The sequence below is a fragment of the Thermosporothrix hazakensis genome, from assembly GCF_003253565.1.
Classification (GTDB): Bacteria; Chloroflexota; Ktedonobacteria; order Ktedonobacterales; family Ktedonobacteraceae; genus Thermosporothrix; species Thermosporothrix hazakensis.
In genome coordinates, this window is record NZ_QKUF01000010.1 from 180,459 (window position 1) to 225,193 (window position 44,735).

The 44,735-nt window shown below is 57.1% G+C and carries 34 protein-coding genes and 1 pseudogene (1 of these 35 only partly in view); 13 read left to right on the forward strand and 22 right to left on the reverse strand.

The genetic code is table 11. The annotated features are described in order from the left end of the window. Nucleotides 1–397 carry the end of a class I SAM-dependent methyltransferase gene (locus tag EI42_RS15940; protein ID WP_111323616.1) on the forward strand. The gene continues 404 nt to the left of window position 1, outside the view, so the window shows 397 of its 801 coding nt (coding positions 405–801); its start codon lies off the left edge, out of view; its stop codon occupies nucleotides 395–397. A gap of 87 nt (nucleotides 398–484) precedes the next feature. On the opposite strand, the gene EI42_RS15945 is transcribed toward EI42_RS15940, so the two are convergent. Further along, entirely contained in the window at nucleotides 485–1,624 is a 1,140-nt protein-coding gene (locus EI42_RS15945) for an FAD-dependent monooxygenase (RefSeq protein ID WP_111323617.1), read from the reverse strand. Then, nucleotides 1,621–2,244: a TetR/AcrR family transcriptional regulator gene (locus EI42_RS15950; RefSeq protein ID WP_111323618.1), complete on the reverse strand. Its 624-nt coding sequence runs from the start codon at nucleotides 2,242–2,244 to the stop codon at nucleotides 1,621–1,623. The genes EI42_RS15945 and EI42_RS15950 overlap by 4 nt, the downstream gene beginning before the upstream one ends. Nucleotides 2,245–2,341: 97 nt before the next feature. Between EI42_RS15950 and EI42_RS15955 the strand changes: the two genes are divergently transcribed. The 5 genes from EI42_RS15955 to EI42_RS15975 all read left to right on the forward strand — a co-directional run bounded on the left by EI42_RS15955 (nucleotide 2,342) and on the right by EI42_RS15975 (nucleotide 4,868). Then, nucleotides 2,342–2,569, forward strand: coding sequence for a response regulator transcription factor (locus tag EI42_RS15955; RefSeq protein WP_170142671.1), 228 nt, complete (start codon nucleotides 2,342–2,344; stop codon nucleotides 2,567–2,569). A gap of 64 nt (nucleotides 2,570–2,633) precedes the next feature. Continuing rightward, the gene (locus EI42_RS15960) at nucleotides 2,634–2,858 is read left to right on the forward strand and encodes a hypothetical protein (RefSeq protein ID WP_111323620.1); all 225 of its coding nucleotides are present in this window, start codon (nucleotides 2,634–2,636) and stop codon (nucleotides 2,856–2,858) included. Between the two features lie 231 nt (nucleotides 2,859–3,089). Next, the gene (locus EI42_RS15965) at nucleotides 3,090–3,431 is read left to right on the forward strand and encodes a cupin domain-containing protein (protein WP_111323649.1); all 342 of its coding nucleotides are present in this window, start codon (nucleotides 3,090–3,092) and stop codon (nucleotides 3,429–3,431) included. A gap of 175 nt (nucleotides 3,432–3,606) precedes the next feature. After that, nucleotides 3,607–4,230 carry a TetR family transcriptional regulator gene (locus EI42_RS15970; RefSeq protein ID WP_111323621.1) on the forward strand — a complete coding sequence of 208 codons (624 nt, stop codon included), beginning with the start codon at nucleotides 3,607–3,609 and terminating at the stop codon, nucleotides 4,228–4,230. A 26-nt stretch (nucleotides 4,231–4,256) separates the two neighbouring features. Further along, entirely contained in the window at nucleotides 4,257–4,868 is a 612-nt protein-coding gene (locus EI42_RS15975; protein ID WP_111323622.1) for a hypothetical protein, read from the forward strand. 52 nt (nucleotides 4,869–4,920) lie between these two features. On the opposite strand, the gene EI42_RS15980 is transcribed toward EI42_RS15975, so the two are convergent. The 4 genes from EI42_RS15980 to EI42_RS32575 form a co-directional block, all read right to left on the reverse strand. Beyond that, nucleotides 4,921–5,805 (reverse strand): carbohydrate ABC transporter permease, encoded by an 885-nt coding sequence (locus EI42_RS15980; protein ID WP_111323623.1) that lies wholly within the window; start codon nucleotides 5,803–5,805, stop codon nucleotides 4,921–4,923. Nucleotides 5,806–5,821: 16 nt separating this feature from the next. Next, nucleotides 5,822–6,754: a carbohydrate ABC transporter permease gene (locus EI42_RS15985; protein WP_111323624.1), complete on the reverse strand. Its 933-nt coding sequence runs from the start codon at nucleotides 6,752–6,754 to the stop codon at nucleotides 5,822–5,824. Between the two features lie 50 nt (nucleotides 6,755–6,804). Then, the gene (locus EI42_RS15990) at nucleotides 6,805–8,157 is read right to left on the reverse strand and encodes an ABC transporter substrate-binding protein (RefSeq protein WP_246046256.1); all 1,353 of its coding nucleotides are present in this window, start codon (nucleotides 8,155–8,157) and stop codon (nucleotides 6,805–6,807) included. A gap of 251 nt (nucleotides 8,158–8,408) precedes the next feature. Then, the gene (locus tag EI42_RS32575; RefSeq protein ID WP_170142672.1) at nucleotides 8,409–8,549 is read right to left on the reverse strand and encodes a hypothetical protein; all 141 of its coding nucleotides are present in this window, start codon (nucleotides 8,547–8,549) and stop codon (nucleotides 8,409–8,411) included. A gap of 432 nt (nucleotides 8,550–8,981) precedes the next feature. Here EI42_RS32575 and EI42_RS15995 point away from each other — a divergent pair, with 432 nt between their 5' ends. After that, a complete protein-coding gene (locus EI42_RS15995; protein ID WP_111323626.1) occupies nucleotides 8,982–10,223 on the forward strand; it encodes an ROK family transcriptional regulator in 1,242 nt (413 codons plus the stop codon). Nucleotides 10,224–10,250: 27 nt separating this feature from the next. Here EI42_RS15995 and EI42_RS16000 read toward each other — a convergent pair whose 3' ends face one another. From EI42_RS16000 to EI42_RS16015, 4 genes are all read right to left on the reverse strand, one after another. Continuing rightward, nucleotides 10,251–11,987, reverse strand: coding sequence for a CocE/NonD family hydrolase (locus EI42_RS16000; protein ID WP_111323627.1), 1,737 nt, complete (start codon nucleotides 11,985–11,987; stop codon nucleotides 10,251–10,253). Between the two features lie 60 nt (nucleotides 11,988–12,047). Further along, entirely contained in the window at nucleotides 12,048–13,229 is a 1,182-nt protein-coding gene (locus tag EI42_RS16005; protein ID WP_111323628.1) for an MFS transporter, read from the reverse strand. Continuing rightward, nucleotides 13,226–14,050: a MerR family transcriptional regulator gene (locus tag EI42_RS16010; protein ID WP_111323629.1), complete on the reverse strand. Its 825-nt coding sequence runs from the start codon at nucleotides 14,048–14,050 to the stop codon at nucleotides 13,226–13,228. Before EI42_RS16010 ends, EI42_RS16005 begins: the two co-directional genes overlap by 4 nt. Nucleotides 14,051–14,182: 132 nt before the next feature. Continuing rightward, the gene (locus tag EI42_RS16015) at nucleotides 14,183–14,794 is read right to left on the reverse strand and encodes a P-loop NTPase family protein (protein ID WP_111323630.1); all 612 of its coding nucleotides are present in this window, start codon (nucleotides 14,792–14,794) and stop codon (nucleotides 14,183–14,185) included. Between the two features lie 379 nt (nucleotides 14,795–15,173). Between EI42_RS16015 and EI42_RS16020 the strand changes: the two genes are divergently transcribed. Then, nucleotides 15,174–15,860, forward strand: a complete 687-nt coding sequence (locus tag EI42_RS16020; RefSeq protein ID WP_111323631.1) for a methyltransferase family protein — start codon at nucleotides 15,174–15,176, stop codon at nucleotides 15,858–15,860. A gap of 49 nt (nucleotides 15,861–15,909) precedes the next feature. Here the strand turns inward: EI42_RS16020 and EI42_RS16025 are convergent, their stop codons facing one another. From EI42_RS16025 to drmD, 7 genes are all read right to left on the reverse strand, one after another. Beyond that, nucleotides 15,910–18,165 carry a hypothetical protein gene (locus EI42_RS16025; RefSeq protein WP_111323632.1) on the reverse strand — a complete coding sequence of 752 codons (2,256 nt, stop codon included), beginning with the start codon at nucleotides 18,163–18,165 and terminating at the stop codon, nucleotides 15,910–15,912. 15 nt (nucleotides 18,166–18,180) lie between these two features. Then, entirely contained in the window at nucleotides 18,181–20,445 is a 2,265-nt protein-coding gene (locus EI42_RS16030) for an AAA family ATPase (protein ID WP_111323633.1), read from the reverse strand. Between the two features lie 30 nt (nucleotides 20,446–20,475). Then, entirely contained in the window at nucleotides 20,476–22,338 is a 1,863-nt protein-coding gene (gene drmB / locus EI42_RS16035; protein ID WP_111323634.1) for a DUF1998 domain-containing protein, read from the reverse strand. Next, a complete protein-coding gene (gene drmA / locus EI42_RS16040) occupies nucleotides 22,335–26,135 on the reverse strand; it encodes a DISARM system helicase DrmA (protein ID WP_111323635.1) in 3,801 nt (1,266 codons plus the stop codon). Before drmA ends, drmB begins: the two co-directional genes overlap by 4 nt. Nucleotides 26,136–26,156: 21 nt before the next feature. Further along, nucleotides 26,157–28,286, reverse strand: coding sequence for a UvrD-helicase domain-containing protein (locus EI42_RS16045; RefSeq protein ID WP_170142673.1), 2,130 nt, complete (start codon nucleotides 28,284–28,286; stop codon nucleotides 26,157–26,159). A 37-nt stretch (nucleotides 28,287–28,323) separates the two neighbouring features. After that, nucleotides 28,324–32,577: an Eco57I restriction-modification methylase domain-containing protein gene (locus EI42_RS16050; RefSeq protein WP_211326202.1), complete on the reverse strand. Its 4,254-nt coding sequence runs from the start codon at nucleotides 32,575–32,577 to the stop codon at nucleotides 28,324–28,326. Nucleotides 32,578–32,660: 83 nt separating this feature from the next. After that, entirely contained in the window at nucleotides 32,661–35,849 is a 3,189-nt protein-coding gene (drmD, locus tag EI42_RS16055) for a DISARM system SNF2-like helicase DrmD (protein ID WP_111323637.1), read from the reverse strand. A 763-nt stretch (nucleotides 35,850–36,612) separates the two neighbouring features. On the opposite strand from drmD, the gene EI42_RS16060 reads away from it, so the two are divergent. Both EI42_RS16060 and EI42_RS16065 read left to right on the forward strand, forming a co-directional pair. Continuing rightward, a complete protein-coding gene (locus tag EI42_RS16060; RefSeq protein WP_111323638.1) occupies nucleotides 36,613–38,460 on the forward strand; it encodes a PAS domain-containing sensor histidine kinase in 1,848 nt (615 codons plus the stop codon). A gap of 236 nt (nucleotides 38,461–38,696) precedes the next feature. Continuing rightward, on the forward strand, nucleotides 38,697–39,128 hold the full coding sequence (locus EI42_RS16065) for a GNAT family N-acetyltransferase (protein ID WP_170142674.1): 432 nt from the start codon (nucleotides 38,697–38,699) through the stop codon (nucleotides 39,126–39,128). 720 nt (nucleotides 39,129–39,848) lie between these two features. On the opposite strand, the gene EI42_RS16070 is transcribed toward EI42_RS16065, so the two are convergent. The 4 genes from EI42_RS16070 to EI42_RS16080 all read right to left on the reverse strand — a co-directional run bounded on the left by EI42_RS16070 (nucleotide 39,849) and on the right by EI42_RS16080 (nucleotide 41,343). Continuing rightward, complete coding sequence (locus tag EI42_RS16070) at nucleotides 39,849–40,427, reverse strand: hypothetical protein (RefSeq protein ID WP_111323640.1); 579 nt, start codon at nucleotides 40,425–40,427, stop codon at nucleotides 39,849–39,851. Between the two features lie 17 nt (nucleotides 40,428–40,444). Beyond that, nucleotides 40,445–40,603 (reverse strand): hypothetical protein, encoded by a 159-nt coding sequence (locus EI42_RS32580; RefSeq protein WP_170142675.1) that lies wholly within the window; start codon nucleotides 40,601–40,603, stop codon nucleotides 40,445–40,447. 76 nt (nucleotides 40,604–40,679) lie between these two features. Further along, nucleotides 40,680–41,045 (reverse strand): hypothetical protein, encoded by a 366-nt coding sequence (locus tag EI42_RS16075; RefSeq protein WP_111323641.1) that lies wholly within the window; start codon nucleotides 41,043–41,045, stop codon nucleotides 40,680–40,682. A gap of 94 nt (nucleotides 41,046–41,139) precedes the next feature. Continuing rightward, the gene (locus EI42_RS16080) at nucleotides 41,140–41,343 is read right to left on the reverse strand and encodes a hypothetical protein (protein WP_111323642.1); all 204 of its coding nucleotides are present in this window, start codon (nucleotides 41,341–41,343) and stop codon (nucleotides 41,140–41,142) included. Nucleotides 41,344–41,596: 253 nt separating this feature from the next. Here EI42_RS16080 and EI42_RS34700 point away from each other — a divergent pair. The 3 genes and pseudogenes from EI42_RS34700 to cutA all read left to right on the forward strand — a co-directional run. Next, nucleotides 41,597–41,731, forward strand: a pseudogene (locus EI42_RS34700) (helix-turn-helix domain-containing protein); the annotation flags it as partial. 27 nt (nucleotides 41,732–41,758) lie between these two features. Continuing rightward, nucleotides 41,759–42,739, forward strand: a complete 981-nt coding sequence (locus tag EI42_RS16085) for a hypothetical protein (protein ID WP_246046257.1) — start codon at nucleotides 41,759–41,761, stop codon at nucleotides 42,737–42,739. A 72-nt stretch (nucleotides 42,740–42,811) separates the two neighbouring features. Next, nucleotides 42,812–43,126, forward strand: coding sequence for a divalent-cation tolerance protein CutA (cutA, locus tag EI42_RS16090; RefSeq protein WP_111323644.1), 315 nt, complete (start codon nucleotides 42,812–42,814; stop codon nucleotides 43,124–43,126). Nucleotides 43,127–43,312: 186 nt separating this feature from the next. On the opposite strand, the gene EI42_RS16095 is transcribed toward cutA, so the two are convergent. Further along, a partial coding sequence (locus EI42_RS16095; protein ID WP_211326204.1) for a thiopeptide-type bacteriocin biosynthesis protein occupies nucleotides 43,313–44,735 on the reverse strand: 1,423 nt, incomplete at its 5' end.

Consider the following 44,735-nt stretch of genomic DNA (forward strand, 5'->3'; position numbering starts at 1 on the left):
TGGAGGGCTCTTCGCGGTATATGACTATGATTGGCCACCCCTCATCCACTGGGAGCTTGATCGGCTCGGGCAGGAGATGAGCGAACATATGGTGAAACTCGTCCAGCAGCGCGGGCTCGTTCAGAACCTGTCTATCTGGCCGAAGACCAAACACCTCGACAACATGCGCGAGTGCGGCCATTTTCGCTTCACCCGTGAAACCTGGCTGCACCACACCGAGCAAGGAGACGCAACCCGCTTTCTGGAGATGATGCAAACCAGTGCATTTAGCGGCCTCTCCAACTTCAGCGAACAGGAGATCGGAATTGATCGGCTCAGACAGGCCGCACAACAATACATCGGGCCCGAACCGATCCCCTGGTATATGAGCTACCACGTCCTGCTCGCCGTCAAATAGAGGCAGTGGTCTATTGACGAGAGGAAGAGGGCCCATCATGCGCCATCTGCAAGGTGGGCTTTCATTCCAGATCGTGGCACACTGAGATCATGCATGGCCACCGGCGATTGGCTGGAGCTGTTTGAGGAAGAGGCGACCGGGCGTCAGCGCAAGCACCCGTTCTCGAAACAGGCAGGCAACAGGGTGTTCCCATTGCGCCACCGTTCCGATCATATGCGATCGAGCAAGCACCCCGTTGGCATGCTTCAGCCGCTGCTGCTGATAGAGCCGCAATGCCTCGGGAAGAGCATGAGCCGTACGGAGCGCAGCCGCCAGCGCACAGGCATCTTCAATCGCCTGACAGGCCCCCTGCCCCATGTTCGGCGTCATCGCGTGGGCAGCATCTCCTAGCAGCGTCACCCGCCCCTGGCTCCAGGAAGCCAGTGGAGCAAGATCATAGATGTCATTGCGCAAGATTGACGCGGCCTCGGTCGCCTTCAGCAGCTCGCTCACCAGCGGGTGCCATCCCCTGAACAGGGTCAGGAGATACGAACGGCTCTCCACGCTTTCAGCCTCATGCTCCGCCATGTTGCACGAGACAAACCAGTACACCCGATCTCTCGTCAGCGGCGCGATGCCAAAGCGCAGCCCGCGTCCCCACAGTTCCCCCATCAGTTCGGGCTTCACGCCTGTTGCCACGCCGCGCCAGGCCGTGTACCCCGCATAGCGCGGCTGACTTCCGGGAAACAACTGCTGCCGCACCTGCGAATGAATGCCATCGGCCCCGATCAAGAGACACCCGCGCACGCGTTGCCCGTTCGCGAAGATGCCAGTCACCTCATCCTCATCCTGCTCAAAGGCGATCAATCTGGCACCGCATTCAATGGAATCCCTGCCAACAGCGTCGCGAAGCGCGGCCAGAAGCTCCGCACGATGGACCGCCACAGGTGGCGCTCCCAGGTGGCGCGTCATCTCATCCGGCGAAAGCTGCATCAGTTGCTTGCCACGAGCGGTATAGAAGCCGATTGGCAGCGCGTCGGGCCTTCCGAGATCCCGCACAATATGCTCAAGGCCAAGCTTCCGCAACGCTCCAAGCGCGTTCGCCCAGAGCGTCAACCCGGCTCCGACCTCCTTCACCTCCTGAGCCCGCTCAAAGACCCGTACGGAATAGCCCGCCTGCCGCAACGCGAGCGCCGTCGTGAGGCCGCCAATACCAGCACCAATAATCAAAACGGGAAGATCGCTCATCTTTTTTCTCCTTGTGGTTCCATCCCACGTAGTTGCAAGGCAAACGCCTGCCGTAACGCCGCTCCCTGCGCCTCCTCAAAGGGAAGCTGACCGCTGAGCCACTGGCACAGGATCGCAAAATAGAGCGCGAAAAAGTTCTTGCTTGCCTGCTCCACAGAGACATCTGGCGCAAGCGCTCCTTTATGCTGAAACTGCGTCAGAAGCTCGGCGAGCTGCTGCCCGAAGCGCTCAATCTGCTGTAATGCCTGTTCTCTATATCGCTGTGCCTGGGCCTGTAACGCGATCACCTGAACATAGACACGCGCGTTCTCCGGGTGCTGCTGATAGAGGCGGAAGAATGATTGAAACAGGCAGACAAGCGTATCGAGCACACTCCCCTCCGGTGGCAACAAACGAAACGCCTGTTCAATTGTCTCCTCAAGCATCTCATTATAGGCCAGCAGCAATAAATCCTGCTTGTCCTTCGCATAGAGAAACAGGGTGCCGCTCCCCACCTGTGCCAGTGCTGCCACCTGTCGGGTTGTGGTCGCCTCAAAGCCCTGCTGCATAAACAGGTGCCAGGCGGCCTGCTGAATACGTCTCAGCTTCTCCTGCTTGTTTCGTTCACGTAGGCCAGACATGTGGCCCTCCTCTCAGAAAAGTGAACCTGGTCAAAATTGAGCACGTTCATATTATATTCGAGACAAGAGATGCCTGTCAAGCAGAAAAAAGGACTGTTTGTCTCTCAGCGAGCAGGAAGTGCGCGTCTTGCGCCTGCTCTCGGTCGGGCGTTCCAATCCCGAGATTGCCCGTGAGCTGTTCATCTCAATCAATACGGTCAAAATTCACATCCAGAGCATCTATCGCAAGCTCAATGTGCACAACCGCCACAAGGCCGGTGAGGTGGCTCGTGCGCTGGCCTCCTCTAGTCCTTCGCTCACCCAACACAATCATCCCATCAGGTGAGCACAACTTACCCACTCGCGCCATACACTCTGGATAGCTTGAACGCAGAGAGGAAAACGGAAAGATGCAATATCGTATCCGTGTGCAAGGGCATCTCGATCCAACCTGGCAAGCATGGTTTGAGCAGCTCACCATTCAGCATGAGCCATCGGGACAGACATTCCTGTACGGAACACTCCCCGATCAGGCCGCGCTCTATCGCATTCTGCTCAATACTCGCAGGCTTGGTCTGGTGCTGCTCTCGCTGGAAACAGAAGAGCCTCCACAGGCAAAGAAAAGCCCTGAATAAGGAATATCCTCCTGCTACGGACCTTCTTGTTTTGCGTGCGTTTGGAAGTATGGCGCAATCTCGCTATCAATCTCTGCACCAAAAAAGCCAGTAAAGACGCATTCCCTATTTTTCACATCGAAAGGAATCCAGATATGCGAACCCTACCGCATCACGTACCCTTGATAGCGGGATGGAAACGCCCGGGCAATGGTTATTTCCGTGCTTCAGCCCGGAACCTGGAGCAGAACAATGTATACACTTCTACCAAAAGAAAACATTCAGCTAAACGCAACGGCCTATCGCTTTCAGGGACGTGAATACGGGAATATTCCCCTCTCGTTCTTCTGGGTCCTTACGCCGCCAGGCAAGGGCCCGGATATGCACGTGCATCCATATAAAGAAATCTTTGTCCTGCTTCATGGTCAGGCCACCTTTACTATCGGGAACGAGACACTCATCATTCATGCAGGCAACGTCGTGATTGTCCCTGCCAACACGCCACACCAGTTCAAGAACTCAGGAGAAGAGCCACTTCAGATGCTCAGCATGCATCCGAGTGAGGCCGTTGTTCAGGAATTCCTCGACCGTTAACCACACACAGACAGGAAGTGCCAGCGCTGACACTTCCTGTTTTTTGGCCTCCACATATTTTTCACCTTGACCAGAGAGCACCCTGCATGGTACAATCTGAATGTGATCTTGATTAGTTGATCAAAAATTTGAACGGTCAATCAAAAGCAAAGAGGACATCGAGAGAGTTCGTACAATGGATGAGAAAAAGCGAGACGACAAACCATCATTTATCACGGAGGCTCGAAGGGCACAGATTATTGATGCCGCCATCACCACGCTGGATGAGATCGGCTTTGCGAACGCCAGTCTGGCCCAGATCGCCAGAAGATCAGGGATCAGCACTGCGCTCATTTCCTACCACTTCCATGACAAGCAGGATCTGATGATTCAGACGCTGCAAGCGCTCCTTATCGCAAGTACTACCTATGTACAGGAACGCGTGCGCGCGCAGAAGACACCTCGTGAGAAGCTTGAAGCCTTTATCACCGCCAGTCTGGCCTATCAGGGAACGCACCCCAGGCATAACGCGGCGCTCGTGGAAATCCTCTTCAATGCACGCACACCGGACGGCGTCCCCTTCTATAAGCTGGATGATGATGAGGCGGACCCGCTGAACCACGAACTTCAACAGATCTTGCAAGAGGGACAGCAGACAGGAGAGTTTCGCGCTTTTCATGTCGTCGTTATGGCAAGCGCCATTCGTGGAGCCATCAGCGAATATATGCTCACGCCGAACCTCCTGCGCGCTGTTGACCTGGAAACCTATACAACCGAATTAGTCACCATCTTTCATCACATGATTCTTTCGGCACCCTGAGAACCACCAATGCGAAAGGGATACCTATGCATCCATTCAACGACACGCTTGAACAGGATCAGCTTCCGTCCGAGGAGCGCATTCATTACGCAAAGAAGGTTTTTTTTGAAGAGCAGACGGTTCTCTACGCACTTCTGCTTGTCGGGTTGATAGCTCTTCTCGTCTGGCATACGCTGAATCCGCAGCTCACATTCGTCAACTCTCTGCTCCTCCATCTCTTGCCGAGCATGGTCAGCGACATGCTCAGACAGCATCTGTCAGGGCCGCTGCAATTGAACAATCCCGGCCTCTGGCGCATCATTGATTACCTTGTCGCGGCAGTGCTTGGAGTCCTCTTCCTGCTGGCCTGCCTGGAGAGCATCCACAACTCTCTTAACCCACACGCTCAGTTTCTCATCTTACGCCCGGATGGCTTCACGCTCAAGATGGACGAGAAAAAGCCAAAGGTCATCGAGTATCAGGCCCTGTCTGATCTCTTCGTCGATACCAGCAAAAAGGATGAGCTAAAGGTAGTTGTGGTCCACAAAAAGACGAATGAGGAGCAAGAAATCACGCTGGATGGGCGCTTTGGAAAACCCCAGCGGTTGTCTCGCGCTATCCTGAACGACTTTCAAGCCTATCAACAAACGCAGAAATAACAGAAAGGGACCACTCGCCATTGGTGGTCCCTTTTCTCCGTTATGATTACTGCTACGCCTTGAGTCCCGTCATCGCGATACCCTGAATCACGTAGCGCTGAGCCAGCAGGTAAACGATCAGCACAGGCACGATTGCGATCACCGAGCCCGCCATAACCAGCGTCCACTCGGTCGCATACTGGCCGCGAAACTGGTTCAACAGCAGCGGCACCGTGAAGTTCTCGGAGCTATTGAGCATAATCAAGGGCCTGAAGAAGTCGTTCCACTGACTCAGGAACGCGAAGATTCCGAGCGCGGAGAGCGGCGCCTTCAGCAACGGGAAGATCACCCGCCAGAAAATAGCCCAGCGGCTCGCTCCATCGATGATCGCGGCCTCTTCCAGCTCGGTCGGCAGTCCCATGATAAACTGACGCATCAGGAAGACGCCAAACGCGCTGAAGAGCGACGGCGGCAGAATCAGCGAAAGCAGATTGTCCAGCAGATTCAGCTCTTTCATGGTGAGAAAGATCGGGATGATCGTCAACTGGAACGGGATCATCAGCGTCGCCAGAAACAGGAAAAAGATGATATCCCGTCCCGGGAAGCGCAGCCGGGCGAAGGCATAGCCCGCCAGCGAACACGTGATAAGCTGACAGAGCGTGACCGTCACCGCGACAAGCGTGCTATTCCAGTACGCGAGATGGAAGGGAAGCGCCTGCAATGATTGCGGATAGTTCTCCCACATAATCGGGTTGGGAATCCATGTCGGCGGGATACTGAATGCCTGCTCGGTCGACTCAAACGACGAGACCAGCATCCACAGGAACGGCGCGACCATAACGACCGAAAAGACGATCAGTATCACATGCAGTAGGATGGTCAGCAATAGCCCGGAGCGCCGTTGTTTTGGTCTGGTCCGCACGCTCGCAGCGCCCTCATGGTGTAGTGCCTTTTGCATCTCCCTTTTCTCCTCCTTACATTTCGTAATGCACCCAGCGGCGCTGAAGCCGGAACTGGATCAGGGTCAGAACCATCAGAATCAGAAACAGAATCACAGCAACCGCGCTTGCGCTCCCATACTGGGAGGACTTAAAGCCCAGGTTATAGATGTGATAGACCATCGTGTAGCTATCTTTCCCGGGGCCGCCATCGGTGAGAATAAAGGTAAGATCAAAGACCTGAAACGAGTTGATGACAGAGATGACCGTTGTAAAGAAGATCGTCGGCGTCAGCAGGGGCAGCGTCACCCGCCAGAAGGTTTGAAAACGGTTCGCGCCATCGATACGCGCCGCCTCAAAGTAGGTCTGCGGAATGCCCTGCAAGCCCGCCAGGAACAGCACAATGTTGAAGCCCAATCCCTGCCAGATACCCACCATCGCAAGTGAGGGAATGACATATCTGGAATCGGTCAGCCAGCCAATCCCATCAATATGAAACCAGCCCTTCAACAGATTGTTAATCAGGCCAAGATCACTGTTGAGCAGCCATGACCAGATCACACCCACCGCGACCGAGCCCGTAACATAGGGCATAAAGTAGAGCAGACGATAAAACGACTTGCCCCGCACATTGTTCAGCGCCAGCGAGAGCATCAACGCAATAAACAGGCCAATAGGCACCGTCAGAACTGTATAGTAGACCGTGCGCGCCAGCGCAATCCGTAGATCCTCACCGGTAAATTGATCGATGAAATTCTGAAAGCCAACGAAGTGAATGTCTCCGAGCCCGTCCCATTGGGTCAGGCTCAGAACAAATACCGAGATCAACGGAAAGATCGAGAAAACCAGCATGCCGAGCAACTGCGGCAGGATAAAGGTATAGCCCCAGAAGACTTCTTTCTTCTCCTTCTGACTCCATCCACGCCGCTGCTTTTCTGCAACCGCCTTTCCATGCAATTGTACATCCATCCGGGTAGCACCTTTCCTCTTCAAAAACGTGCATCTTCTTCAGAAACACGCTATTTGATTCTTTCCATCGCCTGCTTGATGCGCGGGTTTGCTTTGGAGGCGAAATCGGCCAATGTGGTCTTGATGTCCTTACCCTGAAGCCAGACAGGATCAAGGGCGGTCTTAATATCGTCTGTGAGTCCGGGAGTATTGGCCTCAGCCGGGAAGAGTGCATAGCCTGCGGCGCGGGCGTCGAGGAGGTAGTGCGCATGCTCGGGGTCGTTGCCTTCGGTCACCAGCGGATCCAGCTCTTTTGAGCTAAGCGAGGGGACGGCATTTCCATTACCCTGCAAGCGGAAGTGCTGTCCATCTTTTGACACAAAATTGGTCAGGAAGTCGAACGCCTTATCAAGCAGCTTCGTCTTCTTATTGATGACCATGTATGCCAGCGCAACCGGTGCGGGTGCGATCTTGCCAGTCGGCGACGGATACGGCACACAGTCATAGCGCAGGCCCTTCGAGAGCTTAAAGGTTGGCAGATTCCAGCGTCCTACCGCGATAAAGCCGGTCTGACCACTGATGAATGCAAGATCGGAGCCCTGCCCCTTCGGAAGACTGCCCGCATAGACAACCACCTTCTCGCGGACCCGCTGCGTCAGCCAGTTCAGCGCATCCATTGCTTTCAGATCATCCTGGACGATGAGATCACCATAGCCATCTTTATCGTAGACTTTGCCGCCATTGACTGTACACCAGGCCCAGTAGGCCGTGGATGACGATTCCATCACATAGCCGTACTTCTTCTTCGCCTTGATCCGCTGTATCATGTCATCAAAGGCCTCACGCGTCCATTTCCCTTGCTCGAACAGGTCGGCGGGCATCGTGGTGATTCCGGCATCTTCCAGCACCTTCTTGTTATACCAGAGCACCAGCGGGTTACAGTCAACGGGCACACCGTAGATCTTGCCGCTTAGTGTCTTTGCCGCGCCCCACAGGCCTGCCTGGAAATCAGCTTCCTTCGACTTACTCTTGTCGCTGTTGAGCAGGTCGGTCAGCTCAACAATGGACTGGTTGGCCACCAGCTTTCCGATGTCTCCATCACCGACATAAAAGACATCCGGCCCCGCGTTCCCGTTCAGTTCGGTCTGAATCTTGGTGAAATAGTTGTTGTTCGCAGAGGGGATAAAGTTGTAGGTCACATTCGCATTGTGGGTCTTGTTGTAGTTCGCGGTGAAATCTTTGAAACGCTGGATCTCGCCTGTATTAGCCCAGTTTGTCCAGCGAATATCTCCGCCTCCGTTTCCGCCGCCGCCGCCACAGGCTGCCAGCAAGGTTTCAAGGCCTGCAACGGAGATACCGAGCGCCGCTGCTCGCTGCATAAAGGCCCGACGATTCACTGCGTTCAGTGGTGTGCGTTGAGACATATTCATGATTTCTCCTCCCTGTTCCATAGGGTCTTTCAAATACTCAGATCATCCTCGTTCTGAGGAAACGCATGTCTGCTCTCATCCAGATCCTTCTCTGTGAGCCAGAAGACATGCTGTCAAGCTTATGTGACGTTGAGGAAATGAATGAAACGCTTGTATCAAGCAGTAAACGATTACCGCTTTCTCCAAACAACGACGATAGGACCGGAGATCCTTCTTCTTCTCCTTTCGCTGTGAGCAAGCATGAGCTAATCGGGAAATGATGAAGGAATGGGGAAAAGCGATGGCGGGTCATCCAGCGCATAGAGCGGGTTCATATGAAGCAAAGTCCGATATTGTTGAGTGATCCACGGTGACAGAGTGAACGCAGGAAAGAGCCGACGCTGCATATTCAACCTCCATTGGTTCAGAGCGACTTATTTCACTCACTCAAATATGTTATTGACAACTGTACCTGAAAATTTGCTCCATGTCAATATATTTTCTCCCGGGGGAAAATGCCGTCCGGTTTGCTCGCACTCCTGCATAGAACCCGTTCTTGCTTTTGCCCATCTCTCAGACACACTCTTGACAAACTGGACGGACAACACAGTATACTTATTTCTGTGAAATAATAAAGTTTCGCACAGAATCAAGCCCTCTCATCCCACACCTGTGGATACACGTTCTTCAAGTTTCTGCCAGAAGAGAGAAAAGAATCAGCGAGGGCTTCTTTTCTGCTACATGTTTGCAAGTTGAGCTATTCTTTCGCAAGTTGAGGCAGCCCCATACACCAATCAATGGAGATGATTTGAGCACTATGGGAGAGGAAAAAGGTAGCAATGACAGTACCACGCACTGGAAGCAAGCGCCTGTTACGCGATCTCAATCAGAGCATTCTCTTCAATCTGATTGCAGAGGAACAGGCTATTTCACGCACACGGCTGGCCGAGAAAAGCGGGCTCCCGGCAGCCACCGTCACCCGAATTATCAGGGAGTTCATCAGCGCGGGTCTGGTCATCGAAGTGAAAATCGAGGCCTCGAGTGGAGGACGACGACCTGTCCTCCTCAGTATCAACCCTGCCGCTGGCTACACGGTCGGCGTCAAGCTGCGCGAGAACGGGATGACGATGACCATCTGCGATCTACGCGGCTCGATCATTCGGGATTGTGAGCAGACATTTCCCGGCGGCACGTCCCCGCAACAGGTCATCGAGTGCATCTCGATGACCATGAAACAGCTTGTAAGAAAGGCGGGGCTCTCACTCAGACAGATTCTTGGCCTCGGGGTCGGGCTCGGCGGCCTGATCGACTCTGAACACGGGATTTGTCGCTATTCTCCGCTTTTAGGCTGGCACAACGTTGAGCTTGCTCCAGCGCTGCAATTCCGGCTGCACGTTCCGGTCTACCTTGACAACGATGTCAACACGTTGGCGATCGGGGAACGTCTCTTCGGGCAGGCACGCGGGACACAGAACTTCTTGCTTATCACCATCGGGCGCGGCATCGGCATGGGCATTATTATTGATGGCAAGATCTATCGCGGCAAGTATGGAGGTGCCGGCGAGTTCGGACATATGACCATTGATCTCAGTCCTGATGCCCCGCGCTGTACCTGTGGCAAGCGGGGCTGCCTGGATGCCGTCGCCTCGTACTATGGCATCCTGCAAGCGGCAACGCACCGTGATCCAGGCTACCGGGTTCGCGAGGAGATCACCACCCTCATCGAGCAGGCCCGGGCAGGCGATACGGCGCTTCAAGCGATCTTTCACCGAGCAGGTGAGGCTCTGGGAATCGCCATCGCGAACGTGATTACCCTGTTTGATCCTGAGCGCATCGTCATCAGCGGAGAAGGCATTCTTGCCGGGGATGTATTGCTCAAGCCGCTGCAAGAGGCTATTCCGCCGCATATCTTCGGTCCGCCGCGCGAGCGCGCTCTGATCTTCACACCGATCAAGGAGACCGATTGGGCGCGGGGAGCCGCCTGCCTGATTTTGCAGCGTGTCTTTCAGCCGCCCATCTACGAAGATGACGAGTACATTCATCCGTTTGATAGCCTGCTCACACAGCGAACCAGCAGGTAGGGGAACGGAGTGTTCCCGAGCACGAACCTACGCCTGTGGAATGATTGGCAACACGACAAACGAAGGATGCTCATGGTCGTGCAGGATCGTCTGGTGCGCGGTGAGCAGCTCCGCATCAGCACCAAACTCGTGGCCCGTATTGGGGTTGCGATCCCAGCGCGGGAAGCTGCTGCTCGTGATATCCAGGCGAATACGGTGTCCCCGCTTGAAGAGGTTGCTTGTCGCCCAGAGGTCAATTTCATACTGATAGAGCTTTCCGGGCTCGATCAGTGAGGGCTCCTGCCCTGGATGCCGATAGCGTGCGCGAATGATGCCATCCGTCAACGGATACGCGGTTCCGTCGGGGAAGACATCGACCAGACGCGCCACAAAATCGGTATCCCGGGCGCTTGAAGCTGCCCACAGCGTCACCTTGATCGGGCCTGTCACTTCTACATCTTCTTCAAGCGGCGCCGTCGAGTAGACCAGCACGTCATCTCGCCGTTCAAGCGGGCGCTGGTCGATCGGCCCACAGCGCCAATCTGGCCCCATGAGAAGTGGCCCGCCACATGTCGGCACCGGATCGCGAGGATCGTAGCTATAGGAATCGGGCTCCTCATCCTCGGGCAACGCGGTATTCAGCGTGCCATCACCGTGCAGCGTGTTGGCATGCCCGTTGCTATGCAGGTAGAAACGCGTCTCGATCGCGCGCGCAAGCGGCCATTCCTGCTCGTCACGCCAGACATTCGCGCCCATCACAAAGAGCTTCACCGGAGCCTCGTTCGGCATCTCCGCTCCCTTCAGTAAGCGATCAAACCAGCGTAGCTGCTGTCCCATCAGATCGGCATTCGCGGCAAGCCCGAAATTGCGATCACCCTGCACGCTCGACGAATCAAGGTGCGTCCAGGGGCCAACGATCAACCGCGCCTGCCGGGCCTCTTCAGTGCTCCCATGCATCCGCAGGAAGGTGAAGTTGTCAAGCGTGCCCTGCAAAAAGATATCGTACCAGCCCGCGATATGCAGCGTTGGCACCGTCACTTCTTGCAGGCGATGGCGCGGGGAAAGCTGCTGGAGCGCCTCCCAACGGGGACCATGCCGCAGCACGTCCAGCAAGAAACCGCCCCGTTCCTCGGGTGCAAAAGGCGCATAGTCCTTGAGTGGAAGCGAGGTCACACCATCGGACAAGCGGTCAATATCGGTACTGAGCCGCTGCACCTGGGCGGCGAACCGCTGTGCATCTCCATGCTTGCGGTAGTTGCGCTCAAACGTATCGAACCAGAGCGGCAAGCGCCAGTAGCTCAAGAAACCCAGTTCCAGCGCTCCCCCACGAAACAGGAAGCCATCGGTGATCTCGAACCAGGTCTTCGAGGGAGCAGCCGCTTTCAATCCCAAGGGCCGCTGAAACAGCGCCGCAAGCTGCGTAAAGCCGAAGTACGAAATCCCATACATGCCCACCTGCCCGTTACTGAAAGGAAGCGAGGCCGCCCACTTCACCGTATCCTCGCTATCAAGATGCTCATGGGCGAGGTTATTTATATCCCACTCGCCTTCCGAGGCAAAGCGCCCGCGTACATCTTGCAAGATCACCACATAGCCCTGTTGAGCCGTGCGCACCGGGTCCAGATCAATCAGGACATCCGCCCGGGGGATATCTTTGCCATAGGGACTCCGCATCAGCAGAACCGGCCAGCGGCCTTCTGCCGGACGGTAGATCGTTGCGCGCAGCGTAGTGCCATCGCGCATCACCGCAGGAACATCAACCTCAACATGAATATTCCTTTCCATACTCCTTTTTCCCTCTTTCTGTATCGAATGAAGGACGTCAGTTTGTCCTTATGAAATGCTCTATTCAGATCGAACCAGACGCGTACACCAGAGGGTCAGGGCCAGTCCGAGCACCACAAAGATCAGTGAAACCAGCGGGACCGCCTGCACTCCTCGCGTCAGGGCCAGCCCTCCCAGAAAGGCAGCCGCCGCATTTCCCAGATTCGAGGCGGCAACATTGAACGCTGAAGCCAGACTGGAAGCCTCTCCGGCCTGCTTGATCACGATACTCTGGATCGGAGCAATCGTCGCGAAGCCCGCACACTGCCAGACAAATAACGCTCCCACCGCAATCACCTGACTGCTGCCCAGGAACAGGAAGAGCGTCAACAAGAGCAACTGAAGCATCTGCCAACCAAGCAGAGAAGGATACAACCACCGGTCGGCCAGACGACCACCGAGCAGGTTTCCACAAAATGAGCCCACGCCGAAGATGAGCAGCAGCACGCTGACTATTGCGGGCGCAAACCCCGAAACCTGCTCCAGCAGCGGGACAACATAGGTCAGCAGCGCGAAGATACCACCACAACTGGTCACAGTCATCGCCAGCGGAAGCAAGACACGCCCACGGAAGAGCTGCCCGAGCGGCACGCGTTGCGGCTGCAGCTTCGTTGCCGGGAGCAAAAGCGCGATAGCCAGCACCGAGAGGATTCCCAGTCCCGTCACGACCAGAAACGGCATCCGCCAGCCGAACTGCTGCCCGAGCCATGTTCCAAGCGGCACACCGCCCACCGTCGCCACCACAAACCCGCCAAACACCAGCGCGATTGCCTGCGCCTGCCGCTGGGGAGCCAGTTGAGCCGCGAACACGTAGCTTTCGCCGAAAATGATCCCATGTACCAGCGCCGTCAGAAAACGCACCAGCAGCAGCGCGGGATAGTCAGGCATAACCAGATGCAGCGCGTTCCCGATGACGTAGAGCAGGAGCGCCCCCAACAGGAGCGGCTTCCGGGGCAGGCGGCGCGTTCCGAGTGCCAGTAGCGGCGCACCGATCACAACCCCGAGCGCGTAACCAGACACAAGCATCCCTGCCCCCGAGAGCGGCACATTCAGATCATGCGCGATATCCGGCAAGAGCCCGATAGGCAGTTCTTCTGTCATGCCGATAGCCGCCGGGGCAAGGGCCAGCGAGAGCAGCGCCAGGCGGTTCATCAGTGGAGAGACAGGGTTGACAACCTGCTCGGCTGCCTCTTCCTGCTTCATCGCCCCACCTCCTTCACCACCGGAATCTGCACTTCCGCGATGCTCGGTGCTCCCTCCTCATGGGTCAGGAAGATCTCGCGACGCGGCCAGCCCTCGACCATCTGATAGGGATGCGCCTCGATCCAATTCGCCAGATCGGCGCTGGCAGAACAGGTGCTATGCAGGTGGCATTCATGCATGAGCGTAGCAACCTCGGGCAGTGCCGGGAGCCGATGCACCGTGATTCGCTCGGTTTCGCGTACCTTTCGTGGGATCGGACAGGCCACCTCAAGATCAGTGGCATCCTCACACTCCTCACACCCATGCCAGAGCACCAGATGCGGGAGATTCGCTACTGAAGCGACGCCATGATGCACGAGATAGGCGTCAAGCTCCTCAATCAACAGCGGGATCGAGGACGCAGCCGTACGTACCCGGATAGATGCTACCAGTTGTTCATCAACTGATTTCAGCACGACCTCTTGCTGTGCGACGGCGCTGCCCTCACGCTCAATCTGACGCAGCCGCCCCTCGATCCGGGCAAGCCGGGCCTGCTCTTCCGCGATCAACTCTTGAAGCTGCGCCTGCTTGAGCCGGAACATACCCCGAATCTGCTCCGCTGGAACCTGTTCATCCAGCAGGCGCACTATCTGTTGCAGGGTAAAGCCCAGATCCTTAAAGGCCATGATCCGATTCAGTCGCAACAGTTGATCAGCCGTGTAGTAGCGATACCCGGTCCAGGGGTCGATATGGGCAGGCTTGAGCAAGCCAAGCTGGTCGTAGTAGCGCAGGGTCTTGACCGACACCTGACTGAGCTGTGAAAACTCGCTGATTTTAAACATTTCAGAGCGCCTTTCTAGCGGTTTCAGATCACAGCCATACTATAACCTTCCAGTCCAGAGGAGAGTCAAGAGGTCTTTTTGAGCAGTGGAAAGGTGAGCACCAGCAAGCTTCAGCGGCGCTCACCTCCACTCTTATTTCTTCAGGCGCTCAAACAACAGCGCTCGCTCGGCGTTATTTCTGACCACAACCACCTTGTCCCGGTAGGGCGCAAGGTAGCGGCGGGCAAACTCTGCGGTCAGCGGGATCTTGAACGTGTACCGCTGAAACCGCTGGAACACGCCCATCACGTCAAGTGGCTCCACGTGATTGCTCTGTTCTTGAAGGCACTGCTCCATCAAAGTGCGTTCGGCAGGGCTCATGCTGCTGCGATAATAGATCCATGTCCCCTTGAATAGCGGCCAGAGCTGCTTGAGGGTATAACGATTGGTTCCATGCAGACTCTTATAGAAGTGACGATAGACAATACGCCATGCCGCCACCTGCCAGGGAACTTCAAGCACAACAAGCAGATCAGCCGCGTCTAGCAGCGGATCGTTCCCGATAAGACCGATATTTTCGGTAATCCAGTCGGATCGCTGTGCCAGCTCAAAAAGATACCTGGTGTTTGCAAGCGTCTGCTCATCAGTTCCCCACCCGGCTGGCAGGATATCGAGATCATAGCAGGGGATATGAAACCGCTTGGAGAGCTGTTCCGCAAGGGTCGTTTTGCCGCTGCCCGGGCCTCCAAGAATATGGATTTTCATTGTACATTGCTCTTTCTGGAGAGAAAACAGAGAACGAGAAAAAAGGGGGAGAATGTACCAGCACTGTGCAGGAGAAACACCGCACCCGACAGGGAGCAACTTCTTGCGTTCGTGTTCAAGGAGAAAGCCAGGGGAAGCTGCTAACAGAGCACCGCCGCGCTGAACAGCAGAGAATATCCGTCACCCCGGGGCGACGGCATCGCTCTTCAGTCACATTTGCTGGCACTTGTTAGCGCTGGTCAGGCATAGATACTCCTCTTCAAGAAAATACATGTTTTGTCGAGTATAGCAGAAGCACGCGTGAGCCGTCAAGCAACTGGAAAAGAGGCCCGCTTATGAGGCACAATACAAGGAAAGCAGACACCCAGGAGGAGTTGTTATGAAGGTCAAACTTCCGCTACTTACGCTCGAGATCGGCGGGCTGTTCGTCATTCTCGGGCTGGTCCTCTTTCTTGCGGCGGGCTCGCTTCTCTGGCCTTCGGGCTGGATCTTTCTGTTGCTCTTCTTCGGCTTCACGCTTGCCCTGAGCCTCTGGCTGCTCAAGAGCAATCCCGACCTGCTCACCGAACGGATGACGGGTATCGGCAAAGCCGACCAGAAGACCTGGGACAAGATCTTTTATGTGCTTGCGAACCTGCTTTTTCTCGCCTGGCTCGCTGTAGCGCCGCTGGACGCCGTCCGCTTCCATTGGTCGCAGATGCCGCTCGTGATCCAGATCATCGGCAGACTGATGCTGTTGTGCTCATTCTATCTCTTCTATCTGGTGTTCCGCGAAAACAGCTATCTCTCGCCTGCCGTCCGTGTCCAGGCCGATCGCGGGCAGACCGTCATCTCGACAGGCCCCTACAGCTACGTGCGTCACCCGATGTACGCGACAGCGCTGCTCTTTCTCGTCGGGGCCACTCTGCTCCTCGGCTCATGGTATGGGCTGCTGCCGGTACTGGTGCTCTTTCTCGGGATCGCGGTTCGGGCCGTGCAGGAAGAACGCACGCTGCAAGCAGAGCTTCCGGGCTATACAGACTATATGCAACGCGTTCGCTATCGCTTCATCCCCTTGCTCTGGTAGCGCTGATCTCTGGCCGGACGCCCGCTTCAGGACACCCGGCCAGCACGCCTTAGCTCCCGACGTTGACATTCTGAACGAACCAGAGCAAGAGCCCGGGATGCGCTCGACTTCCAATGATGCTGTCGCGCAGGCTCTCCGCAACATGCCTTTCAACCGTGCCTTCATGTGCCAGCTTGTTCCGGTTCTCGCTGACCCTCTCCTGTATCATACGCTGAACCACGGCTTCAAAGGCAGCAAGATCTCCGCCAGAGGCTCGCACGCGCCTGCAACACGTCTCCCAGTTCTTCCCTGCTTTTTGACGATTCCTGTAGAAAAAGCCGAGCGTCCCGAGCGTGAACCCGGAGCGACCAAGCGTATAGTCATTCTCACATGGATAATAGAACCGCCGCTTCAGCTCCATTTCCAGACAGCGACAGAACTGGATCGCGGGCGCAGTCCAGTCGGGGAGCGTGACCCCTTGCAGCATCCTCCAGACATATTCACCACTGACCAGAGACTTGCGGCTCTCCTCCGAGAGACAATTGCGGTTCGTCTTCCAGTATTCGCCAAAGATCCAGCGCTTGAAATTCTCATCTATGTCCGAAGTATCGCCAAAAATCCCAACGTATTGCTCGACCGCTTGCCCGACCACGCCAAGAATGTGGTCCCTGATCCGTTCCGCTTTCTCCTCATCTCCCTGTAAGAGGGCCTCCTTCAGCCGCGCCGCGTTCGACTGCCGAAAATCGCGGATCTTCTCCATCAGTTGCTCATCGGTGAGCGAGCGCATCACGACCGGCGGCACGATTGCCTGCCCGATCACATGGCATACCCGTGGATTTCGCAAGCAATCAACCTCGGCATCGACCAGATCAAACACCTCGTCACCGATATGCGCCTTGCGACACAGGATCAGCCGGCCTGGCGCCCGATACGCGCTCGCATTCACCGTATCAGGATCGAGCCTGACCCCCTGGCAACACGGCGCGGGGCGCTCTGGAAGCTGCGCCGTTGCCATATCGATGACCGCACGAAGCCGCTCTTTCAGTTGCGCTACTGGCATCGTCGGGACCAGACGATAGAGATGAACGCATTGCTCCCGATCCGCGACGTAGCGCGACTCACCAGGGCGGAGCGTGCGTGTGACCTGTTGTGGCTCCTCGGGCTCCGCAAGCATCGGGAAGAAGAGCGCCCCGACCTTCGCACCAAGCAGCGTCATATCACCAAGCAGCTTCTTGATCGGCAAATGGGTATCCGCCGCCTGATCGCCCGAATAATATTTCGCATCGAGCAGCACAGGGGGCTCACGCCAGATCAGCCGCCCCTGATGACGCACCTCCAGCGGCTCGGCACGCTCAATCACATAATCTGGTCGGGTGGGCGGAGCATGATCCCAGATCGCTTCATAGGAGGTCACGGTGTCCAGTTGCCGATTGTACCAGAGCCGAAACTGACGCCCGTTCCAGCAAAACAGACACTGCATCTGCTCGTCGCTCAGGCGCACGCTCGGCGTCAGCAGCGCCCCCTCCTCATGCAGCAGATTGAGCAACTCAAGCACAATCCAGAGCTCATAGAGCCAGGCGTCAACCTTCTCATCCTGCCGCTCACTGGTAAGCGCGAGGGCCTTCTCCGGCTGCGCCATACGCCCAAAGCGAAACCGGGTGAAGCGCTCCCACCAGGCGAGCAGGTCCCGATAGGGATTCGGCCCGGGCCGCAGATGCGCCTGTACGTCCGAGATCAGCAGCGGCAGAGAAACGCCAGCCGCTTCCGCCCGCAACCCGAGAGAAAAGGGGGCGCTCAACTCCTTCGCAAGCACTTCCTCCGATTGCGCCAGAAATTGCCGCTCGGTACGCGTCAGCGCCTCATCGCCCTGCAACTCCTGGCGGACGCGCTGCAATTCGGCCTGCACTCGTTGCAGTATCGCCACCATCAGCAGGTTTTCGGGGGTCCGATAGCTCCGGTTGCGCAGGCGCGTGACAAAGGTCACCGGCGGCTGACCGGGAAACGTTGCCAGCGTCTCTTCGATCGTGCGCGGCCAATCGATCTCGCCCCGCGTCGGCGCATCCTCTTGCAGCATCGTCTGCGTCGTCTTCAGCGTGAGTTGCCGGGTAATGCGCGGGAGAATGTCATCCAGCAGCTCGCCGCACATCGTCCGCAGCTTGATGTAGAGATCATACTGTTGCAGGAGCGGCACCTGAGCGATCGCGGTTTCGGTCAGAAAGGTGCGAAACTTGCGATAGAACAGCGGCCCATCGTGCAGCAACAGCAGCCGCACAACCCGACGCTGAAGGTACTGCGACCATTGGTGCATCTCGGGTATCTCTGGCATGCAAGCCCCCCTTTTCTAGAGTCCGCGTTCCGCTTTAAAGGTCCGCAAGCGGCGAGCAAACTGAGGCAGAGGCAGCACCGCTTCACCCAGATGGAAGCAGCGCGCAAGCTTCTCCGACGGCACAACAGGCGGTATCTGCGCGGCAATCTGATCAATCTCGCCCTCGGAGAGCAGGGGTTCACCGTTCTCCTGCTCAACACTGCCAAGCGCCAGCAGATGCTTCATCAACCGGCCCGGAGAGATCCCGGCCAGCTCCTCAAGATGACGCTGAAAAGCAGGGGCGAACGAGCCGGACACCTGATTGAGATAGAGTAGAAAGACGGTGATCTCGTCGGGCAGCAGGACCTGTAGCTGATCGGCGATGGTGTCGCACAGAGCGGCGTCAAGCGCCTCCTGCCACTGTTCCACAGTCGAGTATTGCTGCAAGAGGCCCGGAATCAAGGTATGCTGAAACAGCGCGATCGCTTGCGCCGTGCCAAGTTGCCGATACACGCGAATAACCTCAAAGAGCCGCCATGCCGCCTCAAAGACCTGCTTGAACGCCTGCTGCACCTCGTCCCATTGAAGCTGATAGTGCCCGTCCTCATCAAGCTCGATGGTGACATGATCCAGCCAGTAGAGGGAACCATCCTCGTTCAGTTCGATCACGTCGGGGTTGAGATGCTGAATCCGTTGCAGCGCCTTATAGAGCGCGATCGCTTGTTCAGCAGCACGCATCGAGCGCGGTGGCGGCAGGATCTCGATAAAGGAGAAGCGACGTTTCAGCGCCTCGCTCATCTGGTTCAGGTAGTTGCGATCGAAGCTGTTCAACGTGCCGATGATACGAAAATCCTTCGGAACTGGCAGCTCGTCACTTCCAGCCTTCGTGGGCACTCGCAGCGAGCTCACGCCGCCAAGCGTTGTCAGAGCATCACCAAGCGCCTGATCGATAGGAGCGCGGTTAAATTCATCGATGACCAACCAGAGCCCGCGATAGAGCTGCTGCTTCTCGCCCGCGCTGCTGACTACCGAGACCAGCCGACGCTGCATGACATTGGCCCGCGTGATCAGATCCTCTTCTTGCACCGACCAGTTATGCCGGATCGTCGAGACAAGATGGCCATAGCGAAGCTCATATCTGATCCCGCTTTCCGTGCTGACCGGCACCAGGTTCCCCATCAGCGTCCGTGAGCTCCAATCGTCGGTAGCCGTGACCAGCCGCGTGGCGTAGGCGGTTGTCGTTGGCTCATCCCCCTCGCTCCGCCAGAGGATTTCCGGCACCCAACGGGCCAGCTCTGTTTTGCCGGTTCCCGGAGGCCCGGTCAGGATCACGTGTCCGGCCAGCAGCGCATGATAGAAGCGCCGCAGCAGCTTTTCATCAACCAGCACATGCCGCTGCACCTCGCGAAGCAAGCGAGCAAGCGCTTCTTCTGGCACCGGACGCAGCGCCTCATCCTGAATGGTAGGGATGACCGGCTGTGGCGTCTCCCCTGCTGTGGTGTCCTGTGGCTCTTTGGGCGGCTCCGACTCCTCTTCGAGATCGCGTGCATCTGGCTGCTTGACAAGCCGGGGCTTCTGAGATTGCTCTACCAGCCATTGTAGAAAATCCTCAACCGCATACGGCTTGTCCAGCTCAGGAGCCACGTTAACAAGATACTCGAAGACCGCTCTACAGTGTTGATGATCGTCAGCCTCATGCACCACAATTGCTTTTCCAGCTACCTTGAACCCCTTCTGCAACCCCTCAGGCAACAGGCCTGCCTGCAAGAGCATGTAGATGCTGTAGCGCACCGAGGGATAATAGAGAATAAGCTTTCTCTCAGGATAGAGCCAATGGCCGAGCAAGGAAATAATGGGCGCACTTTTTTCCGGGGCGACAATCGTATTACCCGGCTTCCCTTCTCTTCGCAAGCGCTCGCGATCTTGCACTAAAAAGTGATAGAAACGCTCTATTCGCTCTCCCTCATTTTCTATATCTATATGCGCTATATAATCTCTTAGATTTGCTTCAGGTAGAGGAGTTTCAATGCTATTATGATGCTTATTCAGCTTATTCAGCTCCATCATAAAGCCTGTGCCCGCAGCTCCCCAGTGTCTTTGTTCCCGGGTCGTCTTATCTAGAAGCGGAACAAAAGTAGACAGATTGAGCTCTACATTCACAAACTGGCTCACCAGACGGTGCAGTTTGGGTAAGCTCTCTTGCCGCTGCTCAAGCTTCTCCTGATACTTCTGTTGCGCGCTGGCATCTTGCAGATATTTCTCAATGAGTTCGCGTAATTTCGCTTCACGATCTTCTTCCATGAAACGACACTCTATCTCTTTCTATCGCTATTACTGCGAACGCTGCTTGAAAAAGGCCAGATCATCACGTGTGATGGTGGGAACCAGTACCGAGCGATCCAGATAGCGATTACCACGCTCACACGAGGTCTCAGGTGCAAACAGGCAGGCGTGACAGGCCGCTCCATGCACGGTACGCTCATCGGCTCGCGAACGATCGATCTGCTCCGCACAGAGCGGGTCAGAGGCGCAATAGCCCATCTCTTCTAGCGCGCTGTAAAGATAATACTCAAGGTTCTCGCCCAGGCTTACCAGGCCGCCAAGCGTTCCCTCACTGTCAGAAGCTGCGGTGTACAGCAGAATGCCAGCCATCGACGTACCATCGGGAGCGCCTGCATAGATCCGCTCGCGAATGCTGGCCGCCGCATAGCCACATTCCAGCGTTAACTGACGCATCAACGCGTGCGAGAGCGTGTGCAGCAAGACATAGCTCAAGCCGGGAAAGTTCTCTTCCGGCTCCGGGAGGCCGCGACGCTTCCGCCATTGCGTGTGCAGCCCGAAGAAGTGCGCTTCGTGCTTGCGAACAGCATCCCGTTCCAGCCAGCGCTGAATAGCCTCCTCATTGAACTGAATAAAGATTCCCTCGCCTCGCACCTCGCTGGCCGGAACCCAGGTTGTCGGCTTCCGCGAAATCGGCGCGATATGGTCCCGGGGGATTTTCTCATCTTCGGCGTAGTCGCTCAGCGATTCCAGCCGCGTAAAGCCAGTGAGCGCACGTACTTCCTTCAAGCGCTCGATCAGCACCACCTTCTCGATCTGCTCTCTATACTCCTCCGGGAACTCCGAGGCCTGCCTGATCTTGAAATCCGGTCCCTCCGGGGCGCTCTCGGGATGTGAAAGCACCTCCCACTCGGGCACCTTCAAATCAGCTATTGTGATCTCTCGCTCCTCAACAGTATCACCGCGCCGCTTCTGAATCGCCTGCCAGATCTCTTCATCGCTATAGTCAGCGTAATAGAGCGTGTACCTTCCGCGAAACACTCGAATGTGGCCCTGTTCAGTCACAAGTTGCCAATCTTCCCAATGTTGTTCAATCAGCTCGTCAAGGCCGAGGACGGGCTTTGGCAGCGAGAGCGCGGAGAGCACCAGCGGGAACCACGAGTTCGAGGCCGAAAGCAGGATCGGTTTCGCCTCAAGCCGACACCCCTTCTTCTCGTAATCCCACAGATGGGGGCGACGCCCACGGCACACCGGCGTATAGGCACGCTTTTTCTCATCTTCCTTCGAGGTAAATGCCTCTAAAAGCTGACGGTTGGCCTGACAGGTCATACATTTTACCCAGATGTCAGTGGTTTCACCGGTCGCGCCCCGCTCCTCCAGGTACAGTTCAGCATTGCAGGCACGCTCACCATGCAGAAAGTCATACCACGGGAAATCGTCCAGATGCCCCGCCTCACAGGCAATCATAAAGCGGGCCGGGATCACCATCGGGCCGGGGCCTTCCCTCTTTTTGCTACAATTCTTATGGACATAGCGGCTGCGCTCGGGACGCCTGCGATCTGGCTCCCAGTCGAACTGCTCGACCGGGGCCAGCCTGTTACAGAGCGTACAACGCATATAACGCGGGAACGGCACTACAGGCACACCGTGCTGAATATCCCCGCGTGGGCGAGAGGTGTCACCGGACAGCGGTGGCGTCAGGAGCTGCTTGACCTGTCTCCCGAGCACCTTCTGCACCGAGGCAAGCAGTCGCTCTTCATGCAATTCCTGCACATCATGCGTATCCCAGTGATCGAGTCCCAGGATCATCGTTGAGATATGCGGTAAATCGATGATAGAGCCAACCCCATAGGTATAGATCAACTGGCTCGGGCGCACATCCCCGACATAGTATCCTTTTCGATTATCCTTCATTCGGCGCTCTCCCCCTCCTGACCGGTAAGGGTCATATCTTCTGTCAGATCCAACATCTTCAGGTGCACGTTTGGCTCCACCGAGCGCAGCGACGTCGGACACACAAACAGCGGGTCCGTTTCGCCCGGCTTCGGCATCTTGATAAGCGCCTGCTTGCCATCCCGTTTCAGGCTATAGTCCAGGACCGAATGATGAGCAAGCTTGCGCCAGTATCGTTGCAACACGTCCAGATCGTGGCGGATCCGCTCCTCTACGCTGCTGTTCTCGACCGCATTGGCGCGTCGCACAATCGTCTCGATTGCCCGCTGAAACAGGGCGTCACCCTCCTCGATCACGGTTGCCGCCTTGCCGTTCTCGCTGTACTCCGTGCCGCTCAGCCGCACCAGACTGATTAAGAGAGCCGCCAGCCCGCGATCTAAGGCCCGGGGCGCAAACGGCGTCACCGAGGTCGCCTCGACCTGCTGATAGAAGGTTGCATGGTAATGCTCGAACTGCTCGAAGTGCGAGAGATCACGCGGGCGCGTCCAGTTATACACCACACAGACCAGTCCGGGCGTGCTGCGGCCCACGCGGCTCGTCGCCTGAATATATTCCGACGTCGTTTTCGGCTGGCCGCCAACCACCATCAGGCCCAGGCGCTTCACATCCACGCCGACCGAAATCATATTCGTCGCCAGCAGCACATCAACGCGCCCCTTCCCATCGAGCGGGTACGGTTTCTCGATCTTAGCCAGCAGCTTCGGGATATCGCTGGAATGCCTGCGCGAGGTCATTTCTTCCACGACTGGCCGCCCCATTCCCAATTCTTTTGAGTAGGAGCGCAACCGGGTGCTCACGTCATCGTCGATCAGGCGGCGCATGCCTCCGAGCTCACGCATGGAGTTGAAATAGCCCACAAGCGTCAGCCAGGGATCAGCCGCCTCACCATATTTGAGGAAGAGCCGATGCGCCGCGATCAGGAAGGCCAGATAGACGCGAATCAGCGCCGCCTTCATGCGCCGGCCATTGGCGCAGACTCCCATATAGAGCCTGCCATACTTCTCTTCAAGCGGGCGCTGGCGAGCAAAGAAGTTGTCCTTGCTATCGATGCCCTGAGGCGGGAAAACCTGCACCTTGCGCATAAATAGCGACTGCACCTGATAATCGGCTCGACGAATCGTCGCGGTGGCGGCCACCACCTTCGGGCGCACCTTTTTCCCGTTCACCTCCCAGGTACTCAACGCGTCAACCGCCGTCTCGTAGAGGCCAACCAGCGTCCCCAGCGGCCCTGAGATCAGATGGAGCTCGTCCTGAATGATCAGGTCAGGCGGACGCAGCGGCGCGTGCCATTCCGATTCAACGGCGGGATAGTCTTTCGCCTTGCGATGCTTATCGTCATCCTTCAGGTCGGGCGAGCGGAAGCCGTGCCGCGGACAGCGCTTGTCAACCTGTCCGAAGAGCATCTGTGTCGCGCCATTGTGCGGCAGCATCGCGAATTTGTCGACTGTGGCGATCAACAGCGCGGGCAGCAGACGATAGATCTCTTCATCGACCAGCAGCACCGGAAGCCCTTCTTGCGGGGCCTGTCGCTTCGAGAAGATGCACCTGCCGGTCTCATCGCCGCAATAGATCAGGGTGCGCCCGCGTCCCTTCGCGAACGTCTCCACCTCGATATTGACACGCGGCTGAATCTGGCAACCACACCAGGGGCAATGGGTGAGCTGCTCCAGGCTCCCGCTGCCTGATGGGTAGCTCCCGCTCTTTTCATCGGTACAGATTCGTGCGCTCTCCTCGGTTGTGTTCGGGGTTGAATGGTTGCCCACCCAGAGCCCCAGGCGGAACGGCGTCTCGCCCCAGGTCTCCGGCTCGGTGCGCCGAATCACCTCACAGGCACAGATCAGGCCCGCCGCGCGCTGGAACTGTTGCAGCGTCAGCAAGCGCAGAGTATAGCGCATGATGACCGCCACGCCATCAAGCCCGGAGCGCCCGGCCACCTCGCCCTGAAGCCGCCGAATCGCCAGCGTGTACGCGGTCAGGCCCAGATAGGCTTCAGTCTTACCGCCACCGGTCGGGAACCAGAGCAGGTCCGCGATCGCCTCGGGGGACTCGCTTCTGTCCGGGTGCTCAGGATTGCTGAGCGCGGGCAGGTTCAGCAGGATAAAGGCAAGCTGGAAGATACGCCACGAGCGATTCTGTTCAATATTAAAATCGATCAACTGACACTCTTTCCCCTGCCGGCGCGCCTCGGAGTAGAGCGTATGGATGCGCTGCAACCACATCGCCTTATTCATGAACGCGAAGGCTTTCGCCGCGTCGGCATCGGTCCCCAGCAGCGCCACGCCCTCCCGAATGCGCTCAAGCGTCATGCGACATTGCTTCAACGCGTTGGACGCCACATCCTCAAACCCGCTCAGGCGATGCAAGCCGGGATTGGCAACGCGGTCTTCCTGCTCCTTGATCCAGCGCTCATAGGCCCAGCAGAGCGGCTCAAGCATCTGCGGAAGCTCTTCCGGCTGCGCTTCAGCAAGCTTCTGCATATCCAGGACCAGCCCTTGCAGCGCGGGCAGCTCGTCCACGCCGGGAGCCTCGGTCTGAGCCACCTCGTAGCGCGGAATAAAGGTCGTCGAAAGCTTGATCGCACAGGTCGGGTCCAGCTTATCGGTCTCAGCATGCACGCTGACGCCGTGGCCGATCGCGAAGCTGACCTTATCGCGATAGAGCATGGACATCGCTTTCATATCGTCCGTCTCGCGCGTGTTGGGCTGCTTGCGCTGCTGGAAGAACGGGCGATGTTCCGGCTCCTCGACGATCAGTTCAGGCTGGAAGATCCAGGCCCGGTCACGCAGCTTTTTCGGCTCCTCCTGCCCGTTGACCAGATAGAGCGTCACGGTCCAGTTGTATTCACCTCGCCGAACCAGACCCTTGACGTAGACGTTTGGCTGTTCCGGATCGGGGACCCAGGGATCAATCTGCCCCTCGCGCAAGGGAAGCAGCTTCGACGTGCCGCCGCGCGGCTGGCGCTTCCAGACCATTGCGGGGCTCCCATCTTTCTGCGTATAGGTTTCGCTCTGGATCCGCGTATACTGGGCCCACCGCGCGGTGATCAGCAGCGAGCGAGCCGCGAAATCAACACAGAAGCTCATCCCGATCGACGAGGGCATCAGGGTCGGCGTTTGCGAGGCATCTTTCTCCTCGGCCCCCTCGTCAGCGCCCTCTTCAGCCGAGTCGAGCTCATCGATCTCCTCGGGCAGGCTCTGCACGTTATCCGGAGCCAGTACGCCAACCAGATAGTATTCACGCACACGCGTTTCGGAGGGGGGAATCTCCTCTTCCGGCCCCCCACGCGGCCCGAGCAGATCTCGCATAACATGTTCAATCAGATCATCCCGTATCTGCTTCTGTGACACGGGCTCGAGCACCTCGGGCGGCCTCTGAGGCAACACTATCCCATCCTCTTCCTGAAAATCGAACTCCTCTTCGGGTTCCGGCGCCGGCTGCCAGACTTCCGGGGTGTCGTAGGTCGCCTGCAGCATCGGCTTGCGCACTGTCGGTTCGGCGTCTTCGTCCTCATCTTCCAGCTCCTCCAGCCGATCCAGGGCGCTTGCAAGAGCCTGCTGAACGGCGGGAGACATGCTCTCTTCGCCGATCAGCTCCGAAACCTCATCGAGATGGACCCCACGCAAGAGGGTCAGTAATTGGGGTTGCGTGACCTCCGTGACGGCTTCCCAGTTCAAGGTGATCTCGCCTCGACGAAGGCCAGCGTTGAGCGCAACAAGGTCAACCGCGTCCAGTTGCGGTGGGAGTTGAACTATCTGCACCGTTGCATCCTTCCTTGCTCGTTACTGCTTACTGCTCAAATTCCAGTAGGTAGAATCGAAGCCGGTTAAAAGCTCGTTCTCGTGCTGTGCGGGCACGACAACCAGCAGGGCACGCATTGCACGGGTCATCGCCACATACATCGTGCGCCGCTCCCGCGCCAGCATCTCGGCTTGCTCATCCTCAGGAGCCTGCTCGTCTATCACCGGATAGCGCCCGCTGAGAAAGCCCGCGATGGCAACAACGGGGAACTCAAGTCCTTTTGCGGATTTGAGGGTCAGCACTTTGATACCCGGGCGCTTGAGGTTGAGATCTGAGCCGCTCATAAAGGTGGCCTCTAACCCCTCAACGCGGAGATCGTTCGCAATCTGCCGTCCCTCTCCCTCGCTCGGACAGAGCACCGCGCATGAGCTGTGTGTCAGGCGGAGCGCGTTGCAGGCCCGGGTGAAGAAATCCTTCAACAGTTGAATCTCGTGATTGGCGGTCAACACGGCACGCACATCAGGCATGGGCCCGGAGTTGACATAGTGCGTGGTGTACTCGATGGGCTCCAGCGCGCCATAGGTCAGATAGGAGTGCGCCGCCTCGTCGATCTCCTGTGTGGAGCGATAGTTTGCCTTGAGGATGTTGGTGTGCCCCTGGAAATTGAGATCCTGATGCACTTCCTTCCACGAGAAGCTGCTTCCATATATTGATTGATTGGCATCCGCTGTAATAAAGAGGCGATTTGGGGCCTTGCAGAGCTTCACAAGCAGCCGCAGCGCTGCCGGCTCAAGATCCTGCGCCTCGTCAATCACGACGGCATCATAGCGCCTGTAGGACGGCAGGCTGTCAATCAGGCGAGCGGCCCGCACCCGGCGCTGTTGCCACGTCTCCTGACCGGTGGCCTCTACCAGCTCTTTCCAGCGCTCATAGACGCGCCAGACTGCTTCACGCTGCAAGCCGTTCAGGCGATACTTACGCCCGGTTCGCGCCATGCACTGGTACTCTAGCAGGCTCTCGACCTCGCGCGCCACAAGAAACGTGTCGATCTCCTGCCGCAGGTAGTCGTTCCCCATGCGGATGAGGGCCTGCCGTTGCGCCCGCTGCTGAAGCGGACTCCCCTCAAAACGCACCTCGGCGACCGCTTTGTGCAGAATCTCCTGCAAGGTCTTCTCATCGAGGATATCTTTATAGGCGTGCGCTTTGTGCAGCACATCGGTCGCGATAGTGTCGGCGGTCTGCACGCGGACATAGCGCATCGAGTCACCCAGAAGCTGCTGTAGAAGCTGCATTGATGACTTCACAAGCGCGTTCGTATAGGTGGTGAAGAGGATACGCGGCGCGGCGGTGGACTTCTCCTGCAAGAGCTGCTGCAACAGAGAGCGAATCCGGTAGAGGGCGACGGTGCTCTTGCCTGTGCCGGGACCACCCTTGACCATCGTGGGCCCGCTTGCGTGGAGCGGCCAGCGCGTGTACTGCTCCTGTTCGGGCGAGAGCTTCAGCAGGAAGTCGAGCAGCTCGCCTTCTTTGTAGCGCAGCAGGTCATCAACGCCGCCGAGCGCCTGAAGGGTAGGTTCCTGCTGAATGAGCTCTATTGGCTTCTCGAACATGTACTCGTCGAGGCGCAGGATCGTCTCATCATCAAGGCCATGACAGTCGTACAATGCCTCTCGCGTCTTGAGCGGTAGCAGGCGGGCATGGTAGATCTTCGGGATACGCAGCCGCGTCAGCAGTTCCTCGGTGATCGGCTCGGGGAAGGGCGTCGTTTCCTCTTTTGGCTGCATCTTCGCAATGATCGCATCCCAGTCGGGGCGCTGTCTGGCGTTGGCCGCGGCCTGCTCCAGCCCCGCCAGTTCTTCGGGTGTCAGCTCGTCGTCTTCAAGGTCGACTTCGTCTTCGTAGGTGCTCTCGTCGCGCCGCCGCAGCGTCCAGATCGCGACATACTGCTTGTCGAAGGTGTAGAACACGCGATAGTGCCCGGCGCGGAGCCGATAGAGCCTGATGCCCTGCTGCCAGTAGCGCTGGAAGGGCACTTTCACTTTGCCGGCTGGCTCGGGGTCGCCGGTGAGCATGTTGACCTTCTCCATGATCTGATGCAGCTCTTTGCCCGGCAGCGCGAGCATGTTTTGCAGAAATGTTGGTTTGATCAAAAGCTGGCGTTGTGCCGTCATAACGTGTGATATCCTCTCTGGTTGCTCGATCTGTGTGCTAGAAGAGGGTTGGCTGCTCGTATTCGGAGCCGAAGAGGTCCTGCTGTCGATAGCCGTTTTGTCTATCGCCCTCCTTGTCGTCATCGGCCTCGTTGCCGCTCCTGGAGGGGTGCGCGGCGGGATGGTGACCATTGTGCCCGTTCGCGGCCTGCTTCTTGCGCTGTTCGAGCCATGCTTTTCCTTTCTTCGTGGGCTTACCGGTCTCATCGACGAGCCCGGCGGCTTGCTCCTCGCGGTGACGCTGATGGTTCAATTCGAGCAGGCGATCCAGCACCTCCAGACGCGCCCGCTCCGAGATCGTGAAGCGGAGCCCTTGCGCGGTCTCGTGGAAACCATATTCAAGCCGAAGGTCGGTCCAGCCATAGGCGCGCGCAACGGCCTCATCCATCTCCCGATGCAGCTCACGCAGCGCGACGATATCGGGAGCCTTCTCCTTCGGGTTGTGGAACCGGTTGTAGACATCGGTCAGCCCTTCCTGCCGCCTCAAACAGATCGCCTGCCGATGCTCATGGTAGCGCTTCCCGATGTCGTCAAGCCCGTCAAGCGAACGAGGGAAGGGAAAATTCTGGAAGCAATCTGTAGGCGAATAGTTTATACCAGCATCTCTAAGAGTAGAACTATACTGCCGAACCCAAACATAATGGAACGTGCTCTGTAGAGATGCAAAAGTACTCATAGAGCTATCCGCAATAACTCCAACCTTATGTGAGAACACCATACTATTCTGCACTAAAACACAAATCAAGTGCTTGGATATCAAGGGTACAACTATCACCCGCTGCATATGAGCGATGGTGGAGTAAAGATCTATGGTAGGACGCTTAAATTGCCACCATTTCCCTCTCACTTTCCGATCATTATTCACATCCCGTTCTGGCTTTGCTCGTTCAATAACAATATCCAAACAATCAGGATATAATTGTGCCTTCTCAAGAGGCCAATCGTGGAAGTTAATGACCCACCGGCCTGGTGACTGATCCGGCTGAGAATTCAAATCCTTCCCATTTAAATACGGGAACAGCACATCCTTATTCCGCGCATCCTTTGCAATCAGTGCCTGTGCCTCTTCTGGCTCAAGCACAAAACCCATACCCAGCACCAAAGAGCCAATAAAGGACTTCTGTGCATTTGCCAGCAACGGAAGCGGCTTCCCCTGCGCCTTGCCGGGAGCAGTCAGATAAGGAGTGATACTGATCACTTCCCTGTCATCGAGGACACAGAGCCCATTCCAGTCCCCTTTGTACAACCATGCATACGCAACTTCCAAAGCGGCGTCACCGGGCCAGCGACGACTAGGAACCGCACGAGGAATCGTGATACCCTCCTCAACAAGCTGGTCCAGACCGACTTTACGGGTGGCGCCCTGCGCAATCGTGTTCGTCGCAACAAGTGCAGCCATTCCCCTCTGTTGTAGCAAGCCCGTTGCCCGCAGGTAGAAGTAGGCGCACAGATCAGCACTTCCATGCTTCCCCTTCGCCAGATATTTCACCAGATAATCGCGATAATCGGTGCCCAGAGCGCCAGTGATCTTCTGCCCTCCCTGGAACGGCGGGTTGCTTACGATGGCACTGAAACCGGCATCACCGTTCCTGTACAGGAAGACCTCGGGGAACTCAAGGTGCCAGTGGAACGGCTTACGCCCCTTCAGCCGCTTGTCTGCCTCCGCCCGGAGCTCTTTATATGCTTCACGGTTCGACCGCTTGCCTTCCTCTGTCAGACGATTCTTGATCCCCTCAATGTACCCTTCCGCAACCGGGATGAAGGACATGCTCAGGTCGTCTGCCTTGACCGCGCGCTTCTTCTTGCTATCCATGTTGTGCGCGACCAGAATATCAGCACCCAGACGCGCAATCTCTAGCGCCTGATCCGCTTCACGCAGCAAACGTTCCTTCTTCTCAACATCTTTGATCGTGTTAGAGCTAAGGGCACGAACCTGCTTGCGGAGCTCCAACACAAGCTGCAACAGCCGTTGAATGCTCTTATGCACAAATGGCCTCATTGGCTCGCCCTTCTCGTTCACCAGCGACCAGTTCTCTAGCTGCTGATCGGAGGCGCCAAGCAGCGAGTCGCCGTGACGCAGGGCGTGATCGAGAAAGGTAAAGGGCTTCTCCCGCGCCAGCGTGACCAGCCAGAGCGAGAGCTTCGCCATCTCGGCGGCCATCGGATTCTTGTCCACGCCATACAGACAGCGCTCGGCCACCATACGCCGGGCCAGCGCTAACCGCTCCTCGATGTCGTTCGGAAGCAGCAGCTCGCTGTACTCCCCCTGCGAGATCGTCAGCGCGCCGGAATCGGTGATGACCAGCACCTTCCGCCCATCCTGACGCAAACGCTGCTCCTCGCGCTCCCAGGCCTCTACCAGCTTCTCGGCCAGATAGCGGCAGGACTGCACCAGAAACGCACCCGAGCCCATCGCCATGTCACAGATCGTCAGTTCCAGCAACTCGGGAGCCGACTTGAGCTGCCATGCTTCCTCGGGCTTGCCCTCCGCCGGGCCAACATAGACCAGCGGATCAAGCGCGTGCTTCACGATCGGCTCGGTCAGGCTGCGCGGCGTGTAGTGCGTCCCGGTCTGGCGGCGTTCGGCGCCTTTGGTCACATAGATCGAGCCGGGCGTGACAATCGCATAGTTGCCCAGGCTATCCTTGCGCAACAGCGCGGCATAGGGCAGCACCCGGGAGAAAATATCCTGCTTGTTGTCGCAGGCCTCCATCAAGCGGCTCCGCGCCTGAGGATCGTCGAGCGTCTGGTGCAGCGCCTTCCGCAACGGAGACACGCCACGCTTCGTCAGCTCAGCCAGATAGGCAAGCAGCGCCTCCTCGCCCTTCGCGGCGTGGGATTCCAGCTCCTCAAGCGTCGTCTCGGCCTCGGCATCTTTCGTACCCAGCAAGCCCAGAATCGTCGTCGTGGAGCGCTTCGCCGTATGGTCAAGCAGGCCCTCATACACGTGGCCAATCTGCTCGACGTCGAGACCCCGGAACGAGAGGCGGCGTCGCTCGGTGCCGCCCGCCTCGCGCACCCGCAGGTATTGCAGCGAGTCCAGCAGGTAGAGCACGGTGCGGTTATCGATCGCGAGCGGATGCGCCGGAGTGGTGCGCCAGCTTGTCTTCTGCGGGCGCCCCTCAAGGAAGGGGAAGCGATCCGGGTCAAAGAGATGACCGCCATAGGCAGGCAGGCGCAAATCCGGGTGGTCAACGCCACCATAAACCATACGGAAGAGCGCCAGCAAGCGGCTCCACGCATCGTAGCGCAGACCAAGCACCTCTTCAGTCTGCTGGTCGGCCTGTTCGCGAAGCTGTTTGCCCATCGTCGAGATCGCGTAGTTCTGGTCGTAGAGCGCCTCGCCCAGACAGAGCAGGCCGCGCTCCTCCGCCGAGAGCAGGAAGACCAACCGCATCATGACCGTCAGCGCCGCCTCGTACAGCGTCTTCTCGTCCACATCCTGCAACAGGGTGCGCTGTCTGTCCTTGTCGAGCCGATCCAGCGTCTTGATCAGCAGCTCGACCGCCCGCAGCACCTGATCGCCAAGCTGGTTGGTCACCTCCTGCTGCGACTCCGCGCTTTTGCTCAGCAGCGCCTCCAGCGTCTCTTCATCCGGCACGCCATAGAAGCGATACATGCCAAGCACGTTGTAGAAGGCGCGGAGCGTGATCGGCTCCTCGGTCCAGATCGTGGCATCCCAGGTATAGTAGCCGGTCGTTTCCTGCGGGGGCGCGTCAACCAGCATCCAGGAACGCCCGTTCGTCACCAGGCCGAGCCGCATGCCGGTCCCGCGCAACAGCTCCATCATCTTCGTCGCCGGCGACACCTTCCAGACCGAGTCCGTGACCGCCTTTTCGAGATTCTGCCGCATCGGGTAGAGCTGCACCAGCAGGCGCGGCTGCGCTTCATCGGGAGCCTGAATCACCAGATCCGGGAACAGCGTTTCGCCATGCTCTTTCACCGTATAGCGAAGGTTCTCCGTGATCTGCTGACCTTCACGCAGATACTCGGGGCGGAAATTCAACACATCGGTCAGCACGAAGCGCAACCATTGATAATGAATCCCGCGATCAGGGTGAAGCCCTTCCTGATTGTCGGCCCACTCATCGTACGCGGTCCGCAGGCGGCGGCGCACCTCCACCTCATCGGAGCGCGTGTCAAGGCCATGCTTGAACACCTCAAGCAGAACGGCCGTGCTGAGAAATGGGCCGGAAATATCGATCAATGAAAGCCAGGTGGCATGTTGCCGTGCTGGAGTCTCAGTAGCCATAGATACGCCACAGCATCCTTTCCACAGGAATAATGAAATAGAACCGGGGCGCACTCCCCACCAGCGGAGAATGCGCCAGCCTCCTAGTATGCCAGATGAGGCGGGAAGAGATAGGTGACAGCGACCGGGAACAGGCGCGGCCGAGGATTGGCAAACCGCTGCTGGATGCGCTTCACCTCTTCCTCAATCTCGCCATCGATCGCGTCGGCACGCTCCTGAAGCGCCTGCACATCGCGTTTATATTGCTCGCGCTCAGCGTCAGAGAAGCCTTCCAGCATGAGCTGAGCCGGCCCGGTGCGCGGCTCGATCTCTTTCCGAATGCTGGTTTGCAGCTCGCGCAGGACCGTCGTAATATCGAGCTTCTCCTGCTCCTCGCGCTTCCTCAGGGTGAGCTCTAAACTGCGCATTCGCTTGTTCATGTGCCGCTCTAACGCCTCTGCCAGCGCGTCCCGATGGCTATCCCAGAGCCTGCGAATGCTCTCCTGCACGCGCGCGGAGACCGGGTTATCTCCGGCAGCATCCAGCACATCCTGAAGCTGATCGGCATCCATTGACTTAAAGCCGTCGCCGGTCAGAGCGCCGCCCGCAACAATCAGCTCCTCGTGCAGCCGCTGGTTATCGCCTCCCAGAATCAGCAGGCGCGCATGGGCCACCACCACCGGAGTGCGCAGCGCATGATGCCGGACTATTCGCGCTGTGACGCGATAGAGCGAGCGCTGATCGCCCTGTGACCAGACCTCGGCCCGCAACAGGCGCAGCGACATCGTCACCAGGCGATGGTTCAGGTGAGCCAGCACCACATCATCACGCCCGCGAGCCAGAGCATGATCAAACACGATCGGTCGCCGCTGGTCCCGCATCAACGGGTGTTCCAGCCCCTCGGTGCACCGCGCCCAACTGCCACTGAGTTCGGGCACATCAAAGACCTCAATTGGCGGATAGACCCCGTGCGGATCTTTCAGGATGCGCTTGCGTAAGGGCGGCTGCTTCGCCAGCTCCAGCGCGGTTTCAACTACGGCCTGAATGTTTTCCGGGTACAGCTTCAGCTTATCCCGCTCTTTCCCAAGCTGCTCCTCCAGTTGCTTGATACGCTTGTTGAGCTCGTCGCGCTGCTTCTTCTCGAACGCCTTCACCCGCTTCGAGGGAAGATTCTGCTCCGCCTTCGTGGTATCCAGCGTGCGCCGATAGCCGAGCATCTTTTCCTCGACCTGCGTGGCGATAACGGGGGCGAGGCTGCCCAGATCCTCCCGAATCTGCTTGAGCTTTTCAACCACCGTTCCCAGAAACTCCAGATCATCATCAAGCTGATCCCTGCGGGTGGCGCTACTGGCCTGTTTATAGGTACTCGACACAAAATGGTGAATGAGCACCTCCGGGGCCCGCTGCCCGTGCCGATCGATACGCCCGTTGCGCTGTTCCAGGCGATTCGGATTCCAGGGGATTTCATAGTGTATCAGGCGCGAACAGTAGTTTTGCAGGTTGATACCCTCGGAAGCGGTATCGGTCGCGAGGAGGATACGCACCGAGGCAACATCCGGGTTTGCCTGGAAGGCCGCTTTGATCTGCTCGCGCTCCTCGGTCTCCATGCCGCCATACAGGCGCAGCACGCGCCGCTGACCGTCGGGACCACGCTCGGTGAAGCCCTCCCGTTCCAGCAGGTTATAGAGCCAGAGCTGCGTATCCAGAAACTCCGTAAAAATAATGACGCGCTCCCTTGACCAGCGACCACCGGGCTTGATCGTGGCATGCAGCCAGCGGATCAGCTCCTGTGCCTTGCTATCGGGTCTGGTCGCGGCCTGCTCGGCCCAGCGGTGCATGACGTCGAGCAATTCGCGCTCGCGCTGGCTGATATCGGTCAGCATCGAGGCCGCGATCTCCAGCGCTTCCGCGGTTGTATCGCTGAGCGTCTCGTCATCAAGGTCCTCTTCCTCGATCTCTTCCAGCCGTTTCCGCAAAATGCCCATCTGTGGCCGACGCGAGACGGTCTCTTTGCGGTCGGGGTGTGCCAGCGTGTCCATATGCTTTTGCAGCGTCAACAGGAAGGCCTTCGGGGAGGAGAACAGGCGCTTCTTGAGCAGCTTGGTGACAAACTCCATCGCGTAGTGTGCCTGCTGATCGCCATTCGTTCGCAGCCGCTTGAGCCGCTCCTGCGTGTATTCCTGCAGGGCGCGATGGATCTCCCGTTCTTCGTCGGTATACTGCACCTCGATCGGCTCCACCTTTCTGCGAGAGAAGCGCGGCGAGCCGTCCCACCGCTTTTCCAGCTCGGACTTGAGACGACGTACCATCACGGTGCGCAACTGCCTGTCATCGGCCTCGACGCCCCGAGCGAAGCGCTGGTTGTCCAGCAGCTCAAGCAGGGCGGTAAAGCTCTCCCGATAACCGTTGTGCGGGGTGGCCGAGAGGAACAGCTTATGCTCAAAGTGAGGCGCAATCCGGCGCAGCGCCCGCGTGCGAATCGAATCGGTCGCATATTTGCCGCGCCCGGACGGAGCCATATTGTGGGCCTCATCAACGATCAGCAGGTCATAGCTGCGGGGATAGACCGACTCTCCTTCACGCGGAAGGGTTTCGGTAAAGAGGCGGAACGGGCGCTCGCGCTTGAAATATTCGGTTGAGGCGATCAGGCGCGGGAAGTGGCTCCACGGGTTGACGTAGGGACCACGCTCTCGCCGCAGCTCGCTGACCGTCTTGCTATCGATAATGCGGAATTCGAGGCCGAATTTGTCGCGCATCTGCTCGCGCCACTGCACCTGAAGCGGTGCGGGGCAGAGAATCAGGATCTTGCGGGCGCGATGGCGGATAATCAACTCTTGAATGACCAGACCGGCTTCAATCGTTTTGCCGAGACCAACATCATCGGCGATCAGCAGGTTAACGCGGGGCATCCGAATCGCCCGCGCGACCGGGTCAAGCTGGTAATCTTCCAGATCAATGCCGCTGCGAAACGGCGCCTGAATGGCCTCTATATCGGCGCTGGAAGCGGCTCCCCAGCGCACCGCATTCAGGAATGTATCCAGGCGCTGCGGAGTATCAAACCCTGCGGTGGGTGCAGGGAGCGGCGTCTTTTCGATGGCCGTGGCTCCGGGCTCAACTTCCCAGATCACCTGAAGCTCTTCGCCAAGCGCATCATCTTCGACCGAAGAAAGCGTGACCAGATGCTGCTTTCCCGAAGAAGGAAGCGTGCTCTGTACAATGTCTACGACGACATAGCGGCGGCGGCGCACTTCTACAAGCTGGCCCGGTTCAGGAATAGCACTCGTGTAGCCCAATGAGGCGTCTCCTTCACTCTATAGATAGTAGGAACAGTCTCTTGTCTATCTTCTGTTGTTTTGTTTACTCTAGAAATACAGGAAATGCTGGCGCTCTCATGGCTCAGAAGCGAGCAGGCTCATGAGACGCTGAAAGAGAAAACAGGCATCTCAAGCGAGGCACCAGACAAAGGGAATGGAAGGTTCCCGGTGGCAGCAGAACAGGAATAGGACGACAATACTGGTCCGTTGATGAACCATATCTTTCACAGTTGTTGCAGAGAATAGTATACCTCTTTTCCAGAGAGAAAACCAGAAAAAGAACAGGAAATCTCATACTTGCGCGCCTGGACCGTTGTGGTCGTTGCCAGCAGCTTCGTTCCTGATGCCAGACGCTTTCTGAATCGGGGATAAGACAAAGATACCATTTCTTTGCATCTTTCGCAATATAGTGATGAGCTCAATACACGAGCATACCACACAAGAGCGGCTTCAGGAGCCCCATCAGCACAAAGAGGATGGACTTTACAGCGCCTTCACCCCCTCTTCCTCTAGCATGTAGAACGTTCTCCGCGCCTGAAGATCCAATCGCAAGCGGCAGGACTCCCTTGCGGATCGGAGCCCCGGTTCACGCTCCCGTTTGGATCGCACCTGACAGGCGGCTCCATAGATCCCGCAGCTTCATGGGAGGCGGTTCCCCTATACTTGACGTTGATCCCTCATCTATAATGAAAAGACAGAGATATTCAAGCGACCAGCTTTTTGCCTTGCCGGAGTTGACATTGTGGCGCAACACCAGGAAGAAAACAAATGGGCAATCACCCTGCTGGAGAGCATTACCGATGGCCTGGTTCATATCGATTCGCAGTGGCGCATTACCTATGTCAATGCATGGATAGAAACAGCCCTCGGTAAACCTCGCGCGGCCATACTGGGACGGCGCCTCTGGGAGGCAGCTCCCGAGCTGCTTGGCACGCCCTTTGAACACGGCTATCGCACGGCTTTACGCACGCAACAACTGGTCACCTTTGAGGCGTTTCACCCGCTCTTGCATAAATGGGTGGAGGTCCGTGTGTATCCTTCGCGCGAGGGCATCGCCATCTATATTCACGATATCACCGAACGCAAACAAGCAGAAACGGCGCTGTACAAGAGCCACGAAGCGCTTCGGATCATCACGGAGACGATTCCCCATCTGGTCTGGACCGCCCGGCCTGATGGCTGGCTCGACTATTTCAACCAGCGCTGTTTTACGTATCTGCAAGCAAGCTACGATCAGTTGAAAGGAGATGGCTGGCTCCAGCTCGTCCATCCCGATGACCAGGTCAGAGCACTGGCAACCTGGCATGCCGCCATCCAGGCAGGGCAGGCCTACGAGATTGAATATCGCGTTCGGGAGGGAAAGACCGGCCTCTATCACTGGTTTCTGGTACGCGCTCTGCCTCTTACTGATGCACAGGGACATATTATAAAATGGTTTGGCACGGCAACCGATATCGACGAAAACAAACGTATCCAGCAGGCCCTACAGGAGAGTGAGGCCCGCCTGCGTGGCCTGGTCGACTCCAATATTCTCGGGATTCTCGTCATCGACGCCCGGGGCCGGATCTATGAGGCGAACGACGCGTTTCTTTCCCTTGTCGGGTATAGTCGAGCGGACCTTGAAGCGGGCTCCCTTCAGTGGACAGAACTGATACCCTCCTACAATCAGGATAGAGTGATGCAGCTACGGGAGGAACTGGCGCGGACGGACCGTTTCCCTCCTTATGAAATAGAGCTTGTGAGCAAAGAGGGCAGACGCGTCCCGGTACTGATGGGCGGGACAACCTTTCGGCGGGAAGGGCCTGTACCGCTTGCGCTCTTATTCGTGCTGGATATGACCGCACACAAAGCTATGGAGCGACAAAAAGATCTCCTCCTCGGGATCACTGGCCATGAGCTGAAAACGCCGCTCACGGTTCTTCGCACCATTCTTCAATTGCTTCAGCGACGCCTGAAGCGCCTGAGCAGCACCGTGGACAACCTCCCTCAGGAATGGCAAACCTTTGTGACCGAGCTGCCAAAGCTGCTGGATGATGCCCTCCGCCAGATTGACGGGCAAACACGCCTGATTAATGATTTACGGGATGTCTCACGCATCACGTCACACACCCTGTCGCTTTCCTTGCAGCCCTGCGACATCGTGGCGCTGCTCCGTCAATGCATCGCGGATCTCTGTGTCCTGGTTCCAGAACGCACCCTTCAACTGACGCTGCCCGAGCAGGAGAACATCACGGTGCAGGCCGATCCCGACCGCATTCGCCAGGTCATCACCAACTACGTCAACAATGCCCTGCGCTATTCTCCCCCCGAGAAGCCGGTCCACATCGGGCTTACCCTTCAGAACGAGATGGTCCGGATCTGGGTACGCGATCAGGGGCCCGGCCTCTCTCTCGAAGCTCAAAAGGCGCTCTGGCGGCCCTTTTCTCAAGGGGAGAAAGGCAGCTCTTCTCAGAGGGGGTCAAGCAAGGGACTGGGACTCGGCCTCTTCATCTGCCAGGCGATCATCACCGAACACCGAGGAGAAGTAGGCGTTGAGAGCACCCCCGGAGAGGGCTCGACCTTCTGGTTTACCCTCCCCATCACGTCGTGATGCCACGCGCGCTTGAGGGCCTTCGTTCTGGCCACTGAGCATATGAGTCCACTCCTGCTTTCATCCTGCCTGCACACCTGCTCTTTGACCATCACAAGCAAACTTGATATACTCCGAGAGCTTCCTTGCATTTGGACAAGGACCAGTCCATCTTGAAGGACATGCAAGCACTTCAAGAGACAACACGTTCTGATCACATCCTTGAGAGCCGATCAGAAAGATCAGGAGCCAGACCAATGACAGCTATCATGATCGCATTCCATCACGAGCGCCCCATTGATCCCCGAGCGGTCCGCGAACTGTACACACATGTCGGCTGGTGGCCACAGCGCACCCCCGAGAAGATTGCGCGGGTGCTTCAGGACGCGCTGGCAGTCGGAGCCTGGGACGGGGATCAACTGGTAGGCTTTGCCCGGGCGGTGTCAGATGGACACTTCCACGCCTACATTGATGATGTGGCAGTGCGGCCAGATCACCAGCGCAAAGGCCTGGGAAGCCTCCTTCTGACAAAACTGCTCGACGGACTTCAGGAGGTCGAAACCGTGACATTGTTCTGTCAGCAATCCCTCGTCCCCTTCTATGAGGCGCACGGCTTTCAAGCCTTTCCATCGCAGATGGTACTGCATCGAGCTCAACCTGCTCCGCGCGCCTCAGCGAGTGACAGCTAACGCGCTTTCCCTGCCTCACGCCCTCCTGGTCGCAGGACCCTGGCTAGCTCGCTTCCGGGAGGCTCTCGACGAGGCATGCGGGGTCTGTCGGCAGGCCAGCGCGGAACAAGCAGCCGGAACTGCCTTCACGCACGCCTCTTGCCGCCTCCAGACATCACGCTTTCACCTGCCCCTGCTATTTCCTCCTTTCACAGCCTGCCCTATTGCTCTTTGGGAGTACAGACCATCCCCTCAGGACAGCCAGGCGGTTGAGGAGGTTGCGTCGGTAGAGGAGTACAGATGTATTCCTCAGGGCACCGCCAACCGGGCATGGAGAGGAGAAAATAACCCGGTATCCCCCCAAAAAGGCAGAGGAGCAAGGCACATACATACATCATTTTTCGTATACTACGGCAGGTCTCCTGGGCCACGGGATGCCTCTTCTGATGCCAGAATTGATAGAGCACAATAATGCGAGCAATTCCCGCCAAAACGCTTCCCATCAGAGATAATCAGAAAAGGAGCAATCCAAACATAAACGCCTCTCCAGTTTGTTAGCTGAAAGAAAAATGATCTTTTTTCTCCTTCAGCTATTTTTCTTCTTCTCCTTACCTCTACTACCTTCTTCCACTATTCTCCCTGGATACACAGAATCTTGAAATTTCTTGTTGTGTCACCTCCGTAAAATGAGGATCGAGAGAAAACACTTCCATATTTTACACTTTACCTTATCCCTACACGCTAGAGGCTTGAAAGTTCTTCAGCCTTCTGCTCTTGCTCCTTTTGCGCTTGCCGCGCCTCGGTAATAAAGATCATATAGGTGACGCTGTCCCATGCATTATGCACCCCGATAAAGAGAAAGAGCACCGCTACCGCTCCAACAATAAAGAGCGCCAGCACCGCATTCGCAGGTATCACCAGGGACGCACCAAAAAGAGCCATATAAGAAAGAAACGGCAGGATGATATGCCAGATCCAATCTTCCAGTTCTGGCTGATACCTGGACTGACGAAGCGCCCGCCAGAAAATGACGAGGCCGTAGAGCACCCCCGCCAGCCCACAGATACCCAGAGCAAGATCAACATACCAGAGTTCAGGCCAGGGCGCATTGAAAATCGCGGCGATGAGAAAAGCGGCACAGAGATGCACCACCGTCGGGGTGGCAAAGACCCCGGTCACCTCGCTCGATTTGCGCTTGTTCCTCGATGCAATCAGAGACAAGACGACAAACATCAGGCTGATCAGTCCTACAGAAGCAGAACCGACAATGACATAGAAATTTTGCCAGGAGCTCAGGAGCGGTATCGCTGCCTTTTGCACGTGCAGATCTCCCTTCATTAGACAGCAAACAGTAGATTGAGATGTACCATTACATGAGACGAGACAGCCAGCCAGAAATAACCATTTTCTTTGCCACCTCGCTCACAAAGGAGCGACCAGGGCCCACTGATCGGCTGATCATAGAGAATATCGGTCAAAACAAAGGAGTGTATCATCTTCTGTGTAGAATATGTATTTACAGATTTTCCGGTGAGTTGTGCATAGCCCAAAAGAAAAGAAGGGCCCGACGTGTCAGGCCCTTCCGGTAACATACAGGATGTGAGCGACGTAGAGGGATTCGCTCGGCGTTGGTGGACTTACGAATATATCTGGTGTATCGTCTCTACTATCTCTTGCTACCTTGTTCCCCGGGTTTCTCTCAAGCTCTCGTTCCATCGCGGCGAGCTGTTCCTTTATTTGGGGAGGCATTGGTGCTACCTGTAATCCCAGATCCTCCGGTGTCATTGGCTTCCCTGCCAACCGCGCACACATGGCTGTGATCTGTTTCGCCTCGAACGGGTGGAGTTCTTCGCCCTCGAGCGCCCTTTGCACAAGCTTATTATAGGGGTCGTCGGGCCCCAGGTGGTCAAGCAACCTCATCAGTATCTCGTTTTGCATCCTCTGCCTCTTCTTTCAGGAAGCTCTGCGGTACGCGGGGGGTAGCGTCGGATCTGGCTGGCTACCCCATAAAGGCCTACAGCCGTGACGCATCTCAGGGGAGCGGCTGACCGGGCATCTCCTGCGTATCCGTTGAGCTTTCAATCACTTCCCAGACCTGGGCTAAAAAATCGTCTAAGAGCTGTTCCCGGCGCTCCTGTTCCCGCGTCTTCACGGGGGATTTTAGCGCCGCTAGATTGAGCTCACAGCTATACACGATGGCTGCAAGCTGATCTCGGGTGAGTCTGACTCTCAGCATACGATCACCTCTTTTCCTTCTTCCACTAGCAGGATGCGACAACAACCGGCTCATCATTCGGGTACCGATGCGTTGGGCTCCGGTTGTCACGCATCTATACAAAGCATACATGAAAAATAAGGCGTTTCTAGTTGGCTTTGGATTGTCATTCAGGTTGTCATTTCGTGCAAATTTAATGTAAACTATGAATCATATATTACTGGGCTTTGGTTGCTTGTTACATAATAATAGGGGGTTCAATGTGGATGGCGCTATGTTGAGAGCACTCCGCGAAGAGCGGGGGTTATCTCAAAAGGCTGTAGCTGATGCTCTGGGAGTAGATAAACCCACAATATCAAAGTGGGAGTGCGGGAAGAGAGGCATATCCCCCCACCACAGCAAACAAATACAGGAGTTTTTTGCAAAAGAGGACGATATGAACAGGCGGAGCGCTTTAAGGCTCATGGGGATTGTAGGACTGAATGCAGTTTCTGATGCCTGGTCCAATGATTTGCTTTCGATGTATGAAAGGGGAGTTTTAGCCTGTTTAGACCTATACTATAGCGGGCATACCAGGCAGGTGGAAGCGATACTGCCGCTCTACCTTCAACAATGTGCAGCACTGGCACAACAATCGGGACCACTTCAGATACCAGCAGCGCGGCTCGCAGCAATAGCCTACATCATCTCATGCGAAGTAGCAACTGATCGGGAAGACTATAGCGCGGCAGCGATGGCGGGCCGTCGAGCTATCCTGTATGCGCAAGCGGCAGGAAACCATGAACTACAAATAGCTGCTCTACTCCGCCTTATTGATTATCATTTTCATCTCTGCTCATCTCAGCCGCTCCTTATTGACGTACACAGCAAGAATGCAATACAGTGTTTTGAACAGGCAGAATCGCTCTTTACGGCTACAATGTCACCACTTCTGAAGGGCCGCGTTTATGCAGGGGCGGCTGAGCTATACGCGATGCGTGGGCAACTTCAGGAATCTATGCGATTTATGGGGCTCGCATACGAATCGTATCCCCGGATCCCGGAGGAAGATCCGTTTTACCCGTATATACGCGCAAGCCGTTACTCTCTGTACGTCTTTGGTGACGCTCAATCACGTCTCTTTCTTCATCAACCCGATGAGGCAGCGAGAGCACTTGAGGCGATGGAAAAGGAGTCAAATGATCCGGAGAGGGAACCCATTACAAAGGTCGATCTTTTATACTATCAGGCAGAGATTCAGCGTCAGCGCGAAGAGCGTGAAGCCTATGTCGCTGCACTCGTAGAAGCAGCCGAGCTGGCCAGGAAGATCAATTCTCGCTTGTATTTTAACAAGCTTGCAGCTAGCTACTACAGGGCAAAACAGAGGTGGGGAAAAGATCCGTCTCTTTCGGCAGTAGAAGATGTCTTCCAACTCTAGATGCTTATGGCTACAACGTTGCAAGGGCTCTATGAAGCCGTTGAGGAGTGAAAGAAATAGGAGGAATAAGACATGTCAGAATATATCGTGGTTGTCACAACCGTTGATTCAGAGGATGTCGCGAAAGCGATCGCGCGAAAGCTGGTAGAGCAGCATCTGGCCGCATGCGTCCATCTCTTCCCTATCCAATCGGTGTATCGGTGGGAAGGCAAGCAGGAAGAGGACAACGAGTGGCGGCTTGAGGCCAAGACGCGCCGGGAGCTGTACCCCCGGGTTGAGAAGGCTATTGTGGAAAGTCACCCCTATTCCTGCGCTCAAGTGACGGCCCTCCCGATTGTTGCGGGCAAGAAGGAATACCTTGACTGGATAGAAGCAGAGACGCGATAAGCACCCCGCTCAGGCTCATGGCTCGGACGCTTCAGCGAGAATCTCCCCTTTGCGTTGTTGAAGAGGAGATTCCTCGCTACTGAGGCATGCTGCGCCATTGCGAACGCCCGGTCGCTCTCTTTCCAGCTATCGAAGGGAGCGCCCAGGATCCGTTGCACATTCAGCCTTTCTGCCACAAGGCCGCTGCTACCGCTTCGTGGGCCGTCGCTTGATGCTTTCAAGGGTGTGGCGCCAGAAAGCATACAGGCGGCGCTCGCGCTCTCGATCCAGATCCAGCAAACGAATCTTATGCATATGTGCCAGGCTTTCGAGCAGCGTTTCCTCGGACACCCAGAGCCCCCCTCTGCTTGCCAGCTCCCGCACCTGATCGCCAAGCTTCCTGAGCTCCTGCGCGATTGATCCCCTATCCGCACCCTCGGCGCTTGGCCCATGCGTCAGCGTGAGCAGGAGCGCGCGCTGTTCCACAACATTCGCGGGCGGCCTGGGTTCCCAGGGGGCCAGCAGCTCGCAACACTCACGGCGATGCGGGCGATATTCAGCGCTAAACGCATAGGTCTGCGTGCGCTTGCGAAGCCATTGCAGACACTGATCGATATCATAGCCCCAGTTGGTGAAGAACTGGTGCAGCGAAAAGACAGCGATCTCCAGCGGATCAAGCGTGAGACGTTGCGCTTGCTGAGCCGCAATCAGATTGCTGACAACCGCGCTATCAAGACAGAATACCTGCTCCAGCAGCTCGATTGCTTCGGGCCCGCCGTAGCGCTCCACCTCCCGCTCATATGGATCAAGCGCATACGACTGGATCACACCAGCGTCTACCAGATGGCGACTGTGACGAAGCATCGCCAGCAGCAATGGCTCAATTGCTTGCTCGCCGCGAGCCCGACAGCGGACCCGAAGATGTGGCAGAGGATCGATATAGCGAATAAAGAACCAGCAATCGAGCAGGCGCTGCTCCTGCAACATCCGAATCAGGGCACGGAGCGGGCCAGCAATCAGCTCGTCGTGCTGCCCGGGAGCGGCATAGAGCTTGATATAGGTCCAGCGATCCCCGGGGAAAAAGCTGCGCTCGACCCGCGAGATCGCCCGGCGAGGCGTCAGAGGAGCAGCCTGTACGGCTGGTTGAGCAACACGAAGCAGCGGAACCACGAGTTCCGAAAAGTAGGGAGCGCTCTGCTCATCACGCAGCCAGAGATGTTCAAAGTCGGGAAGCAGCTCCTGAAGCGTCAGCGTGCGATCCTGTTGCAGCTTGCCAAGCTCATCCCGCAACTCGGTGACCATGACCGGGTGCTCCAGATCGAGCAGCAGGCGATTATCGAACTCAGCCAGATAGACATAGCGCGGCACCCGCCACCGCTCGCGCCAGCGCTGCAAGCCCGCAAACCAGCGCTCTTCCTCGCTGCCCGTCCCCTCCGGTTGCACCGTGTCGGCCCGAAGCTGCCACTGCGCGGGACTGAGCACCAGCCTCGCATGCGGGCCCATCCGAAATGTCACGCGTGGCAGGAAGGGCGATCCGCTCAGCCTGCCCCAATCGAAGGCGCTCAGGCAGGGAACTCCATCCATGCTCAGCTCGCTCAGGAAGCGGCACACGTTGGGTGCCAGACGAGGA

Coding starts and splice junctions, on each gene's coding strand:
- EI42_RS16075 (WP_111323641.1), bottom strand. CDS start 41,045: ATGCAAAACGAGATACTGATGAGGTTGCTTGACCACCTGGGGCCCGAC.
- EI42_RS15975 (WP_111323622.1), top strand. CDS start 4,257: ATGCATCCATTCAACGACACGCTTGAACAGGATCAGCTTCCGTCCGAG.
- EI42_RS16030 (WP_111323633.1), bottom strand. CDS start 20,445: ATGGAAGAAGATCGTGAAGCGAAATTACGCGAACTCATTGAGAAATAT.
- EI42_RS15960 (WP_111323620.1), top strand. CDS start 2,634: ATGCAATATCGTATCCGTGTGCAAGGGCATCTCGATCCAACCTGGCAA.
- EI42_RS16015 (WP_111323630.1), bottom strand. CDS start 14,794: ATGAAAATCCATATTCTTGGAGGCCCGGGCAGCGGCAAAACGACCCTT.
- EI42_RS15965 (WP_111323649.1), top strand. CDS start 3,090: ATGTATACACTTCTACCAAAAGAAAACATTCAGCTAAACGCAACGGCC.
- EI42_RS15945 (WP_111323617.1), bottom strand. CDS start 1,624: ATGAGCGATCTTCCCGTTTTGATTATTGGTGCTGGTATTGGCGGCCTC.
- EI42_RS16045 (WP_170142673.1), bottom strand. CDS start 28,286: ATGACGGCACAACGCCAGCTTTTGATCAAACCAACATTTCTGCAAAAC.
- EI42_RS16085 (WP_246046257.1), top strand. CDS start 41,759: ATGAACAGGCGGAGCGCTTTAAGGCTCATGGGGATTGTAGGACTGAAT.
- EI42_RS15995 (WP_111323626.1), top strand. CDS start 8,982: ATGACAGTACCACGCACTGGAAGCAAGCGCCTGTTACGCGATCTCAAT.
- EI42_RS16020 (WP_111323631.1), top strand. CDS start 15,174: ATGAAGGTCAAACTTCCGCTACTTACGCTCGAGATCGGCGGGCTGTTC.
- EI42_RS16065 (WP_170142674.1), top strand. CDS start 38,697: ATGACAGCTATCATGATCGCATTCCATCACGAGCGCCCCATTGATCCC.
- EI42_RS16050 (WP_211326202.1), bottom strand. CDS start 32,577: ATGGCTACTGAGACTCCAGCACGGCAACATGCCACCTGGCTTTCATTG.
- EI42_RS15950 (WP_111323618.1), bottom strand. CDS start 2,244: ATGTCTGGCCTACGTGAACGAAACAAGCAGGAGAAGCTGAGACGTATT.
- EI42_RS15970 (WP_111323621.1), top strand. CDS start 3,607: ATGGATGAGAAAAAGCGAGACGACAAACCATCATTTATCACGGAGGCT.
- cutA (WP_111323644.1), top strand. CDS start 42,812: ATGTCAGAATATATCGTGGTTGTCACAACCGTTGATTCAGAGGATGTC.
- EI42_RS15980 (WP_111323623.1), bottom strand. CDS start 5,805: ATGCAAAAGGCACTACACCATGAGGGCGCTGCGAGCGTGCGGACCAGA.
- EI42_RS16080 (WP_111323642.1), bottom strand. CDS start 41,343: ATGCTGAGAGTCAGACTCACCCGAGATCAGCTTGCAGCCATCGTGTAT.
- EI42_RS16025 (WP_111323632.1), bottom strand. CDS start 18,165: ATGCCAGAGATACCCGAGATGCACCAATGGTCGCAGTACCTTCAGCGT.
- EI42_RS15990 (WP_246046256.1), bottom strand. CDS start 8,157: ATGTCTCAACGCACACCACTGAACGCAGTGAATCGTCGGGCCTTTATG.
- EI42_RS15985 (WP_111323624.1), bottom strand. CDS start 6,754: ATGGATGTACAATTGCATGGAAAGGCGGTTGCAGAAAAGCAGCGGCGT.
- EI42_RS32580 (WP_170142675.1), bottom strand. CDS start 40,603: ATGATACACTCCTTTGTTTTGACCGATATTCTCTATGATCAGCCGATC.
- EI42_RS32575 (WP_170142672.1), bottom strand. CDS start 8,549: ATGCAGCGTCGGCTCTTTCCTGCGTTCACTCTGTCACCGTGGATCACT.
- EI42_RS16000 (WP_111323627.1), bottom strand. CDS start 11,987: ATGGAAAGGAATATTCATGTTGAGGTTGATGTTCCTGCGGTGATGCGC.
- drmB (WP_111323634.1), bottom strand. CDS start 22,338: ATGAAGGATAATCGAAAAGGATACTATGTCGGGGATGTGCGCCCGAGC.
- EI42_RS16010 (WP_111323629.1), bottom strand. CDS start 14,050: ATGTTTAAAATCAGCGAGTTTTCACAGCTCAGTCAGGTGTCGGTCAAG.
- EI42_RS16005 (WP_111323628.1), bottom strand. CDS start 13,229: ATGAAGCAGGAAGAGGCAGCCGAGCAGGTTGTCAACCCTGTCTCTCCA.